Raw genomic sequence first — 56,333 nt, forward strand, 5'->3', positions numbered from 1 at the left:
CGAAGGCCCAACAGGCCGTTAGGTCGATAAGGACGGCAGGCGCGGATCTTCCATCAAGGCCAGAGGCGACAAAGCCGCCTCGCTAAACAGGCCGGATATACGGGCGCAAACCTGTCCCTGACATCGAGCACTGAGACCTTGCAAACGGGGAGGAGACCATATACGGATTAGCGAAGCGTAATCCGACAAACAGAGGTAACGCCACTAAAAGAGTCGGATTACGCTTCGCTAATCCGACCTACGGTTTCGTTATGCGCTGATATATTCCCGAGGTTTGCCGGCCGGGGATGAGGGGCCCTCAGCCCCGGCCATACACCAAGCCAAACAGGCTGGGGCCAAAACCTAGAGGTCACCTCAAAAGCCAGACCTCAAGAACCAACCTTAAGCACAATCTTGCCGGTAGCCGTCCGCCCGGTCAGTGCCCCAAGGGCCTTCTCGTAATCCTCAAACTCGTAAACCTCGCTGATTCTCGGGTCAATCTTGCCATCGGCAAACAGCTTCAGCAGCTCCATCATGTTCTGGGCACTGGTTTGCGGTTCGCGTTGGGTGAAGCTGCCCCAGAAGACACCGACGACGGAACAGCCTTTCAACAGGGTCAGGTTGGCCGGGATTCTGGGGATGTCGCCGGAAGCGAAGCCGATGATCAGGTGGCGGCCGTTCCAGGCCATGGCGCGCAGGGCCTGTTCGGTGAACTCGCCGCCGACCGGATCGTAGATCACATCCACGCCCTTGCTCTTGGTCAGCCGTTTGACAGCGTCTTTCAAGGGCTCTTCGGCGTAGTTGATCAGCTCATCGGCACCGGCTTCTCTGGCCACTGCCAGTTTCCCGGCCGTGCTGGCCGCCGCGATTACATGGGCGCCCATGGCCTTGCCCAGTTCCACCGTTGCCAGGCCGACACCACCGCTGGCACCCAGCACCAGCAGGGTTTCTCCCGGCTGGATATTGGCGCGCTGCTTCAGAGCGTAATAGGAAGTACCGTAAACCATGGAGAAAGCAGCAGCCTTCTCGTCGGACATGGATTCGGGGATGGGCAGGATATTCTGCTCGGGAACTACCACTTCCTCGGCGAAAGCACCGTAGCCGGTTAGGCCGGCTACGCGATCGCCCGGTTTGAAACGGGTGACTTTTTCGCCTGTTTCAATCACCTCGCCGGCCATCTCACCACCCGGAGCGAAGGGCATGGCAGGTTTGAGCTGATACTTGCCTTCAATGATCAGGGTGTCCGGGAAGTTCAGGCCGGCGGCCCTGACCCGTACCTTGACGCCATGGCCTTTAACCACGGGGCTGGGGACGTCTTCTATTACCAGCTTGTCCGCAGGGCCGTATTCCTTGCAGAGAATCGCTCTCATATTCTGACTCCGTTAATTGACTGTCGGTACAGGATGACTGCAATTGATGATAATCAACCTAAACAGAGTCGAGTCATGAAGCAAATAAAGAAATCTTATCCAATCAAATAAGCCTGACTTATTCTATCTTCGCCTGCGAACTAGTGTCCCGTCTGGCTAATTCGTTAACCTACTGAGCCACTGAGGGCCTTGAGAGTTAGGCGCGATGGCGAAGGTTTGGTGGTTCCAAATCGAGACAGCGCAACGCGGCTATCAAGCCCCTCAGTGGCTCCCGAAGGGCGAGATGCTGAGGCCTCTGGCCGGTGTTGCCAGCCCTTGATGTGGAACCACCACACCTGCGGACTAGCGCCTTGGCCAGAGGCCTCAGCGTCTCGCAGTAGATTAACGAATTAGCCAGACGGGACACTAGAGCATGGTGCCGACATAAACCATAGCGCCAACCAGGAAGACGCCGGCGGCGATGAGACCTGCGAGGATACCTCCGGGAATAACAGATTCCCTGTTACGCCGGTTTCGCACGCCATCATGGCTGACCACCCGACCACTATCACTGGAATCGCGAATCAGTCTGATCATTTCCTCACACTGGTCCCGGTTGAACTCTGATGGGACAAAAGCCTCCATTCCCTCGGTGTCCAGGAAGCGGTTAACGTCTGATGACAAAGGCACGTATTTCATTGACCAGTTGGTGAAAGTTCTGTTTTTGATGGGCTCTTCCAGCAGAATGCTAATATTGTGGTGCCGGTCGTCCCTGGCAATGCGGTCATACAGCTCACGCACGGCCTCTTCTTCACCCTCCAGGTACTGGAAAAAATGGTCGTCGCCGTAGTAAAGGCCGCCAACGATTTCGCTCTTTGCGTTGTTTCTGCGGGAGACCATCAATATCCGGGCAACGTTGGGCTCCACGCCCTTTTCCGCGGGTTTCGCTGCGAAGGTGGCTTCGCTGGCATAGGCCAGACGCATCAGGGACATATTATTCACTCCGTACTACGGGTAACGGTCGGGACAGGCCTGAAATACGTTTGAAACATTGAAGATGGATCAATGTGATGAAGCAGACCGGCTTTCCGGCATGACCGTGGCCAGGGCCGAGAATATGGATCCGGGGGGCATTTTCACTATCGGTTTGGTGACAGCCCTCGACGGCGGAACCCTGCGCGATCTGATGATGGACAACCACCGCTTTACTGGACTGAACACGAGGAGCAGGCCATATGGCTGATCGCCGGACCAGTAATCAATCGCCCCTTGGCGTTGGCCGCCGCAGGCGGTAACATTGCCGTTTTTTTAACCCAGCTCCCGGGAAGACTCACCCAATCCCATTCAGCATCCTGTGAGGCAGACAGCCGTCATGCTCGAACAACTATTCAAGCTACAGGCCCATGGCACCACTGTTCGTAAAGAGGTGATTGCGGGCATTACCACATTCCTGACCATGGCTTATATCATCGTGGTCAACCCCAGCATCCTCTCCGCCACCGGCATGGATTTCGGCGCCGTGTTCGTTGCCACCTGCCTGGCTGCCACCATTGGCACCCTGATCATGGGACTCTGGGCCAACTACCCGATCGCCCTGGCACCGGGTATGGGCCTGAACGCCTTTTTCTCGTTCACTGTGGTCGGCAGCATGGGCTACAGTTGGCAGGTGGCTCTCGGGGCGGTCTTCATTTCCGGTTTCATCTTCTTCCTGCTGAGCCTCTTCAAGGTCCGGGAATGGATCATCAACAGCATCCCCCTGTCGCTGCGCTTTGGCATTTCGGCCGGTATCGGTTTCTTTCTGGCGCTGATTGCACTGAAAAATGCCGGCATTGTCATCGACAACCCCGCCACACTGGTAGGTCTTGGCGATGTAAAAATGGCTGAAAGCCTGCTGTTTTTCGGTGGCTTCGTGCTGATCTGTGCACTGTCGTTCCGGCAGATCACCGGCGCTGTAATGATCGGCATCATTGCGGTAACCGGTACGGCAATGGCGCTCGGCATGGTGGAGTACGACGGCTTTGTTTCCGCTCCGCCCAGCCTGGCACCGACCTTCATGCAACTGGATCTGGCCGGGGCACTCAACATCGGCATGATCAGTGTCATTTTTGCCTTCCTCTTTGTCGACCTGTTCGACACCTCTGGTACGCTGATTGGCGCCGCCCAGCGCGGCGGACTGCTGGACGAGAACGGTAAACTGCCCCGACTGGGCCGTGCGCTGATGTCCGATTCGGTGGCAACCATGTCGGGTGCCGTCCTGGGCTCGTCCACAACAACCAGCTACATCGAATCCACTGCCGGCATTTCCGCCGGTGGCCGCACCGGCCTCACCGCAGTGGTGGTGGCGGCACTGTTCATGGCATGTCTTCTGCTTTCACCCATCGCAAGCATTATTCCGGCTTACGCCACCGCCCCGGCCCTGCTCTATGTTGCTGTACTGATGGCAAGCGGACTGAAACTGATCGACTGGGACGATGTCACCGAAGCCGCGCCGGCCGTGGTAACCGCCCTGATGATGCCGCTGACCTTTTCCATCGCCAACGGCATTGCCCTGGGCTTCATTACCTACGCCATCCTCAAGGCACTGAGTGGCCGCTGGTCTGACCTCAACGCCAGCGTGGTGCTCATTGCTGTCATCTTCATCCTGAAATTCACATTCCTGGACGTGGCATAAGCTGCGTTTTCAGAGCCCGGACATGCTATGGATTACTTTGCAGAAAGTATCAAGAAAGCCATCCGCACGGTGCCTGACTGGCCCAAACCCGGTGTTGCCTTTCGCGATATCACTACCGTACTGCAGGACCGAACTGCCTTCCGCAAGCTGATTGATGCCTTTGTTCACCGTTACCACGGCCACAGGATCGATGCCGTTGCAGCAGTAGACGCACGTGGCTTCATCATCGGTTCTGCCCTTGCCTATGAGCTGAATGCCTCACTGGTGCTGATCCGCAAGAAAGGCAAGCTGCCGTTCGACACGCTGGTTGAAGATTACGAACTGGAATACGGCACCGCCTCGGTGGAATTGCACAAGGACGCATTCAGGCCCGGGGACAATGTGGTGCTGGTGGACGACCTGATCGCCACCGGCGGCACCATGCTGGCGGCATCGCGTCTGATCCGTCGTATTGGTGCCGAAATTGTGGAAGTGGCGGCAATGATTGACCTTCCCGACCTGGGCGGATCACGCAAGCTGCAGGAGGAGGGGCTGAAGGTCTATACTGTGTGCTCATTTGAGGACGATTAGGGAATGGCCATGCCTGATTATCAGCACCACTGGAAAGACGGGACCCCGGTTCACCTGCCACTGGGCAAGATCGTCTGCATCGGCCGCAACTATGCGGAGCATGCCCGGGAACTGAACAACCCGGTGCCGGATGAACCTTTGCTGTTTATCAAACCGGCGACTTCGGCAGTTCACATCACCCGCCCCCTGGATTTTCCCCGCGATCGGGGTGAGGTCCATTTCGAAACCGAGCTGGCGGTACTGATTGGCCGGCCGCTGACCAACGCCTCTGCCAGCGAGGCCGAAGGCGCCATTCTCGGCTATGGCCTGGCACTGGACCTGACCCTGCGGGACCTGCAATCCCGTCTCAAGGAAAAAGGCCAGCCCTGGGAGAGAGCCAAAGCCTTTGATGGCGCCTGCCCGCTGTCACCGTTCGTATCCGTCGAACGCCTCCGACGCGATCACCTGACCTTTACCCTGGAAATCAACAGGGAACGCCAACAGACCGGGGACACCCGTGATATGTTGAATCCCATTGTGCCGCTTATCGCACACATGAGCAGCCAGTTCACCCTGATGCCCGGAGATGTCGTCCTCACCGGCACACCCAAAGGCGTTGGACCGCTGGCGTCGGGACAGATATTATCCCTGGAACTGGAAGATGCCTTGTTTGTGGAGACCACCGTGCTCTAGGCTGGTGGCACCAGATTGCGACTAACCTCAGGTCCATCGGCTTTTCAGGACGTATATCAGGCATGGCAAAGAAACCAGTGACCACCCGTAGCGGACGATTTTTCAGATTGGCAGGCATGACGGCTTCCGTGGCCGGCAAGTATGCCGGGCAACGTGCGCGCAGGATATTCCGCAGCGAGGAAGACAACGAGGGCGCCCAGTCCGAGAGCTATACCCGCATGGCGGACCAGATTGTTGATACTCTGGGAGAACTCAAGGGCGCCGTAATGAAAGTCGGGCAGATTGCGTCCCAGACCCAGGATTTTCTGCCCAAGGAATTTTCCGACGCCCTGGAACGGCTCCAGAAAGAAGCCCCGCCGATGCCCTTCGAGGTTATCGTTGGCCAGGTGGAAAGTGAGTTGGGCAAACCGGTGTCAGAGCTGTTTGAATACCTGCAGGAAAAACCCTACGCCGCGGCATCGATTGGCCAGGTCCACAGGGCCCGTCTGCACGACGGCACGGATGTGATCGTCAAGGTGCAGTACCCGGGGGTGGACGAGTCCTGCGACAGTGACCTGAAGCAACTGCGCATGGCCCTGAAACTGGGCGGCCTGCTGAGGATGCCAAAGGAGCACGTAGATCAGTTATTCGGAGAAATTCGCGTCCGCCTGAAGGAAGAACTGGATTACGAGAACGAGGCCCGCAACCTGGAAGCATTCCAGGCATTCCATGCCAATGACGACTGGATCATTATCCCGAAAGTCTTTGCCAGCCACTCGTCACGACGGGTGCTCACCATGGAGCTGGTGGAAGGCGACCACATCAGCGAAGTTACACCGGAAAAATACGATCAGGAAACCATCAACCTGATCGGCCATCGCATCTTCACCATGATGGCCGACCAGCTGTTCCGCTACCAGTGCATTCATGGCGACCCCCATGCCGGCAACTTTGCCTATCGACCGGACGGGACCATCATTCTCTATGACTTCGGCTGCGTGAAGAAACTGAAACCTGAAATAGTCGAGGCCTATCGCAACGCCCTGGTATCTGCACTGAAAGAAGATTATGCCGCCCTGGACCAACATCTGATTGCCCTCGGTGCACGCGTGGAAAGCCAGCCCGCGGTAGACGAGGCCTACTACGCCATGTGGCGGGATATCCTGATCCAGCCCTTTACCGGCAACATCCCCTATGATTTTGCCGAGTCCGAGCTGCACAAGGATGTTGCTGCCAAGACCACCACTGTTTTCAAGTACCTGGATTATTTCAAACCACCGGTGGAGAGCATTTTCATCGACCGCATGATTGCCGGCCATTACTGGATGATGAAGCGTCTGGGCGTACAGGCAGCATTCCGGGAGGAGCTCGAGAAATACCTGGGGCTATAACGCCAGCGCTCTGAGCCACTCAGCCACTCCCTCGCTGGCGCCCTTGCGAATCACCCTCGCTCTGGAGAGGCTTGCAGGTTCTCCCGGGTCAACCACGGTCACCGGCACATCAAAACTCACCAGATCCACCAGGCCCGCCGCAGGATAGACCTGCAGGGATGTTCCCACGATCAGTACGTGATCCGCCGTGGGAACAATCTCGGCGGCGGCCTCAATCATCGGCACCTCTTCGCCAAACCAGACAATATGAGGCCGGAGCTGGGCACCCCGTTCACAGGTGTCGCCTGGCTGGATGTCCCGGAACCCGATATCGTAGACAAGATCGGGATGTTTTGAGCTACGGGCCTTGGTGAGTTCACCGTGCAGATGAATGACGTTGCTGGAACCGCCACGCTCGTGCAGGTTGTCCACATTCTGGGTAATGACGGTTACCCGGCAATGCTGCTCCAGCTCCGCCAGCAGGCGATGGGCGTCGTTGGGTTGCGCCGACTCCAGCTGCCGGCGGCGCTCGTTGTAGAAGCGCAGCACCAGCTCCTGGTTTCGTGCGAAGGCCTCCGGGGTGGCAACATCATAAACGCTGTGCTGCTCCCACAGGCCACCATTGTCACGAAAGGTCGACAGGCCGCTTTCAGCACTTATGCCGGCCCCGGTGAGTACCACGATGTGATTGTTCATAAAGCACCGTTTTTTCTTGCAGGAGTGTACGTCAGAACGGAAGCTTCTCCGGCCTGCGCCGCTTTTCCACTCTGAGTCCGTGTTTTTCCAGAATAGCAATCAGTTCCTCTGTGTCATCCATATTGAGGAAAGACGCCAGGGAAATTTCTTCGCCGCGGAACTGAAGGTGGATTTTGGGGGGTGTCCAGGGATGTCGGGGCACGTCCTGCCATGCCCGGGTATAGCGGCGGGGCAGTTGCCATTCCTTTTCTTTGCGGGTCAGGCCTTTTTCCAGGCGTATCAGTTCCGGGCCGAAGGTCAGCACTTCCCGTTTCTGGCACTTCCGCGAAGTGTAATAGAAGCCGGCCCCCAGAGCCATGAGCTCCAGGCCGGCAAAGGGCAGTACTGGCCATGCCCCGGCCAGCAGCATAGCTGCAGAGATGGCCAGTGAAAGAAAGAAGGCTGCCAGCCATATGCGGATGTTCCCCTTCCAGCTCATGGAGCGGTTGGGGGTCAGGACAAAACAGTCGCCATCATCCCGGGAAAGCTGTTCTACCATTACGGTTACTCCGGGGAGCCACCCGCATCACCTGAACGCCTTCAGTCGAAGATCTTGCCCGGGTTCATAACCCGGTTGGGATCGAAGACCTGTTTGATGCCCCTCAGGTAGGCAATCTCAGCAGCGCTGCGGGTGTACTCCAGATACGCCTTCTTGGTCAAGCCAACGCCGTGCTCGGCAGACACACTGCCCTGGTAGCGTTCGACAATCTCGAAAACCCATTTGTTCACCTGCTGGCATTTCTCGAAGAAATCCTCTTTGGCCATGTCTTCCGGCTTGAGGATATTCAGATGCAGGTTGCCGTCGCCGATGTGACCGAACCAGATGATTTCGAAATCCGGATAATGCTCGGTCACAACCTTGTCGATTTCCTGCAAAAACCCGGGAACCCTGGAAACTACCACAGATATATCGTTCTTATACGGGGTGCGCGGCGCAATGGATTCGGAAATGCGCTCGCGCAGCTGCCACAGGTTCCGGGCCTGGGTTTCGCTCTGGCTGATCACGCCGTCCAGCACCCAGCCATTCTCGACGCACTGTTCAAACAGCGCCATGGCATCGTCCATCACCTGGTCGGACACTGCCTCGAACTCCATCAGCGCATAGTATGGCGCCTCGGTTTCGAACGGTGCCTGTACCTGGCCATGGGCCAGCACATGGCCCATGGCCTGATGGGAGAAGAACTCGTAGGCGGTCAGGTCAATCTGCTTCTGGAAAGTCTGCAGCACGTCCATGGTGTTGGTGAGATCGTTCAGACCCAGCACCAGTACGGTGAGGTTGTCCGGCTTGCGGGACAGCTTCATGGTGGCCTCGGTGATAAAGCCGAGGGTGCCTTCCGCGCCGATAAACAGGTGGCGGAGGTCGTAGCCGGTGTTGTTCTTCTCCAGGTCCTTGTTCAGGTCAAGGATATCACCCTTACCGGTGACCACCTTGAGGCCGGCGACCCAGTCACGGCTCATGCCATAGCGAATCACCTTGATACCACCGGCGTTGGTGGACAGGTTGCCGCCCAGCTGGCTTGAGCCCGCAGAAGCAAAATCCACCGGATAATAAAGCCCGTTGTCTTCCGCAAAGTTCTGCAGCTGTTCGGTCACTACACCTGCCTGACACCGCACGGTGCGGTCGCTGGCGCTGAAGTCGAGGATCTGGTTCATGTTATCAAACGCCACAACCACCTCGCCGTTGGCGGCCACGGCGCCAGCACTCAGGCCGGTGCGACCACCGGAAGGCACCAGCGCCACCTGGTTGTCATTGGCAAATTTCACCAGTGCCTGAACCTGTTCCGTGGTTTTGGGCAAGACAATGGCCACTGGCCGGGGCGGGTAGATCCTGGTCCAGTCCTTGCCGTAATTTTCCAGGTCCGCCGGGTCGGTCAGAACTTTTCCCGGGGTCTGACCTGCTTCCATGAGGGCTTTAAGGGAGGCAACGATCTGTTCAGAATTCATGGATTATCCGATCTCGCTAGGGGTTATTCAGGACGCCGGCAGGCGAAGTTGATTCAGGTAGCCTGACGCGCTGTGAAAATCTGCGTTTATGGTATCATACCGCCCCTGTTCTGTGAGCCCGCCCGCCAACAGCGGCGCTCACAGGTCATTTCATGTGACGAAAGGTTCGGAAGCAAGCCCATGTCAAATACGTCTCTTGAAAAGAGCAAAATCCGCATTCTGCTGCTGGAAGGCGTACACCAGTCCGCCATTGATACCCTTAATGCCGCGGGTTACACGAACATCGAGTACCTGACGCACTCACTGGCCGAAGACGAGCTGGTCGAAAAAGTCGCCGATGCTCATTTCGTGGGTATCCGCTCCCGTACCCAGCTGACCGAAAGGGTATTTGACGCTGGCCAGAAACTGGTAGCAGTAGGCTGTTTCTGCATCGGCACCAACCAGGTAGACCTCCAGGCAGCAACCCGTCGCGGTATCGCTGTTTTCAACGCGCCCTTTTCCAATACGCGCAGCGTCGCGGAACTGGTTCTTGCCCAGGCAATTCTTCTGCTTCGCGGTGTGCCTGAAAAAAGCGCCAAAGCCCATCGCGGCGAGTGGCTGAAGTCGGCCAAGGACAGCTACGAAATCCGCGGCAAGAAACTGGGCATCATCGGTTACGGCAATATCGGCACCCAGTTCAGTGTTCTGGCAGAAGGCCTGGGCATGGATGTGTACTACTACGACGTGGTGTCCAAGCTGTCCATCGGCAACGCTACCCAGGTAGGGACACTGCAGGAACTGCTGAACACCTGTGACGTGGTCAGTCTCCATGTGCCGGAAACACCGGCTACCAAGTACATGTTCAAGGCCGAGCAGTTTGCCCAGATGAAACCGGGCAGCATCCTGATGAACGCCTCAAGAGGCACCGTCGTGGACATTGACGCTCTCGTGGATGCGCTGAGAAGCGGCAAACTCCTAGGCGCTGCTATTGATGTTTTCCCGGTAGAACCCAAGTCCAATAACGAGGAGTTTATCTCCCCGCTGCGGGAATTCGACAACGTGATCCTGACACCGCACGTAGGGGGTTCCACCATCGAAGCCCAGGAAAACATTGGCCGCGAAGTGGCGGAAAAGCTGGCCATGTACAGCGATAACGGCACCTCCGTGTCTTCCGTGAACTTCCCGGAAGTGGCCCTGCCCTCTCACCCCAATCAGCATCGCCTGCTGCACATTCACGAGAACGTGCCGGGCGTGATGTCGGAAATCAACCAGGTGTTTTCCGAGAACGGCATCAACATCTGTGGCCAGTACCTGCAAACGACTGAAAACATTGGCTACGTGGTGATTGATGTTGACAAGGAATACGGCGAACTGGCGCTGGAGAAGCTGTTGAAAGTGAAAGGTACTATCCGCTGCCGCGTACTGTTCTGATTCGGACCGCTTCGGGAATAATGAAAGCCGGGGCCCACCTACAGGCCCCGGCTTTTTTTAGCGTTCTGGCCTTGAGATGGCATCAAATGCATCCATGATAGAAGGGTAAGCTTTTAAACTGCATCACTCATCTACTCAAGGAGCATCCCATGTCACTGAAGGAATCACTGCAGAAGAAACTGGAGACGCAGACCGAATACTGGAGCAAACAGATCGAGAAGCTGCAGGCCGACGCTGAAGAGAAAAAGGCAAAAGCCGAAGATGAGCAGGCCGAAGCCGAAATCCAGAAAGACTTTTCCCAGCGCATTCAGGAACTGGAAGACAACGTTAATGAAGCGCGCAAAAAGATGTCTGAAGTGCGGGATTCAGGGGAAGAGCACCTGAAGGACCTCAAGGAAAAGATTGAAGGTTGGCTGCCGGGCGACAGAAAGTAACCGGATGCCGGCTGCAAGGCAATGAAAAGCCCGGTATCGCGCTGGTCGTGATACCGGGCTTTTTTGTTACTGCATCGGAACCAGTGTCAGCTCAACGCGGCGATTCTGTTCGCGGCCAGATGCGGTATCGTTGGAGGCAATCGGATAGCGCGGACCATAGCCCACCGCCCGGGTGCGCTTGGGCTCAATACCCTGGTTCAACAGGAAGTCCCGCACTGAGCTTGCACGACGCTCACTCAGCAACTGGTTGTAATCCCGTGAGCCAGTACTGTCGGTGTGGCCTTCGATCTGGATAATGGTCTTGTCATACTCTTTCAGCACAAGTGCGACTGATTCCAGCGTATCGCTGAACGACGGCTTGATGGAAGACTGGTCCACGTCAAAGGTGATATTGCCGGGCATGACCAGTTCAATCTTGTCACCATTGCGCACCACGCGCACCCCGGAGCCTTCGAGCTTGCGACGCAGCTCAGCTTCCTGCTTGTCCATGTAATAGCCAATACCACCGCCAATCGCAGCGCCGGATGCAGCGCCAATCAATGCGCCCTTGCCGCGGTCACTGCTGCTGGAGGTGGCGGCTCCAACGGCGGCGCCACCAAGGGCACCAATAATACTGCCTTTGGTCGCACTCGACGTTTTCTCTTCCCCGGTGTAAGGGTCATATGTCATACAGCCGCCCAAACCAATAGTGGCGACAGCAAAAGCAACAATTGTTTTCTTCACGGTATTCTCCAGAGTCTTTCCACGGTATGACTTTCTACGGCACGTTACCGTACTGCTTTGCCCTGACTGGTCTCTGACAGAGCCCGGTCCTGGTCGTTTTTAAAGGTATCCACAATGGTGTTGAATACCGTTGCCTGCAAATCCTGTGCTTCGTTTACCAAGTGATGACGCCCATCCGGTATACGGAGTTCCTCGACCGTGGCAAATTTATTACGGATAATCCGCAGATTGTGCTGCCAGTCGACGGTCAGGTCTTTCTCTCCCTGCACCACAGTAACCGGGAAATTTACCGGACGGGAAGACTCGATATGGGGCACCCACTGCCTCAGCGCCGACACCCAGTCTACGTGGACGGCCCTTGCCTGAAGCGGATCATGCTCCTTCAGGAAGGTCAGAAAACGCGAGTTGCCACTATTGGCACCAAAGACCCGGGCCCACCGTGAAACAAACGGCTTGAACAGACTGTGGAGTATTTTCGCCCCCAGCCAGCCCATCGGTCGTATCAGGGGTGCCAGCAACACAACCCGGCGGAAGTCCGACGTTTCGGTGGTATGGTGATTAGTCAGCAGATAATCAATCAGAATGCCACCGCCGGTGCTCTGCCCCACCGCATACCACGGCACCCTCACCTTGTCTCTAACCCTGGCCATCACGTCTGTCAGCACCGCCTGATACTCCAGGAAACTGCCAATAGCCGCCGGCGTCCCGCTGGACAGCCCGTGGCCTGGCTGATCATAGGCCAGCACATCAAATCCCGCCCCCAGGCAACGATCAATCAGCTGACTGTACAGTCCCACGTGGTCAAAGTAGCCATGCAGGATAAACACGGTGCCTCTGGGCCGGGCTTTCTCAGGTAACTGGAAATAGTGGACCACTACCTGGTGCCGGTCTGCCATCACGTAGCCCTGGTGATAGGACACATCCGGGTGCTCTACCCAGAGATCCAGGCCGTAAAACCGGCAGTAGGCAACCATATCATCGCCGAGCATTTCCCGGCGCCGGGGATCGAATGGCTTCAGTCTTTCCAGCAACGATGCCCTGTTCCAGTCCGGAATTTCTATGGTATCTGTTTTCCAGTACACGTAGAGTTAAACGCCTGTTATTAATAGGTACGAACGCGACAGTACGAAAGTGACAAAATGATGGCCGCCAAGAGCCTGACCGTTAGGTTAGCACACCATAACGCCTTTTAGACCGTTAAAGCGGTGTCACCGGAGCGATTGCTATTACAGTCCGGGCCGCCTGTGTTATTTCGCGCCGATCCAATCCCGGAGAGAATCATGATACAAGCTGCACTGGAAACCGGACTGCGCCAGACCATGACCCGGCTGGTCCGGCCCCTGCTGCATCCCGCCGTTCCGGTCAAGCTTCAGCGCAGCCTGGTAAGCAAAGCCTATCTGACCTCGATACCGCCCCGGGGCACCCGCTTTGAAGACTTTGAAGCCGAGGACCTTGCCATAACGAAGGTATGCCACAGCGAAAATCCGAGCGGTGTCGTGCTGTATTTTCACGGGGGTGGTTATATCATCGGCTCTCCGCGAACCCACCGGGGCATTAGCGGCCACCTGGCCAGAGCCAGTGGCACTATGGTGATCGTTCCTGACTACCGGCTCGCTCCCGAAAACCCTTACCCGGCAGCGCTGGACGATGCCGAAACCGTTTATCTCGCCCTGCTCGATGAGGGGCATCCGCCAGCATCACTCAGCCTTGCCGGCGACTCCGCTGGCGGCGGGCTGGCCATCGCGCTTGCCATGCGCCTGCGGGACAAAGGTTTGCCCTTGCCCTCATCGCTGATGGTCATGTCGCCCTGGACTGACCTCTCCAATGCCCGACTCTACTCTGCGGAATACGAACCGGTTCTGCAAAGACCCTGGATTGACAAGGCCGCCCGGCTGTACTGTGGTAGCGAGCCTGCCTCCAATCCTTACATTTCTCCGGTTTACGGCGATCTGTCAGGCCTGCCACCTCTGCTGATTCAGGTTGGCAGCCAGGAAATCCTGCTGAACGACGCCCGGCGTCTGGCGGATGCCGCCAGTCAGAGCTGCGTTGATAACCGGCTGGAAATCTATAACAGTCTATGGCACGTGTTCCAGGTGCATGCCGGGCAACTGAGCCGGGCAACCCGGGCACTGGAAACTGCAGGGCAATTTATCCGGCAGCACTTATCAACCTGAGCCAACAGGCTGTCAACCTGAGTCGGAGGCTTGCCGACCGCAGATGATATCGGGAAGCGATACCTCTCCACGAATCAGCGCTTCCTTCTGCCTGCGCGGCCACTGTTTAAGCTGCCACTCCAGTTTTGAAGCCATAGCTCTGTCGCCTGTTTCGGCGGTAAAAGCCAGTTCAAGCGGGCCCTTGCCCCGCAAACTACGGGCACCTTTGGGCGCACCAGCCTGATGCTCGCCAAAACGTCGCTCCACATCGGTGGTGATTCCCGTGTAGAGGGCCCCTTTGGCCGTTCGTACCATATAGATGAACCACTGACTCATACTGACACTGCTCTGCCTCTGTTCCGGGTGCTACGCTATCGGATCCAGGGGCCCGGCACAATGAGGCGCGCTAACAGCATTAATTCCATCCCACGGCCGGACTTCACAAACCTCTTTTATATCGTATACAATATCTAGAGTGAAGGGAGTCCCGGGAAAATAAACGCCCGTTCCACCCAATGATCCAGAACAATCGAAGGTGCCCCATGAAACGAGTGCGTGTCATCGATTCCCATGCAGGGGGCGAACCTACAAGGCTGGTACTGGAAGGTTTTCCCGCCTTGCCCGGAAAAACCATGCTGGAAAAACGCGCAGCACTGCACTCCTCACATGATCACTGGCGACGTGCCTGCATGCTTGAGCCACGGGGGCACGATGTATTGGTAGGGGCACTCTACTGCGAGCCCGAAGCCCTGGATGCATCGTGTGGCGTCATTTTCTTCAACAACAGTGGCTACCTGGGCATGTGTGGCCACGGCACGATTTGCCTGGTCGCTTCCCTGTATTATCTGGAACTTATTTCTCCGGGCCTGCACAAGATTGACACACCCGTGGGGCCCATCGAGGCGACCCTGCATGATGACGGTACCGTGACGGTACGTAACGTGCTCGCTTACCGGTACCGCAAGCAAGTGCCAGTCGAGGTTCCGGGTTTTGGGCTTGTGCACGGTGATATTGCCTGGGGAGGCAACTGGTTCTTCCTGATCAGCGACCACAATCAATCGCTGGTACTCGATAACGTCGAAGCGCTGACTGACTTTACCTGGGCAGTTCGCCAGGCTCTGGAAGCGTCTTTCATCACCGGCGATAACGGCGGCCTGATCGATCATATCGAACTTTTCGCAGACGACACCGCAGCAGACAGTCGAAACTTCGTTCTGTGTCCGGGAAAAGCTTACGACCGCTCTCCTTGCGGCACCGGCACCAGCGCCAAGCTCGCCTGCCTGGCCGCCGATGGCAAACTGGCACCTCGCGAGACTTGGGTACAGGCCAGCATCTGTGGCAGTCAGTTCGAGGGGCATTATGAATGGGAAGGCGACCGCATTCGCCCCTACATCAAGGGAAGTGCCTACCTGAGCGCGGACAGCACTTTACTGATTGATGAGCGGGACCCCTTTGCCTGGGGCATCACAGCGTCATAACCGCTTTTCCGAAGAGATACATTGGCAGTCTGTTCAAACATCTGGCACCGATCGTTTTTTGCTGTCGAACACGGTGCTCAACCTTGGTATCAACGAAGTCGATCAACAGGAAACGATTATGAGCGATAATATTTTTACCGGGTGCATTCCTGCGTTAATGACTCCCTGCACCGGCGAGCGCCAGCCTGATTTCGATGCTCTGGTCGCCAAAGGCCGCGAACTGGTGGATATCGGCATGAGTGGCGTCGTCTACTGCGGCTCCATGGGAGACTGGCCACTACTGACGGAAGCTCAGCGCCAGGAGGGTGTTGCACGCCTGGTCGAGGCCGGCGTACCAACCATAGTCGGTACCGGCGCAGTCAACACCAGAGAAGCTGTGTCCCATGCTACCCATGCAGCCCGGGTTGGCGCCCAGGGTCTTATGGTCATTCCTCGTGTACTCTCACGCGGAAGTTCTACGATTGCGCAGAAAGCTCACTTCTCAGCCATTCTGGAAGCTGCATCCAAGCTGCCGGCGGTTATTTACAACAGTCCCTACTATGGCTTTGCCACCCGCGCTGACCTGTTTTTTGAATTGCGCAATCAGTATCCCAACCTTATTGGATTCAAAGAGTTCGGCGGAGCTGACGACCTCCGCTATGCGGCCGAAAACATCACTTACGAGGATGATGATGTAACCCTGATGGTGGGTGTTGACACCACTGTTTATCACGGTTTCGTCAACTGCGGTGCCACTGGTGCTATCACCGGCATTGGCAACGCGCTCCCCCGGGAGGTATTGCAACTCGTTTCTCTCAGCAGGGAGGCCGCCAAAGGCGATGTCGAAGCACGACGTCTGGCCAAAGAGCTTGAAGAGGCGCTTGGTGTTCTCTCCTCGTTTGACGAGGGCGGTGATCTGGTTCTCTATTACAAGCATCTGATGGTTCTCAACGGAGACACTGAGTACTCCCTGCATTTCAACAAAACCGATGTTCTCAGCGACGCACAGCGCAACTATGCGGAAACTCAGTACGCGCTGTTCCGTAACTGGTACTCGAACTGGTCTGCCTCGCTAGACGAAGCCTAGAAAGACCTCTGTCCCTGAAAAGGAGAAGAGCATGGAATTACAAGGCAAAATGCTGATCGGCCAACAGGCTGTTCAGGGATCCCGACAAGCAATACGCGCTATCAATCCATCTACCAATGAACATCTGGAGCCCGCCTATCCCGGGGGCACCGAGGAAGATGTAGCAAAAGCATGCGAACTGGCATGGGGCGCTTTTGACAGTTACCGTGAAACCACGCTGGAAGCACGGGCACAGTTCCTCGAGACAGTTGCTGACGAGATCGAAGCACTTGGCGATACGCTGATTGCAAGGGCCGTCCTCGAGTCGGGCCTTCCCCAACAGCGAATTCAGGGAGAGCGCGGCCGTACCTGTAACCAGCTCCGACTGTTTGCCAGAACCGTACGCAACGGTGAGTGGCTGGATGTCCGTATTGATCCTGCCTTGCCGGACCGCCAGCCCATGCCACGCGCTGACCTGCGCCAGCGCCACATTGCACTGGGCCCGGTGGCAGTCTTCGGTGCAAGCAACTTCCCGCTGGCTTTTTCAGTGGCAGGTGGCGATACGGCATCCGCGCTTGCGGCGGGGTGCCCGGTTATTGTGAAAGCGCACTCTGCGCATCCGGGAACCAGCGAACTGGTGGGCCGCGCGATTCAATCTGCTGTTGATCGCTGCGGCCTGCCCGAAGGCGTTTTTTCGCTTGTTTTCGATTCCGGTCTCGATGTGGGACAGGCCCTGGTCGCCCATCCCTGCATCAAGGCAGCGGGCTTTACCGGTTCCCGCAGCGGAGGCCTGGCCCTGAACAGAATCGCACAGTCACGGCCCGAGCCGATCCCCTTCTATGCCGAGATGAGTTCAATCAATCCGGTATTTGCACTGCCGGCTGCACTGGAGTCCCGCGGTGAAAAGATGGGCGAAGAATTTGTTGCTTCGCTGAACATGGGTGCTGGTCAGTTCTGCACCAATCCCGGACTGGTCATTGCAATCAAGGGCCAGGGCCTGGACAGCTTTGTCAGGGCAGCAAGCCGGGCGGTCAGTGACAGTGCTGCCCAAACGATGCTCACGCCCGGCATTCACCAGGCGTACAATGAGGGTGTGCAAACACTGGTTTCTGACAACGGGGCGCAAGAACTCGCGCATGGCCGGGAAGGGGCAGACCCTAACCAGTGTCAGACAAATCTGTTCGTGACATCGGCGTCCCACTTCCTCGAAGAACAGACCCTGCAAGAGGAGGTCTTCGGTGCTACTTCATTGATAGTGGAGTGTCAGGACGAAGCAGAACTTCACCGGGTTGCAGAATGCCTGGAGGGTCAACTGACCGCTACCCTGCAGATGGACGAGGCTGATACCGGAATGGCGCAGAGCCTGCTCCCGGTTCTGGAACGCAGGGCGGGCAGACTTCTGGTCAACGGCTGGCCAACGGGTGTCGAAGTCTGCGATGCCATGGTGCATGGAGGTCCTTTCCCTGCGACTTCAGATTCCCGCACCACCTCCGTGGGCACTGCGGCCATTTTCCGCTTTCTGCGTCCGGTCTGTTACCAGAATCTGCCAGGCGCACTTCTGCCCGAGGCTTTGAGAGATAACAACCCGCTATCGCTCAAGCGTCTGGTAAACGGGGAACGTGAAAGCTGACTTGCTGCACTACCACCGCTCGCGCTCCAGCGCGAGCGGCGCACTGCCAGCGGGATGATTACCCGTGGTGCGTGTAGCGATTATCGGGCAGGTGCTCATACAGAGTTTGACAGACGCCGGTGAGATGTCTCTCAACCATATCGGCCACTTTGTCAGCGTCCCCTTCACGGCAAGCCTCGATAATGGCGCGATGTTCACGATCAGCTCTTTCCTTACCGTCCGACAGCGCCATTTGTAGGCGCAGATAGCGCTCTACCTTGTCATGAATTGAGCGGATCAGACTGATCAGAAACGGACGCTGGGCAGGTTCGTAAAGGCAGGCATGAAACTCCCAGTTCAGTTCGGCCCAGCGGCCTACATTGCTTTCATCCATGAATTCCTGACAGATTCGCTCGGCCTGAGCAAAGGTCGCTTCGGTCATGTGTGGCAGGGCCAAACGAACCGCCTTGACCTCAAGCAACACGCGAACCTCAAACATTTGCGCCAGTTCCGGCTCGGAGATCTTGGTCACAACCGCTCCCTTGTAACGCTGGAACATAACCAGGCCTTCGGCCTCCAGGCGTTTAAGCGCTTCGCGAACGGGTATCTTGCTGACCTTGAACATCTGTGCGATGTCGTCCTGACGTATTGGTTCACCTTCGTCGAGTTTGCCGGCGATGATGGCTTCACGGAGGTGTTTGACGATCACTTCGGATGTCGAAGGGGCGGTGCTGAGGTCTGGAGCGTTGATCGGGTTAAGGGGCAAGGGACGCACTCTCAAAAACCGAAATATTATATCTTATATACGAAATAGGCAACCCTGTTCCTTGCCTCCCTGCCAGCAAGGTTATATTGTATACTATTTATCGACGACATTTTTAAGGAATTTGTGGCTATGCAGCATGAGGCCAATGGGGACTCCAGCTCCAAACCCGATATCGCCATTGTTGGCGCGGGTATCATAGGTATAGCCTGCGCCCTGACGCTAAGTCAGAAAGGGCTGAAAGTTCTGGTGCTGGACAGTCAGGCGCCGGGCATGGGGGCATCCTATGGCAATGCCGGCCATATGGCGACGGAGCAGGTTTTCCCTATAGCCGATGCATCAATTCTGATGCGGCTGCCCGCAATGTTGCTGGATCCCATGGGGCCTCTTCGACTGGACTGGCGCTATCTTCCCAGGTCACTGCCATGGTTCACCAGATTACTCTGGAATCTCCGCCGGGCTCCCTACAACGCCAGCGTCTCCGGAATTCGCACTCTGAACCAGCACAGCCTGGATGCCTGGCGCCGACTTCTCAACTCCGTGGATGGCAGGTATCTACTCAAGGAAGATGGCTCATTCCTGGTCTATGAGAACAAAGAAGCTGCCGCGGAGCTGGAGGCGCTTCGGTCGCGCATGGACACTCAGCACGTGGCGGTGGAGCATTGGCATGGTGACGCTATCAGAGGCGTTGCGCCTCAGCTGTCGGAAAACATTCGGGGCGGTCTGTTTTTCCCGGATACAGCGCACGTCATCAATCCCTTCCAGGTTGTTAACATGTTGGCGCAGGCAGCCAGGGCCAACGGCGTTACATTTGCACAGGAAAACATAATATCGGGCCAGGTCGGCTCTGATGGTGTCATATTACAGGCGGAAAACTCATCCAGGTTCAGCGCCAGAAAAGTTCTCATTTCCTGCGGTGCCTATTCAGCCCCCCTCACCACAGCTCTGACCGGCACTAAAGTTCCGCTGGATACCGAGCGGGGCTACCACCTGATGCTTCCCAATGAGCGAGACCGCCTTCCCGTCGCGGTAACCTCTCTGGAACGCCGCTTCATCATGACCCCCCTTGATGACGGGCTGAGGCTGGCCGGGACGGTTGAGTTTGCTGGCCTCGAGCGGCCGCCCAATATGGAGCGAGCCTGGCAACTGCAAAAACTCAGCCGCGGACTTTTCAGAAGCGATCTCGATACAACCGAAGCCCAGCCCTGGATGGGCTTTCGCCCTTCCCTTCCCGACTCACTGCCTGTTATCGACAGTGTCAAGGATGGCAGGGTATTGCTGGCTTTCGGACATCACCACCTGGGCCTCACACAGGCCGCGGTGACAGCGGAAATCATCAGTCACCTGGCTGCACACGGGGCGTTCCAGTCTGCGGTATCGGATCAACGGATCCCCGACTTACTGCCCTATCGGCTAAACCGGTTTTCCTAGTGTCGCGTCTGGCCAATTCCAGCCCACCGATCCAGTAACCGGTTCAAGGGGTCCTGAAGCGGCAGGGGCATTCAAACGACCTGTACCAGGAGCTTCTGCAGGTCAGAGTAGAGAGCTTCGGAAATCTCCACACCATTTTCCAGACTTCGTTTGCGGGCGGCATAGCGACGCTGTGAAGGTAATCGTGCGCCTTGTGCCTGTATGTTGTCGAAGAGGGTTTCAGCGCGAGCCAGATGCTGATCGGCTGCCGGGCCGAGAAAACGCCGGGGATCGAGCGCAATCACCAGTTCTCCATGATGGGGTAAGGATTTCGTACCGTCGTCCCAGGCCAGCGACTCGACACTTGTCAGATCTCCAATCAGGGGCCCGGCAACCAATTCGACCATGGCCGCCAGTGCCGACCCCTTGTGCCCGCCAAACGTCCGCATGGCACCCTCCAGAACTGCTCCCGGGTCAGTGCTCGGCTGACCATTAATATCAACGCCCCAACCTGGCGGGATTTCCTTACCGGCACGACGATGCAGCTCGATGTCGCCGCGTGCGATAACACTGGTGGCAAAGTCGAATACGAAAGGATCTTTGCCGGCTCGGGGCCAACCAAAGGCAATGGGGTTAGTGCCAAAGACAGGTTTGTGACCACCCTCTGGCGCCACCCCTGCCTGACTGGGGGTGAATGCCAGTGCCACCAGGCCGGCATCGGTAATTTGCTCAATTTCAACCCAGAGCGCGGAAAAATGCACACAATGGTTGATGGCGAGGGCAGCAATGCCGTTATCCCGCGTTTTCTGCACCAGGATCGGCAAACCGGCGTCGAAAGCCAATTGCGAAAACCCGCCGCGGGCATCCACCTTTACAATCGAAGGTGCCTGATCGACTATGCCGGGCTTCGCATCGGGGATTACCTTGCCGGCCTTGAGGGTTTCAATAATGCCGAGCAGCCGGTACAGACCGTGGGAGTGACATTCATCCCGCTGGCCCGCCACGATGGTGTCAGTCACCGCCTGAGCGTGATCAACGCTGAACCCGTGCCGAAGCAGAATATCCCGCGACAAATCTTCCAGTTCTTTCACGCTTAAACGAGTCATTATGGTCTCTTCAATGCCTGACCCCGGTATCCGGGGTCGTTCTGTTTGTTATCGGTGGCCACTAGGCCCCGGGCCAGGTGTCCGAAAGCCGGTAGCCTTCCGGCCACGGATCGCCCGGATCCAACATGTGCTGGTGGGTGCCTGTGATCCAGGCGCGCCCGGAAATACAGGGCACTATGGCGGGGCGACCGGCTATTTCAGTCGCGCTGTCGATCCGGCAGAGGAATTCCGAACCGATGATTGACCGCCCGATCAACCGCTCACCAACGCCCAGCTGACCTTTGGCATGCAGCACCGCCATGCGCGCAGAACAGCCTGTGCCGGTGGGAGAGCGGTCAATTTTACCGGGCCTGATTACAACGGCATTGGTGGAAACAGCTACACCATTTTCCTGTTTCAACGGCGCGGCGATCTGGCAAAAGGAAATATGATCCCAGTCCGGATTCAGGGGGTGGACGAAGCCCAGCTGCTCATTCGCCGCTCTGGTGATTTTCAGGCCCGTTTCCACCAAATCAGCGGCTTCGCTCGCATCCAGCGAAAATCCAAGACGCTCTGCGTCGACGATAACGAAACTGTCTCCGCCATAGGCAGTGTCAACCTGCAAGGATCCAACGCCTTCGACCTCGATCCAGGCATCGAGTCTGTCAGCAAAAGAAGTCACGTTTCGAACTTCGACTCTTTCGGCTTTGCCGTCTTTACATTGGGCAACCACTTCAATCAATCCACCAGGCGCCTCCAGAACCAGACGGGTTTCCGGCTCAGTCATGGGCAAAATGCCGCTATCCAGCAATACCGTGGCCACGCAAAGCGAATTGGACCCTGACATTGGGGGCGTATCTGCCGGTTCCATGATAATCCAGGCCATTTGCGCGTCAGGATGTTTTGCGGGCACCAGCAGATTCACATGGCGGAACACGCCTCCGCGTGGTTCATTGAGCATGAAATTGCGCAGAACCTGGTCTTTGGCAATCCAGCGCGACTGCTGCCAAAGGGTATCACCGGGAGGAGGAGCCACACCGCCAACAATGACATCGCCGACTTCACCCTCAGCATGGCAACTAACCACATGAATGATCTTGTTTGAACGCATGAGTGCCTCTAGCTGACCGATTTCAGGAAGGCGATTGTTTCCGGCTTCTGGGGATTATTGATCACCTGGTCGGGGGTACCTATCTCATGGACGAGCCCGTTCCGGAAAAAGGCCACACGATCGGATACGTCGCGGGCAAAATGTATCTCATGAGTTACCAGCACCATGGTCATGCCATCGTCGGCAAGCATACGTACCGTATCCAGAACTTCGCCAACCAGTTGGGGATCCAGCGCGGAGGTCGCTTCATCAAAAAGCATATAGTCTGGCGACATCGCCAGCGCACGGGCGATGGCCATACGCTGCTGCTGACCACCGGAAAGCGTGCCAGGGAACACCTTGATCTTGTCACCAAGGCCAACATGGTTCAGTTGATTTACTGCCACCTCCTCGGCCTCGGCGCGGCTTTTTCCAAGAACTTTCCGTGGCGCCAGCATCACGTTTTCCAGCACCGTCAGGTGCGGAAAGGCATTCCACTGCTGGAAGACAATACCGATCTTCTGCCTCAGCTTGTTTATATCCGTGCCTTTGTCATGGACCTCCGTTCCATCCACCCTGATGGAACCGCTCTGAATCTTTTCCAGTCCGTTAATACACATCAGTAATGTCGACTTACCGGAGCCCGATCCACCGATGATGGATACGACCTCTCCTTTATCGACTGTCAGATCTACGCCCTTGATCACTTCAAGGTCACCGAAGGACTTGTGTACTTTATTGATCTCAATCATTTTCCTGCCACCTTGTTTCCAGCCGGGCACCCAGGCGGGAGACCACGAGACTGATGACGTAATAAATCAGCCCTGCAATGCAAAGCACCAATAAAGGTTCCTGGATGCGCGTGACGACGATTTGGGAGGCGCGCAGCAGTTCGATAATACCAATCCACATGACCAGAGCTGTATCCTTCATTGTCGATAACACGACGTTTAACCATCCCGGAAAGGCTATCCGCGTCGCCATTGGAAAAACGATATAACGCAGATCCTGACTGTAGGTCAGACCCAGTGAGCGGGCAGCACGACGAACAGTCATGGGTACGGCGAGAACACCGCTTCGAACTATTTCCGTGCAAAACGCCGCAGAGTAGACTCCCAGCACGATGCAGCCGACAGCAAATGCACTCCAGTCCAGGCCGACGATACTTTTAAGTGAATTAAACAGAACGAACTGAATCAGCAATGGCACACTGCGAAATGCGTCAAGCACCCACCCCAGTGGTCGTGAAGCGTTTGGCATCAGCGCGCGCAGAAGCCCGAAGACAACACCGGCTATGGTGCCCAGCAGCATGGCCCAGAAAGTCAGTTGCAGAGTGACCCAGGCTCCGTGTAAGAGGAAGAGCAGATCACTCATTGTGAGGCTGGTGGATAACATGTTCACGTCCTCAATAACGGAAAAGGCGCCAAGACAGAAGCCGGGCTACGATGACGATCAGCTTTGCAGTCACGTAATAAAGTACGGCTGCCAAAGCAAAGAACTCGAAGGTGCGATAGGTCCTGACGTTGTATTCCTGGGCGACACCGGTAATGTCGTTATTGAGACCGACGATGACACCCAGCGAGGTCATCAATACGGCCCACACCATTTGATTGGTTATCGGATAGAAAACAACACGCAGCATTTGCGGCACGACTATCAGACGGTAGGTTTGATAGGCAGTCATTCCCAATGACCTCGCCGCAAACCTCTGGGTCTCGGGCACCGCCTTCAGACCTCCGCGGAAGTTTTCAGCCAGGTAACCCGCATTATTGAACGATATTCCAATAACCAATGCCGCCCAGGAGCTGACATGAAAGCCGAAGGCACCAACACCGAAGTACATCAGGTAGATCTGGAACAGCGCCGGCGTATTACGTGCAATGGAAACCCATGTGTTAGCGATTCCATTCAGCAAAGGGTTCCTGGTTTCCCGCATCACCGCCAGGATCAAAGCAATCAGTACACCGAAGATCATTGACAGGGCTGCGGTATTGAAAGTGACGACAGCACCGTTGAGTAGATCAGGAAGAGCTTTTAGAGCCGCCCCCCATTGGAACGTGTAGTCGAACATGGCTCAACAGATTCCTTTTGGTTCGGTAGAAACGGCCAGCCATGCCGGGAGCTGCCCGCTGGCCTGACCACTGCAGGCGGCATCAACACACGCAGCGAGGCTGCCAAAATGCACTTTGCGACCAATCAGGTTGGGAGCGTAATGCGCATATTTTCCCGAGTTGGTCATTAACGTCCGCGCGGCTGGCGGTATCACCGGCTCGCCAAGCATGCACCAGCAGGTGTCATTGATCAGCAAGGCACCGAATGCCTCTAACACCGCGATGTATCCGGCAGCGCGCGCCTGCTCGTGCACGGCACGTCCCAGTGTTACCGCCAGGACAACGTCCGGATGCTTGGTACGCCCGTTGCACAACTCGGCAAGCATTGCGCATTCGGTCAGGGAAAAGTGCGGGTTACCAAGTGCCACCAGATCTACCTGAGGGTCCTCGGCACCGTTCAGCTCATTCCAGCTGGCGAGAAGGTCAACCGGTTCAACACGCAGCTTTCTGCGGGGCGACTTTCCGCCGCAAGCCATAGCAACTGTCGCAGCCTCGGGGGTGACGCCGGTAATATGAAACATGGGCGCGGCAGAGCTCGTCGCAAAGGCCGCACCAAAGGCCTTGAGGTCATCGAGACCAGGCCCGGCTTCTTCAAGACCACAAATTACCGGGACTGATGCTCCCGTGAGCAGGCCAACGTGGTAGCCGAGCAAAGGCCAGAAAGCGTCGTCCGAACCATTGAGCAGGGGAACATCAATACGGACCGCTGCATGGCGATTCTCATCAAGGTGGCAGCCAGTCAGCGGAGCCCGGCCGGTGAGCGCTATGCAGATGTCGAGGTAGTCCGGGTATTTCTGGGTTCGCGCACCAAGGACACTGTTGGCATAAACCACGGCATTGGACTCGGCCCATACAATCTGCTCAGAAGCTTTCGGAGCGCTATCAAGAAGATAGGGAGCGCAGGTGAAACTCAGTTGAGCCCCCATATCCATGTAGGCGTCTGCGAGTGCGCTGGCGGGTTCCCCGAGTGCGGTATCGACCCCCATTTTTCGCCAGCGACGCTGGTCGACCGAAATGGAATTGAGGGTAGTCGGGATGCGCACCCTGGCTCCCCGGTTTTTAAGCTTATTGGCAAAAAGCAGACATGCCGGCCCTGTGTAGATGCAGCCGTCAATATGAGCCTGCGTGACGTCGATCAGCTTGTGTGCCCGCTGGAGACTGGCCATGCGCAGGATTATGCGCATGGCAATTTGCGCAGCCTCGCCATGGCTGCCATCGAGTAGGGAACGATCTGTCTCATCGAGTTCGACAGTCGTATCTTCGGTACCCGATTCGTCAGCTGTTACGTCGTCCCGGCTGACACCGGGCTCAGCGTCGAACAGGTGCAGGCGGCTTCCCTGAATGCGGCCAAACCGGGCAAACTGAAGCTTCGCGAAAGACTGTTCATCGAGATGAAGGACCGGGATCGATCTGCCGAACAGAGTATCGGCGATAATGACACCCAGGGTGAGTATCTCTTCCCGTTCTGAAAACACAAGAGCTGCCGGCGCATGACCGTTTGTAATCAGCTCGAGCAAGATACTGCTGCCAGTGCAGGACCCCCTTCCACCGGGTATAGCCAGAATCCGTCCAGCGACATTCTGGCCGCTCAGCGAATGATGCTGATCTATAACGTCACCCGTGGAGGGGTCGATTCCGCCCCAGAAACTCAAGCCAGCATTGGCATACAGTACTTCACCCTCGGCCTTACCTGTGACTAGACTGCGTCCGGAAAGTGGCACATCAGGCATCTGCTACTCCATTTCAGCCAAAGAACTGAGGCGACAATTACTGCCAGAAATGATTAGTAATAAACGCCCGGGACAGTCAGATTGACTGGCTCACCACCAACCCACTTGTCGTAAAGCTCAGCATATCGACCAGTGCGAACCTGCTGATGGATGAAAAGGTTGAGATAATTCAGGAGGCCGTATTCGTCACGTTTCGCGGCAAGGGAAACGAAGTCAGTGACATAAGGTGCGTCGCCCGCAATCTTCAGGCCTTCATATTTGCCAGCCTTGAGGGTGGAAGAGGCGACCGTGTTGGTTACTACAGTGGCATCGATATGGCCCTGGGCCACTGCCAGGATAGTGTCGTTCTGGCTCTGGTAGGATCTGAACGTGCCGTCCTCGTCTGCCCATTTCTTTACGTCTTTTTCCAGGGCCATTGCCTCAAAGGTGCCGCTGGTATTGCCAACTGGCCGTCCTTCAAGATCTTCATACGAGTCGATGTCGGCATCTTCCCGGGTCAGGACCACCATCTGGAAGGCGAAATAGGGAATCGACATGCCGACCACCTGGGCCCGGCCAAGGGTATCCGAGGTAGAGGCAACGATCACGTCAGCGCGGCCGGAAAGGATTGCCGGAATCCGGTCGGGGAAAGGTGTCCCTACGATTTCAGCTTCAACGCCAAGCGCCTCCGCCAGATCATTGCAATAGTCGACATCGAACCCTGCCGGCTCATTATTGTCATCACGGAATCCCATTGGCGGGAAGTCAAGCGTCACTGCACAACGCAGCGTTTCAGAGTTGATAATGTCATCAAGCTTGTCAGCAAGTGCCTGGCTGGCAAAAGAGGCCCCCAGAACTGCAGTAAGAACGGTAGCTATGGTTTTAATTTTCATAACGGTTCTCTTTTTGTTGATTTGGTTAGTTGTTGCTAGCTAGCTGGTTTAATGCAGGGCAACGAATTGAGTATTTCTTATTTCGGATACGATGTGAAGTTTTTTTTACATGTATCACCGGCGCTGAAACTGAACCGGCCATCCGGTCGCAACCCTGGTTAGAGCATAGGAGCAACTGTCACAATCGGCCAACTTTCCACCGGAATTTAACGACATAACGGTCAGACCGGTATCGCAGCACCGCGCCCGGGCCTCACAGTATGGCCTGTTTGCGGTCAGTCACCGGCCTCGGGCTTTTCGCTATCCAGCCAGCGATAGAGGGTGCGGCGATTTACCCCCAGTATCTGTGCTGCCCGCCGCTTGTTGCCGCCCACAGCATGGATAACCTGCCCCACATAATCCTGCTGGACCTGCTCCAAAGTGGGCCAGCCTGCGAGGTTCCCTGCGGGCAACCCGGGTCTTGCCCCGGGTGCCTCAGTCTGACGTTTGCGGATTCTTGCGGGCAGGTGTTCGGGAAGGATCACGTCGCCATCGCAGAAGGTCACCGCCCGCTCGATGGCACTGCCCAGTTCTCTGACATTGCCCGGGAACGGGTAATCGGAGAGCATCTGCGATGCCACCTCGCTCAGTTGCAGGAAACCGCGGTTGTGCCGCCTGGCCGAGCCCCTCAGAAAGTGCATGGCAAGCAGATCCACATCGTCCCCACGCTCCCTGAGTGGTGGCACTACCAGCGTCAGGGTTTCCAGCCGGTAATACAGATCCTCCCGGAAATTCCCCAGTTCCACGGCCCTGATCAGATCCTGGTGGGTGGCAGCGATAATGCGCACATCCACCTTCTCTTCCTGGTCGGCGCCTACCGGCTTGATGGTCCCTTCCTGCAGCACCCGCAACAGCTTTGCCTGCAGTGCCAGAGGCATTTCTCCGATTTCGTCGAGTAGCAGCGTACCCCCGTCGGCTTCCGCGAAGAGGCCCGGACGCGCTGACTTGGCGCCGGTAAAGGCGCCAGCTTCATGACCAAAGAATTCACTTTCCATCAACTCATGGGGAATACCGGCACAGTTCACCGGGATAAACGGCCGGTCCCTGCGCTCGCTCTCCGCGTGGATGGCACGTGCCACAAGCTCCTTACCGGTCCCGCTTTCGCCACTGATCAGCACCGCCGCCTGACTTCTGGCGACCTGCTTGATTTCGTTTCTCAGTTGCATCATCGCGCGGCTTTCACCCACCAGGCCCAGTGAGGTGTCTTCGCTGGTCTGCGATCTGTAGCGGGCCAGTTCGCTGGTAACGGCCGCATGGGCCAGCAAGCGCCTGATTTTCAATCTCAGATGATCAGTGGAAAGCGGCTTGGTAAGAAAATCATCAGCACCGGCCTTGAGGGCCTCCACTGCCTGGTCGACAGTGCCAAAAGCGGTAATGATGATAAAGGGCACCGACCTGCCCTCCGCCTGCAGTTGCCGGAGTATTGACAGGCCGTCACCGTCCGGAAGCCGGAGGTCGGAGACAATCAGATCAGCGCCGGACTCCAGGGCGAATCTGCGGCCTTCATCCGCTGTACCGGCACAGCTTACCCGGTAGCCATCCACCTCAAGCTCTTCCGCCAGCAATGTTCTCAAACTGGCGTCGTCTTCCACCAGCAGGATCGAAGATGGGTTACTGTCCATCGCCGGCCTCCTCATCAGCAGGGTTCTGTCTGTATACCGGCCAGAAGGTGGACATCCGGCATCCGCCGGCAGCGCTCGACCCTACCTCAATCCGGCCGCCGTGTTCCTTGAGCACACTGCCCACAACCGCGAGTCCCAGCCCGGTTCCCTCACCTGCGGCCCGGGTACTGAAGAAGGGTTCGAATATCCGCTCGCGCATGGCTTCCTCTATCCCCGGACCGTCATCATCCACTCGCAGCTCCCATAGCCCATCACGCTCGGCAAGACTGACCAATACCAGCGAACGGGCTGCCTGGCAGGCGTTACGGATAATATTCAGGCAGGCCATTTCCAGGCGCGTCGGCTCTGCCAGGATGTCTGCCTGGCGCAGGGGTATCTCTGAGCGAATCTCCACCCCCTGGCACTTGGGTTCTTCACGGATGCGCTCCACCACTTCCTTGGTGGTTGCCGCCAGATCCGTCTTCCGCCGGGAGTCAGGCACATGGCGGAAACAGTCCAGTAACTGCTGGATGATCAGCGTCATGCGATCGACCTGATGTTCTATATCCTTCAGGTGCCGCCTGTTGCCCTCGGCCAGATCGCCTCGCCCCAGTATATTGGCGCGGCCCTGGATGACGCTCAGTGGCGCACCCAGTTCATGGGCGACACCGCCGGCCACACGACCGATCATGGCAACTTTTTCCTGGTATTCGAGTTGCTCCGCAAGCTCCCGCTCACGTTCGACACTCTCCCTGATTTCCGTTTCTGCATGCATCATGCGCTCTCCCATGTCACGCAGGCCCTCGTGAATCTGACGCAGCTCCCGTGGCCCGGCGGGCGCTTCGTCAACCTGCCAGCGCCCGGGCGCCATCCGCTCCATGATTTGCAGCAACCGGCTGACATGGCGGCCAACCGCGCCATAGTGCCCGAGCACCACAACGAGAATGACGATCAACGACACCACCGACCAGATGCTGACCGCCCAGATCCGGCTGGAAGCCACCAGTTCGTGGAAATCACTGCGTTTGCGGGTTACCTGAAGCAGGCCCTGAATCCGGCCGTCTGCAGCGATCAACGGTGTGAACTGGGAAAAAACGGAAACGCCATCAACCTGGCGAAAGGCACCACCCACTTCGCCGCTGGCAATGACCTGCTCGGCACTGTCACTGCGGGTGACATCGGTGTCAGCCACGCCCAGACTGGCGACCTGCTGACCATCCTCATCAAACACGGATGCCCCGAACACGCGGCCAATGCGGAAGATGGATTTGAGCGACTCGCCCATCACAATGTCATCACCATCAGACATCGCCTGTGACAACGGGCCGCTGACAGCGCGGGCTACAAGCTCGAGATCCTCCCTCAGACGCTCGTTCAGATTTTCCTCCACGGCACCAAGCCCCACATAGATAGCAAGGCCACTGAACACCATCAGCGGAACAACGATGCTCAGTACCAGGGTCAGACGCAGTGAGCGGAACATGTCGCGCGCGGTTAGCACGGTCGTTTTCATAACCAACTCCGACAAAGTGTCACACATCTATGCCACATGTGACATTTAGCCACAATAGACATTACTTACCATTAACCTCAAAAACTGTCTATCTTGCTGATATTTAGTTATTTTTGTGCATTTATACAAACTGGCACAGGACTTGAACGGTACAGGTTACCGCTCGACCAGAGCCACATTCACGGTCCAACAAGATTGTTTGTAAAACACGCAGGCAATCCAATCACTGCAGAAGGAGAGAGTTATGAACAAGCTACTCATTTCAATGACCGCATCCCTGGCACTGCTTGCCGCTGGCCCCGCTGTCGCCCAGGAAAGTCCGGAATCGGCTAATACCGATGGCGGCTATAGCGACCCTGCTGCTGCAGGCACCCAGAACACCAATTTTAACGACCAGGAACTGAAGCAGTTCGTCGAGGCTCAGGAAGGCATCAATGAAATCCGTGACGAGTACATGGAGAAAATTGAAGCTGCCGATTCCCAGCAGAAAGCGCAGGAACTGCAAATGGAAGCGAACGACGAGATGGTGTCGGTGATTGAGGATGCCGGCATGGATATCCCGACCTACAACTCGATCGCAACTGCGTACAACAGCGAGCCAAAAGTAAGAAATCGCATTGACGCGCTGATGTAAACATCTTCCCGCTATTGTGTTGTCTCAGGCCCCGCTTTTGCGGGGCCTTTCTGGTTGTGCCTCCAGGCAGGGACAACCACTGTGCCGGCGTATTGTGGTACCTTGCACAAAAGCATCAGTTAACAGTGCCCGGAGACAGGAAATGCGAACACTTTGCCATTGGCAGACCCCCTTGTTTGCAATGGTCATTCTGCTATTGGCAGGCTGCTCAGACAGCCCTTCCCCGACCGCAACCACAGAAAATGAAGGTGCAAAGCCCACCTACCCGGTGACCTGGCGGTTTGCGCTGGAAGAAATTGAAGGCAGCGTCCAGCACCGTTACGCGCTGGAGCTGAAAGAGCGTATCGAAGGCATTGCGGACGGCAATATCCTTATCGACATTTTTCCTTACGGCTCGATCGGAACGTCCATACAGTTGACCGACCTGGCACGGGAAGGGTCAGTTCACCTGGCCTTCGCCTCACCCGGCCATCTGGCGGACGTCATTCCTGAAACCGGTGTCTTTACTCTCCACTTCCTGCTGTCGGACAACGAGACTGTAAACCGGAATATCCTGGCAAGCGACGAGCTGGTACAACAGTTCAGCAAGCCCTACGAGGAACAGCATCTTGAACTCCTCGGCTTTGTGCCCGAGGGCTGGATGGTCTGGACTGCAAACAGACCCCTGAAGACGCCCGCCGATTTCGACGGACTCGCATTCCGTACCATGACGTCGGAAATTGCGGCTGAAGCTTACAAGGCCTACGGAGCCAATCCGACCCCGGCACCCTTCTCCCAGGTATACAGCGATCTCCAGCTACGCCGTCTTGACGGGCAGGCCAACCCCATTTTTGCCATTGAGGAGATGGGGTTTTACGAAGTCCAGAGCACCATGACGTTCGCAAGGCCAGCCCAGTTCGTCACCTCGGTGGTTTCCAACAAGGAGTGGTTTGATGCCCTTCCCGAAGACCAGAAACGCTGGCTTGAGGAGGCACTGGATGAGGTTGCACCGCTTGTCTACGAAGTCCAGGCAGAACTCAATGCCAGCCGCCTTGAGACCATCCGGCAAAACAGCGATATTCGAACCCTCGAACTGACAGAGGAAGAGCGTGACCGGTTCCGCGAAGCCAGCCTCCCGGTTCGTGACACCTTTGCCCGCATTGCAGGCGACCGGGGAAAAGCGATTCTGGAACAACTCATCGAAATGGTCGATGAGGCGGAGTCAGAAGTTCCCGGCACCTGACCAGACAGGCTGATCACGCTATTCAGCAACCAGCCAGTCCATCATTAATGTAATATCAAGACAGTCTCTACCGGCGACGTCGTCCATCATCGCAGTGAGCCTGCGATCAAAACCCCAGGGCGGATTGACCACCAACATCCCCGAGCCGGTCATGCCTCTTTCCGGGGGCGTGCGAAGATGCACCTCGCTGCACAGCACCTTACGGACAGCGGTGGCCCTGATAGCCTCTTTCAACTGCTCCTGAAAGCCACTGGTCAAAACCGGATACCAGACCAGATAGATCCCATGCCGGCACTTTTGCCACGCTTTTCCAAGGGCTTGAGCAACATCTATGTAGTCGGACTTGATTTCATAGGACGGATCGATCAGTGACAGAAGGCGAGGCTGTTTCGGAGGCAACTGGCTGAGCAGCCCGGCCAGGCCATCCTGTCGGAGAACGCGGACCCGGCCCGCAGACGCCCAGTCTGCCAACTGTTCACTTTCAGAAGGATGGAGCTCAAACAGGGTCAGATCATCTCCGGGACGAAGAAAATGCCGGAACCAGGCCGGTGAGCCCGGGTAAATGCCCAGTTCCGCATCGTCGGCATTGAACTGTTCCAGAACGTCCAGAACGGGCTTCCAGTCGTCGGCCCGAAGCTGGTCACGAGCCTTCCACAGTCTCTGTACGCCCCGGTCAGCCTCTGCCGTTTTACGGGCCCTCTCGCTGCGCAAATCATAGATGGCGCTTCCGGCATGGGTGTCAAAACAGGCAATGCCGGTTTTTTTCGACTGCATCATCGTCAGCGTCAGGGCCAGAGCCGCATGTTTCTGTATATCGGCGAAGTTGCCTGCGTGGAAGGCGTGTAGATAGCTCAGCATCGGGTTTCCTGTGTGTTCGGAACTCGCGACTATTAGGCCGCAGGATGGTCTGGAATGCCACCCTTCCCGTAACCCGCTATTTAAGCCGAACAGAATCAGCTGGTATGATTTTGTGCTCACTTTCCCGGAGGACAACCGTTGTCCACAAAACAGTCCATGCCCAAAAGAGATGCCATTGATCAGCTCTACAGCCTGATCGCCAATGAGGAAGACGCTCGGGTCTGCAAGGATATTCCGGAGGAGGCCTGCCAGGAAGTTCCCCGCAATTTCTTTCTGATTCTTGCCAGCAACGTGCTGACCAAACTGGGTGACCTGCTGATCAGTCCGAAAACCGTACTGGCGTGGGTAATGAGCGCCGTGGGTGCCCCGGCCCTGGTTGCCTGGCTGGTACCTATCCGGGAATCCGGCTCCATGGTTCCGCAAATGGTCATCGCGGCCTGGGTTCGGCGGCGGGCGGTTCGCAAGTGGTTCTGGACGCTGGGGAGCTTCGGCCAGGCAGCCAGTGTTGTGGGCATGGCGGCAAGCGTCTGGTTTCTGGAGGGTTACGCTGCCGGTGGCGGCATCATAGCTTCGCTTATCGCGTTTTCACTGGCGCGGGGATTCTGCTCGGTATCAATGAAGGATGTTCAGGGCAAGTGCATTCCGAAAACCCGGCGCGGCCGGCTCTCCGGACTGGCGTCTACCATCGGCGGCACCGCTACCGTGATTCTTACCGTTCTGCTGTTCTGGGACCGGGGTGATCCGGCAATCGCCTTTTATACCGTCCTGTTGCTGCTGGCGGCGGCACTCTGGGTTATTGCCGGCCTGCTCTTTTCCGGGGTAAAGGAATATGAAGGTGAAACCGGTGGCGGCGGGAATGCCATCAACGAAGCGCTCAGCAGCCTGTCCCTGCTGCGCGATGACGTTCCGTTCCGGGACTTTGTGATTACCCGGGCGTTGCTGCTCTCTTCTGCACTGGCAGCCCCCTACTTCGTGGTTCTGGCTCAGAAAGCGTCTGATATCGGCTGGATGCTGGGAGTTTTCCTGCTGGCCAGCAGCCTGGCCAGCTCACTCAGCGCCAGTTTCTGGGGCTGGGCCGCAGACACCTCAAGCCGGAAGGTGATGATTCGCGGCGGTGCCATGGCCAGCGGGATTTGCCTGGGGGTCGGCGTGACTGCTGTAGTGTTTGGCACCGGCATCGGCAGTGTCTGGTTCTACCCCATTGCTTTTTTCGTGCTGAGCATTGCCCACGCAGGTGTGCGCCTCGGACGCAAAACCTATCTGGTCGATATGGCAGGTGGTAACAAACGAACGGACTACACGGCGGTGAGCAACACCGTCATCGGCTTTTTGCTACTGGCCACCGGCGGCCTGACCGCAGTTATCTCGCTGATTTCAGAGGTGGCGGTAGTTCTCGTGCTGGGGCTGATGGGGCTGGCCGGAACGCTCAGTGCCATGCGCCTGAAGGAAGTCACCGATACCTGAAACCTCGCCGTTACAAAGGGGCTTTGCCGTCATTCAGGGCCAGTGCCCCTTTAACGATGCGGTAAATGATCCAGATGGATATGCCCAGCAGTACAAACCAGCCAATGATCAGGGGCGTGGTCACAATGCCGACAACGGTCCATAACAGTCCTATCCAGAAGGTACGGATCTGCCAGCGGAAATGCGGCTCTATCCAGGTGTTCCTGACATCATCAAGCTTGACGTAGTTGATGATAACGCCTGCAAGGCCGGTGATTCCCCCCACGAAAAATGATAACGCCTGGAGGATATAGACCAGAACTGCAAGGTTGCGACCGGGCTCCTCACGGCGGGCCAGCGGGTCATCGTCTGCGGGGATATATTCAGGCTCGGACAAGGGGCTCTCCTTTTACTGCGTGCGGGAAAGTGTATCACAGCACCCGGGCCTGAAAACCGGGGCGTTCAGTGACTCTCCGGCTTGTAACCCAGGCGGAACCCGCCCCAGTGCCTGCCATTCACGTAGATCGGAACCGACAGGTCGTGCATGATTTCTCCGGTATCCCGACGGTAGGTCTGTAGCAGCATACTCTGGGTATGGCAGCCACAACGGGCGCCGGTGCGGTCGTTGAACAACCGCTTGCTGCGGCTCTTCACCAGGTCCACTTCCGGGTCGCCGGTTGGAGCATGGGCAAATTCACGGTTATGGGTGGGCACATAGCCATCTGGCGCTGAAGCGATTGCATACACCATGGACGGGTGGGCCGCCTTTACCGATTCCTGCACAGACGGCAGCTGCTGGTCCGTGAACCGGTCATAACTGCTTGAATATTTCCGGGGATCGGTATTGGCTATGGGTTCCCTCTTGTTATCAAAGAGCGCGTTCTGTGACAGCTGTCCGTCAGCAACGGCCTGCTCGAAGATCTGGCCAATCCGGTCCGCTCCCTGTCGCGCCTGATCATAGAAAGCCCGGTGATAGCTTTCATCGCTGTTCAGTGCGAACGCAGCATTGGCTTCTTCCGCCAGCTCCATCAGGGTCGCCGCCTGCTGGGCAAGGGAGGCCACACTTGAATCGCTCTCGGTGATCTGGTCGCGAACCGTTTCAATGGCACCAGACACCTGCTGCAGACTCTGTTCGTTGTTCTGGTCAATCTCAGCAATACGTGCCACCTGCTGCTGGACGCGGTCGGATTGATCACGGATCTGATCCAGGCGCTCACCAACACTCTCGACGGATTCCAGGCCGGTCTCCACGCTTTTGGCAAGATCTTCAATCCGTGAAACAATCAGCGAGGTGTCAGACCTTATTTCCTGAAGTGTTTCTGCCACTTCACCGGTTGCCTGCGCGGTTCGACCGGCCAGTTGCCTGACCTCATCGGCAACAACTGCGAACCCACGGCCCTGGTCTCCCGCACGGGCCGCTTCAATGGCCGCGTTCAGGGCGAGCAGGTTGGTCTGTTCTGCAATTCCCTGGATGGTGGTGGTGACTCCCTGGATCTTGTTGGACTTTTCGTTCAGCTCCTGGATCAGCCTCAGGTTCTCACCGGACTGCTCATGCACAGCCCGCACACTCTCTATTGCAAATGTCAGCGCTTCCCGGCCTTCGGTACTCACCTGACGATTCTGCAGGGCCATGGTCGCGGCATCAGTGGCCTGCTGGGCGGATTCACGCACACTGTCCGTAATCTGACCGGCATACTCAGCCATCTGGGAGGTTTCAGTGACCTGACGGTCCAGGCGAACCTTTAACTGGTCTGCTGCAAAAGATACCTGGGCAGCGGAAATCGCACTCTTGTCGGCACTGCCGGACAGCGCCTCAATCAGGGCTCGGCCGGCTTTTGCCTCGGCAAGAAGACCTGCACACTGCTGCCCCAGGGGGCTATCGTCAGACAGTTCCCCTGCATTCAACTGTCTGATTGCGCGCTCTACCGGTTCCAGTATCCGCAATACCAGATAGCCCGTGGCAACCACCAGGCCAACGATCAGGCCAATCAGAACGGACGAGCTGTCCAGTCCTATCAAAGGCGCCCCCAGCGTGGCTGTGATGGTGACAACAACGGCAACCAATGCCCCGATGAAAAGAACTGGTCGACTGAGAAAGCCCATGGATACCTCGTTATTATCATTATTAATGAATACATCTTTATTGACGATCATCCGTGAGAGTAATGAATTGGCCTGTATTAATAACTGCTACTTTAGTTCACCGCAATTGCTTTACGGCAGGCAGCTACAAATCTGAAACAAAAAAACGCAATCCGGAGACTTCCAGGCAGAAGAATCCGGATTGCGTTCAGGTCCGACCGGCGATCCTGGCGCCTCAGGCGCCCACAACACCACCGTCATCGCGGGTGATAATTACGGTCGAGTCACGTGGATGATCGCCCTCAGTGCCGGCAGGCCAGTCGGAACGTGGATGCTGGATATTGACGAACATGGTCTTCACATCCGGCGTGGTGACTACGCCAGTTACTTCACAGCCGACAGGCCCGACAAAGAAGCGCCTGATTTCACGGGTCTCCGGGTTCGCGGCCAGCATCATGTTGTTCTGGTATGGTGCGGCATCCGAACCGTCAGTCTGTATCCACAGACGGCCGTTATAGTCGAACCACAGACCATCCGGGCTGTTGAAGATATTGTCATCGGTCAGGGAAACAATAACCTGATCATCAACAACGGTTTCCGTACCCTGCTCACCAGCGAATACAAAGATATCCCAGTCAAAACGGCTGGCAGCATGATTGTCGCCCTCTTCGCTCCATCGAATGATATGGCCTGTGGTGTTATTTGCATTCGGGTTGGCAGCGTTCACCTGCTCTTCGGTGCGTCGGGAATTGTTGGTCAGGGTGAAATAGACCTGGCCGGAATCGGGGTCCACAGCACCCCACTCAGGGCGATCCATCGGGGTCGCTCCAGCAATATCAGCAGCAAGACGGGTGTTCAGTAAAACATCGGCCTGGTTTTCAAAACCATCGAAATCGACGCTGCCAACCGTCGTGCCAACAGCAGACCTCACTTTGTTGGCAAATCCGGCGTCATCCAATGACAACGGCAACCAGTCACCCGAGCCATCTTCGTTGAAGCGCGCAACATACAGGGTGCCTTCGTCCAGCAGATAACCGCCGGCAGTCGCTGCGTAATAGGGCGTGGACGAAACGAATTTGTAGATGTACTCAAACCGGGAGTCATCCCCGGAGTAACAGACCACCGATTCACCCTCCCTGACCGGCGCGAAAATGACGCCTTCGTGCCCAAAGCGGCCAAGAGCGGTGCGCTTTTGTGGCTTGCTTTCGGGAGTAAACGGATCGATTTCTACCATGTAACCGTAGGTGTTGGCTTCGTTGCGATAATCGGCTGTTGCGGTGTCGCCCTTCGGCGTTATATTGAAGCGCACATATTCGTCAGCACCATTGTCGGCCAGTTCCCAGTCATATCGGGATGTATCATCGACACCATGGCGTGTCTGTTCGCGTGGACGGTCGGTATCGGCATTCCTGAAATAGCCGTGCCAATTCTCCTCAGCCGCCAGATAGGTTCCCCATGGTGTTGGCCCCATGGCGCAGTTATTCACAGTGCCACGGGTTTCAGTGCCATCAGCACTGTATTTGGTGACAAGCTTTCCGTACCCGCGCAGCGGTCCGCGGATATCCATCCCGGTATTACCGGTAATGCGTCGGTTAAAGGGGCTTCCAAAGACGATGTCCCAGGTGCCTTCGCTGTCACGCTTGATGTGCACAACCGACACGCCATGGGCGGCAATTTCCTTACGGACTTCATCGGCCGGACGAACACCACCGTTATCGGCAGCCCTGGTCGGGCCATCAGGGTGCAGTGCCTTCTGGTTGATATATTCATGGTTCATCACCAGCAGACCTTCGCTGGAACTGTTACCTCCAGCCTTCTGATCAATCGGGAAGAAATGAAGGCCATCATGATGCATGCCAACCTGCTGCTCCTGATCGGCCCCGGAGTTTGATGCGTCTGCCTTGAACTCAGGGTAAGAACCGGTAATCGGCGTGCCCCAGGGCAGAAATGCCCGGGAAGAATAACCCTCCGGAACCACAACCCGGTTCTCTGAAGATACCGGGACAGCCCTGAAACCCAGATCTGTTGCAGAGGCATTCCCGCTCGTCGTGGCACTATCGTTGCTGTTGCTGTCGCTGCCGCAGCCAGCAAGACCTAACCCCATGACGCTGGCAAGAGCCGCGCCAACGCTGCCTTTCATCAGGGTACGTCGCTGCATTCGTGCCTGCAGCACGTGCGCAAAGGAAGTGTTATCAGAGTGGTTTACAACGGGCTCGTAATTGGGATCCAGATAGTCCGGATCCAGGTCATGCTTTGCCATGGTCCTGTCTCTCTCAGGTGGTTTATAGGTGTTGCCGAGAACCCATTGTCGAAGCCACAAGTGACAGATTGCGGACAGCCAGAAGTCAGTTTCTTTAACGTTTTTTTACAGGCCAAAAAAAACCTGCTCCCTCAGGGGCAGGCTTTTTGCCGGCTATGCGACTATTCGAGGCTATCGCTAACCCCGATAAAGGTCGGAAGACCTTACTGCATGGAATCACCTGCCTCTTCAGCAGCTTCCCCGATCTCCTCACCAGCCTCTTCAGCTGCTTCACCGGTTTCTTCAGCAGCGTCACCGGCAGCATCCTTGGTTTCGTCCCAGGCACTGTCATTCTGGCCGGTTGCGTCTTCGTAGGTTTCTTCGGCCGCATCACCGGCGTCGTCCGCCATATCCTCGACGTTATCGCCGGCTTCCTCGAAATCTGCGCCTTCGTTGTCGTCCTGGCTGCAGGCCGCGAGGCCCAGCGTCATCAGCAGAGCCAGTGCGCTCAGTGTCAGCTTGTTCATAACCATATTCCTTTTTGGTTTGGCGTGTGAAAACAGCAACAACTAGTCTACGGCCACGGGCAACCCCGGCACAATTACCTGCTGATTACGTTTTTGTTAGTAGCAACAATAGTTTAGGAAAAGCAACAACCTGCTGATATCAATCAGTACAAGCCACTTTTCTGCCATCGAGAGTCAGTACGTGGTCCAGCCGGATCATATGCCCACGACCCAGCAAAACAAATTCCTGGCCCGCCCTGCTGAACAGGTCCCGGATGATATCGTGGGTGGTCTGAATCTGGCCGGCGTCATCGCGGTAGACGACTTCAGCCAGCCTGGATGAGGTCAGATATTCCCTGAGCAGACTGTGAATTTCACAGCGTACGGGCTGGTAAGCGTTAGAAACAGGTCCGGACGTCATGGCAGGTTTTCCCTGTAGGCACAGACGGGACAGAAAAAATGCCCCGGCGCAGGCGCATACAGCGACAACCCGGAGCATGCCCACAGTCTGGTTCAGATCGGGTCAGTCTGCCAGTTTCAGAACCATTCCGGCTTCATGTTCATGCAGGTGTCGTCCTGATTCCTCAGCAGCACCAGGTCCTGAGCCACGGTTGGCAACTCCCAGTGGAAGAAGTACTGGGCGGCCTGCAGTTTGCCCTGGTAGAAACTGCGTTCGTCATCACTGTTTGCCAGGTCCAGCGCCCTGGCAGCAGCGTTGGCCTGACGCAGCCACATCCAGGATACAATAATGTGGCCGAACAGATGCAGGTAGCAGGAGGCGTTAGCCAGAACGCGGTCCGGATCTTCCGACATCAGGGACTTGCCCAGGCTCTGGGTGACCTTGACGGCCTGCTGCAGGGTTTCGCTGAGGGAAAGCGCCCACTGCTGGCAGCGATCGGTGGTGGCGGCTTCCAGATCCACCTGCATTTCCTGCATCAGTAACTGCAGGCCGTGACTCTGATCCTGCCAGATCTTCCGGCCCAGCAGGTCCAGCGCCTGGATGCCGTTGGTGCCTTCGTGGATCGGATTGAGGCGATTGTCCCGCCAGCACTGTTCCACCGGATATTCACGGGTATAGCCGGCACCACCATAGACCTGGATGGCCAGATCGTTGGCTCTGGGGCCGTATTCGGACGGCCACGCCTTGATCACCGGAGTCAGCAGGTCCAGCAGTCTGCCGGCTTCCATCCGCTTTTGCTCGTCCGGGTGGGTGTGCTGGTCGTCGATCAGCCGCGCGCCGTAAAGGCACAGGGCCACGCCGCCTTCGCTATAGGCCTTCTGTGCCAGCAACATGCGGCGAACGTCTGCATGTTCAATGATCGGCACCTGCGGTGCTTGCGGGTTCTTTTCCGACGGTTTGCGGCCCTGCAGGCGGTCCCTGGCATACTCAAGGCTGTGCATGTAGCCGCGGTAGCCAATCACGGCGGCACCAAAGCCGACACCAATGCGGGCTTCATTCATCATCTGGAACATGTACTTGAGGCCCTGGTGAGGCTCTCCGACCAGATAGCCGTGGCAGGGCTCATCGTCGCCGAAACTGAGCGCGGTGGAGGTGGTGCCACGATAACCCAGCTTGTGAATCAGACCTGCCAGATTCACGCCGTTGCGCTCTTTCGGGTTGCCGTCTTCATCGACTATGACTTTCGGGACAATAAACAGGGAGATACCCTTCACCCCTGGTGGTGCACCCTTGATCTTGGCCAGCACCATGTGAACGATATTGTCGGTAATGGACTGCTCACCGCCAGAGATATAGATCTTGGCGCCCTTGATCAGGTAGTGCCCTTCCTCTGTCGGAGACGCCGAGGTGCGGATATCCGCCAGTGATGAGCCGGCATGGGGCTCTGTCAGTGCCATGGTGCCGCTGAAGCGGCCGCTGAGCATGTGGGGCAGAAAGGTGTTTTTCTGCTGGTCACTGCCGAACACACGGATCAGGTTGGCGGCGGCCGTCGTCAGGAAGGGGTAGCCTGCGGTGCCGGGGTTGGCTGCGGTGAAGAAGCCGTTACAGGCAGACATTACGGATTCAGGCAGTTGCATGCCACCGAGCTCGTAATCGTAGCGCCCGGCGATGAAGCCTGCGTCGGCATAGGCGTGGAAGGCTTCTTTTACCTGGGGCAGCATTTCTATATGGCCATCCACAAAGCGGGGCTCGTCTTTGTCGGCGGCGCTGTTGTGGGTGGCGAATTTGTCGCGGGCGATCCTGTCGGCGGTTTCGATGACGGCATCGAAGGTGTCGCGGCTGTGTTCGCTGAAGCGTTCGCGTTCACTGAGGCTTTCGGTATCGAGCACTTCGTAGAGCTGGAATGCCAGGTCGCGGCGGTCTATCAGGGTGTCTGTCATTGGTGGTCTCCTGTTTATGGCGCATAGCCTCTCATACGGCCGTTTTTGTTGAAACCGGCGTTAATGACGTAATCATGGTCAAATCCGCCATTTTCCTCGAAATATTTTCTGCAGGTATTCGTCAGAAGGCCACCAGCGGGAATTCACCACGCGGCTGGTGACTGATGGCGCCAGGCCCGGCCGGTGTGTCATTGGGAATGACACTGCTTGCAGATGGGGACTGGCGGGATTATCCTGCCGGCGGTTTGGACGCTAGCGCACCGACACAGCGGTTTGGCCCGGGTTATGCTTGATTTCAGGTACAGGGCCAAAAGCCATTGCCAAACGTAAAAATTATTGACACAGGGTTTCCCGCGGAGGGTAATACCATGACAGCACTACAGAAAAACCAGCAAACAGATCTGCTGAGCCGCCTCTACGACATGAAGCAGAAACAGCTGTTGCAGGCCAGTCAGCAGGCAGACAGCCTCCGTTACCGGGTACTGTCCGCAGAAGCCGATGCCATCAGCGAGGCCCTGAAAGCCATTCGATAAAGGCAGGCACTGTAACAGTAACTGACTGCCCTCAGGGACCGACTGATAAAGACAATCACTATGTGACCAAATTTGTCGCTTCCGATCAGATACCGGCAGCCACTTCGGTACCCTGGCGGATTGCCCGCTTGGCATCCAGCTCTTCCGCAACATCCGCCCCACCGATCAGGTGAGTCTGAACTCCGCGATTTTTCAAATCATCAAACAACGCCCGGAACGGTTTCTGGCCTGCGCAAATAATCACATTGTCCACCGCCAGCACTTTTCTGTCCGTAACCTTGCCGTCCTTGTCCGATAAGGTGATGTGCAGGCCTTCATCGTCAATCTTTTCGTAGCTGCAGCCACGGAGCATTTCCACATCCCGATGCTTCAGGCTGCTGCGATGAACCCAGCCGGAGGTCTTGCCCAGGCCGCCGCCCACCTTGCTGCTCTTGCGCTGCATCAGGTAGATCTTGCGCGGAGACGATGCCGGCTTGCGCTCCGCCAGCCCACCAGGCCCTTCAAATTGCGGATCCACGCCCCATTCCGCCTGCCAATCGGCAACGCTGACCTGTTCGCCTTCCGGATGATGAGCCGAATCGTGGGTCAAAAACTCACTGACATCGAAACCGATACCACCGGCACCAATCACTGCTACCGACTGGCCGACAGGCTTGTTATGGCGGAGCACGTCGAGGTAACCCAGCACTTTCGGGTGATCGATACCTTCGATCTTCGGTGTCCGTGGTTTGACGCCGGTGGCAATAATGACGTCATCAAAGCCCGCTTCACTCAGCGAATCCGCGTCCACGGGAGTGTCGAGCCTGAGTTCGATACCAAGGATTTCAATCTGGCGCTGGTAGTAGCGCAGGGTTTCGTAGAATTCTTCCTTGCCCGGAATGCGCTTGGCGTAGTTGAACTGGCCGCCAATCATCCCGTCAGCTTCAAACAGCGTCACCTGGTGCCCGCGTCTGGCAGCTGTGGTAGCTGCAGCCAGACCGGCAGGCCCGGCACCGACCACGGCAATGCGGCGTCTGATCGGCGCCACCGTGAGTACCAGTTCGGTTTCGTGGCACGCGCGGGGGTTTACCAGGCAGGAGGCTCGCTTGAGCTGGAACACGTGGTCCAGGCACGCCTGATTGCACGCGATGCAGGTATTGATTTCGTCACTGCGGTTCTGTTCCGCCTTGCGGACAAACTCGGAATCCGCCAACAGCGGCCTCGCCATGGACACCATATCCGCCTTGCCAGCCGCCAGTATTTCCTCACCTTTCTCCGGAGTGTTGATGCGGTTGGTGGTGCATACCGGAATGTCCACCTCGCCATAGAACTTGGCAGTCACATCGGCAAAACCACCCCGGGGCACGGAGGTTACGATCGTGGGTACCCGGGCTTCATGCCAGCCAATGCCGGTGTTGATAATCGTGGCGCCGGCCTTTTCGATGGCGTTGCCCAACTGAACCACCTGATCCCAGGTCTGCCCATCCTCTACCAGGTCCAGCATCGACAGACGGTAAATGATGATGAATTCGGGACCCACCGCTTCGCGCATCCGGCGTACAATTTCCACGGGTAGCTGCATACGGTTCTCGAAGGGTCCACCCCATTTGTCGCTGCGCTTGTTGGTGCGTTCGCACAGGAACTGGTTGATGAAATAGCCTTCGGAACCCATCACTTCAACGCCGTCGTACCGGGCCAGTTGCGCCAGCCTGGCGGCATCGACGAAATCATTGATCTGTTTCTCCACTCCTTTGCCGGACAGGGCGCGCGCCCTGAAGGGCGTGATCGGCGCCTTGGTGGCAGAAGCCGACACGCTGAAGGGCTGGTAACCGTAACGGCCGGCGTGCAGCAACTGCAGGCAGATCTTGCCCCCGGCCTCATGGACTTCGTTGGTGACATGGCGATGAAGCAAGGCGGTACCACGATGATTCATGGTGGACGCCAGGGGCGAAAGCTGGCCAACAAAGTTGGGCGAGAAGCCTCCGGTTACCATTAGCCCCACACCCCCTTCTGCACGCTCGGCGAAATAACGGGCGAGCTTGTGGATGTTCCAGAACCGGTCTTCCAGGCCGGTGTGCATGGAGCCCATGAGTACGCGGTTTTTCAACTCGGTGAAGCCCAGATCCAGGGGTTCGAGCAGGTTCGGGTAGGCAGGGGGCATGTGGTTTCCTTTGTCCTTCGAAGGCGTTTTCATCAGCAGGCAACATGGTAGCATAGCGGCCTACGACGAATGTATGACACGGAACCGACACTATGAGCGCAGGTGACTCTGAAAGGGTACTTATCAATATCGAGGATGGCATCGCTGTCGTTACCCTGAACCGGCCGGAAAAATACAATGGCCTGGACATGCCCATGTTTGAGGCGATAACCGGCGCCGCCAAAACGCTGAAGAAAGACCGTAGCGTGCGCGCCATCATCCTGGCGGGCGCGGGAGAGGCCTTCTGCTCGGGGCTGGATGTAAAAACGGTGTCGAAAAACCCGGTAAATTTTCTCAAGCTGCTGATCAAGCCGGGCCGCAGGATCAGCAATCTGGCACAGGATGTGGGCTACCTGTGGCGGGATGTGCCGGCACCGGTGATTGCCGTCACACACGGCTACTGTTTTGGCGGGGGCTTCCAGGTGGCGCTGGGCGCCGATTTCCGGTTTTCCACCGCCGACTGCGAGTTTTCCATAATGGAAAGCAGGTGGGGCCTTATCCCGGACATGAGCCTGACCGTTACCCTGCGCGAACTGGTTTCCATTGACCTGGCAAAGGAGCTGACCATGACCGCGCGGCGATTCAGTGGCACAGAGGCAAAAGCGATGGGTCTGGTCAGCCGTGTCAGCGATGATCCGATGGCCGAAGCGCTGGCTTTTGCCCGGGAATTGGCCAGCCGCTCACCGGATGCGGTCGCAGCCAGCAAATTGCTGTTCAATCGAAGCTGGAACGCCACTGACAGGGTCGCGCTGGACTGGGAGACCAGACTGCAGAAAAAAGTGCTGGGCCGGGCCAACCAGCGTATTGCTGTCGCGCGAAACTCCGGGTCGCCAGAGAAGCCGTATCGGGACCGACGGGGTTTCTGAGCGGCGGCACTGGCGCTTTGAGGTTTGTCGTTGATCTTGCTCCCCTGCAGAACCGTATTTGAGCGTCTATCCTGTTACTTTGACGCGCTGCAACCATCTTGCCTTTAATCAAGGTGTCGGATAGGCTCTCAGGCGTCTGAATACAGGGGACCATCAGCAATTCCTGCGGGTCCGTCTCCATTTTCGGAGCGACCCAGCCGACTTTTACATGCCTGACCGGAGCGCAATCGAACCATGCTACTGGCTGTGTTATCAGGATTCTTGCTGGCAATCGTGGCGCCGGCGCTGCACCGGGTCACGGGAAAGTACATTGGCTGGACACTCGCCATACTGCCCGCCAGCCTGACCGCCTACTTTGCCAGCCTGATCCCGGACGTTCAGGCCAATGGTTCGTTGGTGATGGAATATGCCTGGATGCCGGGCCTGGGCATCAACCTCAACTTTCTGGTCGACGGCCTCTCCCTTGTATTCGCCCTGCTGATCAGCGGCATCGGCACCTTTATCCTGATTTATGCGGGATCCTACCTGGCCGGGCACAGGTTCCTGGCTCGTTTCTTCGTGATCATGCTGTCGTTCATGGCTTCCATGCTGGGGCTTGTGCTCTCCGACAACCTGGTTTCACTGTTTGTATTCTGGGAACTTACCAGCATCACCTCCTACATGCTGATTGGCTTCAACCACGAAGATATGGAAGCCCGCAAATGTGCACTTCAGGGACTGTTTGTCACTGCAGGCGGCGGCCTCGCACTGATGGCGGGCCTGGTGCTTCTGGCGATCATGGGCGGCAGCTACTCGTTGTCTGAAATCCTCTCCTCGGATCTGGCGCTCCATGAACACGCATTCTACACCGGGGCGGTCATCTGCATCCTTGCCGGATGCTTTACCAAATCCGCCCAGGTGCCGTTCCATTTCTGGCTGCCTAACGCCATGGCGGCACCGACACCGGTTTCCGCCTTCCTGCACTCTGCCACCATGGTCAAGGCCGGCGTCTATCTGATGGCGCGGCTGAACCCGTCCCTGGGCGAAGGGGCGCTCTGGAGCCAGGCACTGATGCTGTTCGGTGCCGCCACCATGTTTACTGGCGCTTACCTGGCCTTCAGTAGCACCGGTATCAAGAAAGTACTGGCCTATTCCACCATTATGGCTCTGGGTACGCTGACCATGCTGATCGGCGTGGGCACCGAACTGGCCCTGACCGCCTTTATCTGCTTCCTGGTAGCTCATTCCCTGTATAAAGGCGCGCTGTTCATGATTGCCGGCGCCCTGGATCACGAAACCGGCACCAAGGACATTGCCCGCATGGGCGGCCTGAAAAAAACCATGCCGGTGACCGCGGCGATTGCCTGTCTGGCAGCCCTGTCACTGGCAGGACTGCCGCCCCTCTTCGGCTTTATTGCCAAGGAACTGCTACTGGAGTCACTGCTGGACGCACCGCTCTGGTCTGTTGGCCTGACCGTCGCTGCTGTTGCCGCAGCGGTACTGATCGTTGGCGTTGCCGGGCTGGTGGCTATCAAGCCTTTCTTCGGCAAGGTTGCAGACACACCCAAAGCCCCTCATGAGGCGCCTTTCGGCATGCTGGTGGGTCCCGCTGTGCTGTCAGTGATTGCACTGATCTTCGGCCTGGCTCCTTTTCTTCCTGAGGCAGCCCTGCTTCAGTCTGCGATAGGAAGCGTCTTCGGCTCACCGGTAGAAACCTACCTGGCGCTCTGGCATGGCGTCAACGTGCCACTGGTACTGTCAATCGGCAGCCTGATACTGGGGCTGAGCCTGGTGTCCGGCTGGCACCGGCTTCAGCCCGCTCTCTACGCGATAAATACCTACGCCGCACGGTTTGGCCCGGAGGCCGGCTACTTCCGCTTTATGGAAGGCATAACCATTGTCGCAGCCTGGCAAACCCGGCTGCTGCAGAACGGAGTGCTCGGTCTGTACCTGCTGCTGCTCGTCGCAGTGACCTTTGGCCTCACCGGGTACACCCTGCTGACCCACCATGGCATCCACCTAACCCTGGATCTGACTGACAGCCACTTCTATGAGTGGGGCATTGCTCTTCTGCTGGTTGCTGCTGCCACCTTCGCCAGCTCTACCCACTCCCGCCTGGGTTCGGTGGCATCCATGGGTGTGCTTGGCTTCGGTGTCGCCCTTACCTTTATTCTGTTCAGTGCACCTGATCTGGGCATCACCCAGTTGCTGGTAGAAACCCTGACGGTAATTCTGCTGGTGCTGGTACTGTTCAGACTGCCCGAATTCGTCAACCTGTCCTCGCCCTTTGAACGCTTCCGGGACCTCGCGGTGGCGATCTTTGCTGGCGTGGTGATGACACTGCTGATTCTTGCGGCCCTGGATGTTCAGTACTTCGAGAGCATCTCAAGCTACTACGTCGAGAACAGCGGCACGCTGGGTCACGGCCGCAACATCGTCAACGTCATCCTGGTTGATTTCCGGGCCCTGGACACCCTGGGGGAGATCTTCGTGCTGTCACTGGCGGCCCTGGGCGTACTGTCGATGATCAAGCTGAGGGCGGAGGATCAGTACAAATCATGAAATCCAATACCCTGATTCTGCATACCGCTGCGCTGTTTATCATGCCGTTGCAGCTTATGTTCTCCGTCTTCCTGCTGTTCCGCGGCCACGACGAGCCTGGCGGCGGTTTCATCGGGGGACTGGTAGCGGCAAGCGCCTTTGTGCTCTACGCCTTTGCATTTGGCTCGGAGCCCACTCGCCGCATCCTTCGCGTCGCTCCGCGGGATCTGCTGGCTGCCGGGCTGTTATTCGCCATTGCCTCGACCGTCCCTGCGTTCCTGGCAGGCCAGCCGATGCTGACTGCTCACTGGTGGGAAGTCCCGCTTCCCGGTGGTAACTACCTCAAGCTGTCGACACCCCTGATTTTCGACATTGGCGTATACGCGGCGGTTCTTGGCACCATCATGACGTTTGTCATCAACCTGATGGAGTCGGATGAATGAACCAGCACATTGCACTCCAAACCTTCAGTCTGAAAGGAGAGCCTTTATGGAAAGCCTGATGGCTTACGTCGTCGGCATCCTTTTCGCAGCAGCGATCTACATGATGCTGCGACGCTCCATTGTCAAACTGGTCATCGGCCTGATAATGCTCAGCAACGCCGCCAACCTTCTCATTTTCGTTGTGTCCGGTATGACCAGGGGCGCTCCCCCCCTGATACCAGAAGGTGCTGATGCGCCTCTGGGTGCGGTTGCGGATCCGCTGCCGCAGGCATTGATACTGACTGCCATCGTTATCGCTTTCGGCGTTCTGGCCTTCGCCGTGGTTCTCATACGCCGTGCGTATGAAGTAGTGGGAACCGACGATCTTGACCAGATGAAGGATACGGACACTTGAACCCGGAACTCGCTTTACCGATTCTCATCCCGCTGATTTCCGGTGCCATGTCCGTCGCTTTATGGCGATCAGTCCGCTATCAGCGCATTCTTGCCGTGCTCGCTACCGCCCTGTTACTGGCGGCCAGCGTCTGGCTGCTGCGCTCCACCATGGAACAGGGTTTCCTGGTGATGGAAATGGGCAGTTGGCCAGCGCCGTTCAGCATCGTGTTTGTATCAGACATTCTCAGCGCCATCATGATCGTGCTGACGGGCATTATTGGCCTTGCCATTGCCATCTATTCCCTCGCGTCCACGCCCAGAGGACATGAAAAATTCGGCTATTACCCGCTAATGCACCTGCTGCTGGCGGGGGTAGCCGGGTCTTTCCTGACCGGCGACATTTTCAACCTGTTTGTCTGGTTCGAAGTCATGCTGCTGGCCTCTTTCGCCCTGCTCACCCTCGGCGGCGAGCGCGCGCAGATGGAAGGGGCGATCAAATACGTCACCCTGAACCTGTTTTCTTCCGCGATCTTCCTGTCAGCGGTGGGCCTGCTTTACGGAACCGTCGGCACGCTCAACATGGCGGACATCGCCCAGAAAGTGGCAACGCTGGAAGACCCCAGCATGGTCACGGTGGTATCAATGATGTTCATGGTATCCTTCGGCATCAAGGCGGCCGCCTTCCCGCTGTTTTTCTGGCTACCCGCTTCCTACCACACCCCGCAGGTGGCGGTGTCCGCCCTGTTTGCCGGGCTACTGACCAAGGTAGGGGTCTACGCGCTGTACCGGGTGTTCACCCTGATCTTTACCCAGGATGTGGAATACACCCACACCATTCTGCTATGGGCAGCCACACTCACCATGTTGACCGGTGTTCTCGGAGCAGCCGCCCAGTTCGAGTTCCGCAGGATCCTGTCGTTCCACATCGTCAGCCAGATCGGCTACATGATTCTCGGACTTGCCCTGTTTACCCCGCTGGCCATTATCGGCGGCGTGTTTTATATCATGCACCACATCATTGTTAAGACCAATCTGTTCCTGGTCAGTGGCATCGTCTACCGTTTGCTCGGCAGCTATGAACTGAAGGATCTCGGAGGCGTCTACAAAGAGCGGCCTGTGCTCGCCCTGCTGTTTCTGATTCCTGCCCTGTCACTGGCAGGCATTCCACCCCTGTCAGGGTTCTTCGCGAAATTTGTGGTGATCCGCGCCGGCCTGGAAGCGGAAGCCTATGTGGTGACCGCTATAGCCCTGCTGGTGGGCCTGCTGACGCTCTATTCAATGATCAAGATCTGGGCCGAGGTGTTCTGGAAAAAAACACCGGAACACGTCAAGTCCCTCAGTCTCCTGAAGGGCGACATGAAAAAAAGCCACATGTGGGCTTACTATGTGCCAGTCGTCGGCCTTGCAGCCTGTACCCTGTATATCGGCCTGAACGGCCAGCCCATCTACGAACTGGCGGAGATGGCGGCAGATCAGCTGATGAATCCTGAGCTCTACATAGAGGCGGTTCTGGGAGGTGCGCAACAATGATCGGTTTCTTCTGGAACATCATGCTGGCGCTTGCCTGGGTAGCGCTGAGTGGCAATTTTACCGCCATGAATTTCATTGCCGGCTTTTTCTTTGCCTACCTGGCACTGATGGTCCTGCAAAGGCAGGTTCCCGTTCTTAAAGGTTACTCAAGGCGGATTCCCAGGGTGGTGGCGTTTCTGGTGTTCTTTATCAAGGAGCTGGTCAAGGCCAACGTCCGCGTGGCCTATGACGTTGCCACGCCGGTCTGGTATATGAAACCGGGGGTGATCGCATTTCGTCTCGAAGCACACACCGATGTCGAAATCCTGTTCCTGAGCAGTGTAATTTCCCTGACGCCCGGGACACTGAGCCTGGACGTATCGGATGACCGCCAGGTGCTTTTCATACATGCGATGTTTCTTCAGGATGAAGAACAGTTGCGTCAGGATCTCAGGGAACTTGAGCGCCGAATCCTGAAGATCTTGCGCTGAGGAGCCAGCACGTGATTCCGATTGTGATCAACATTGTCTACTTTATGCTCTCGGTGGCTCTGCTGCTGGCATTCATCCGCCTGACCCGGGGGCCGTCACTGCCCGACCGCGTTGTGGCTCTTGAGCTGATTGCGTCCATCGTGGTGGGCTACGTAGGCGTCCATGCCATTGATACCGGTGTTTCCAGCCTGCTGGATGTGGCCATTGTTATCGCCCTGACCGCCTTCCTGGCGGCCATAGGTTTCGCCCGCTTCCTGGAAAGGGGGGGGCGCAGAAATGATTGATCTTGTCGTAGCAATATGTCTGATCGCCGGCGCTTCCTTCATGCTGCTGGCCGCCGTTGGTATTGTGCGTCTGCCAGACCTGCCTACCCGCATGCATGCATCGACGAAGGCCGGTGCCATGGGAGCCATGTTCACCATGGCGGGTGTCGCTTTTTACTTTACCGACAGTGTTGTGTCCGCCAGGGCACTGGCCATTGTCGTGTTTATCCTGATCACTTCTCCGGTTGCCGCCCACGTCATCGGACGGGCCGGTTACTTCATGGGCACCTCGCTCTGGGACGGCACTGTCAAGGATGAGCTGCGCGAGAATTATGATCCTGAAACCCACAAGCTGAGCAGTGGCTACGAAGGTAGCCCCGAAAGCGTCACCCCACCCCCCGAGTCAGACCCGCCAGACGATCGCTGAACGCAGAATGACTGCCACCGGTTTTCATAACGCGGCAACACAGTTTCACGTATAGTGCGCCAAGGCATTTTGAGGAGACACTTTCATGTTAAAGGTGAATGAGTATTTTGATGGAAAGGCCAAGTCCATTGCCTTTCAGACCTCCACCCTGCCGGCAACCGTGGGCGTTATCAGCCCGGGCGAATATGAGTTTGGTACCAGCAAAAAGGAAACCATGACTGTCATCAGCGGTGCCCTTACGGTTCTGCTGCCGGGCATGGAGGAATGGATGACCTACGGTTCCGGAGAATTTTTTGAAGTCGCCGGGCAGGCCAGCTTCAAGGCAAAGACCGACATCGACACCGCCTATCTCTGCACCTACGAATAACCCCCCGCACGCATCAAGAAAGGGCGCAGAACGGGACAGGCACGCCAATCAGGCCTGCGGCTTCTGTTCTGCGCTATTTTATCGTTCATAGGTTTCCGTGGACGTAAAACTGTGTCAGATTTAGGGCTCTTCTCGTTATAAATTAAACAATTGAGAAAGAGGCACCGTGTTATGGCACAGACCCGCATCCTGTCACCGGCGGACAACGCCTATCAGTATCCACTTTTGATCAAGCAGCTCCTGCTCTCCGGTCCCCGCTACAACCCGGACCAGGAAATCGTTTATGCCAACCGCAGCAAGTACACCTATACCGATCTGGTGGATCGCATCCATCGCCTGGCTAATGCCCTGACGGATGCCGGTGTCCAGGCGGGTGATACCGTTGCGGTTATGGACTGGGACACACCCCGTTACCTGGAGTGCTTCTTTGCCATACCGATGATCGGGGCCATTCTGCACACCATCAACGTGCGCCTGTCTCCGGAGCAGATTGTCTATACCATGAACCACGCCGAAGATGATGTGGTGCTGGTACACGATGACTTTCTTCCCATCATCGAAGGCGTGAAAGACGAAATCAAAACCGTCAGAACCTGGATCCGGCTGAGCGACAGCGACACCGCAAAGCCAGCGCCTGTCGAGGCGATCGGTGAGTATGAAGAGTTGCTGGCCAAGGCCGACAACGAGTTCGACTTTCCGGACTTTGACGAAAACAGCGTAGCCACCACTTTTTATACCACCGGTACCACCGGCAACCCCAAGGGCGTGTACTTCAGCCACCGGCAACTGGTGCTGCACACCCTCACCATGACAGGGGTAACGGCAGCGTTTGATGAGATGCCGTTACTGCGCTCGTCATCTGTTTATATGCCGCTGACGCCAATGTTCCACGTTCATGCCTGGGGTGTGCCCTACGCTGCCACCATGCTGGGCGTTAAACAGGTCTATCCCGGTCGTTATGAGCCGGAGCTGCTGGTCGATCTTCTGAAGGAACACAAAGTCACCTTCTCACACTGCGTGCCTACCATCATGCAGATGATGATGGCCACCGAATCCATCAAAACGGCTGATCTGAACAACTGGCACGTGCTCATCGGTGGTAGCGCGCTGACCAAGGGACTCTGCGATGCAGGGGCAAGACTCGGAATCAACATGTATACCGCTTACGGTATGTCCGAAACCTGTCCGTTGCTCAGTGCTTCACATCTCAAGCCAGAAGATGTGGAGCTGCCGCTGGAGCAGCAGACTTCCATACGGGTGAAGACCGGTGTCGCGGTGCCGATGGTGGAACTTGAAATTGTGGATCCCGAAGGCAAGCCTCTGCCCCATGATGGCCAGGCCAAAGGCGAAGTTGTTGCCCGCGCTCCCTGGCTGACACAGGGCTATTTCAAAGAGCCTGAAAAGGGTGAGGAACTGTGGCAAGGTGGCTGGCTGCACACCGGTGATGTCGCCAGCATGGAGCCTGACCATACGCTCACCATCAAGGACCGCATCAAGGATGTGATCAAGACCGGCGGTGAATGGCTATCATCCCTTGATCTGGAAAACCTGATAAGCCAGCATCCCGCGGTTGCCGGAGCTGCTGTGGTGGGTATACCGGACGAAAAATGGGGTGAGCGTCCCCACGCCATGGTAACCCTGAAACCTGGTGAGGAAGCGACTCTCGAAGATATCCAGAGTCACCTGAAGCAGTTCGTGGACTCCGGCGAAATCAATAAGTGGGCAATACCGAACCAGATCGATTTCGTTGAGGACATCCCCAAAACCAGTGTTGGCAAAATCAACAAGAAACTGATCCGCGATCAGTTGAAGTAAACCTCACTGACAAGACGCCCCGCATTCCCCCAGGGATATGGGGCGTCGTCCTCCTCCTGAGACCTGCCAGGATCTGTTAAAGCCCGGTAAACGCAAAATCCACATCCGGCTTGCGTCCCGCCACGATATCCGCCAGCGCGGCAGCAGAACCACAGGAATGCGTCCAGCCAAGAGTACCGTGACCGGTGTTCAGGTAGAGGTTGCCAAAGTGGCTTTTGCCGATATAAGGCACATTGGAAGGCGTTGCCGGCCGCAACCCGGCCCAGAACTCGGATTGCTCCCAGTGCCCGGCCTCTGGCATCAGTTCGGCGGTGCGCCGGACAATCGCCCGACAGCGGGCAAGATTCAGCTCGCGGTTATAGCCACTCAGTTCCGCCGTCCCGGCGACGCGGATGCGATCACCCAGGCGTGAAAACACCAGCTTGTACTCGTCATCGGTGAGGCTGACTTTGAAGGCCGCCTCCTCATTCTTTACCGGTACGGTTATGGAGTAGCCTTTTGCCGGATAGATATTCAGCAACAGGCCCAGCTTCCGGGCCAGAATGGCACTGTAGCTGCCCAGGCTGAGTACGTAACTGTCCGCACGCAGGACCTGATGCCTGCCTTCGCGAATGACGGTAACGCCAAGGATCCGGTCGCGGGTATTCTCGAACCCGAGAACTTCAGTGCCATAAAGAAATTCGACACCGGCTTCCTGCGCTTTGCTGGCCAGTGCCTGGGTGAACTGGCGGGCATCGCCGGACTCGTCTTCCGAGGTGTAGGTTGCCCCGGCAATCCGATGTTTGACCGGTGCCAGGGCAGGCTCCAGTTCAACCGCCCGATCTGCATCGATCACCTGGCGGTCACACCCCAGTTCCCGCATGATACGCGCCGGCTCCAGTGCAGACTCGAACTCTCCGGGATTGGTGTAGAAATGCAGGATACCCCTCTCGAGGTGATCGTACTCAATGCCGATATCCTTGCGCAGCGCCTGCAAACGCTCGCGGCTGTAGGTGCCAAGACGCACAATCTGCCGGATATTGTGGGCAGCTCTGGCAGAGGTACATTCCCGCAGGAATGCGATGGCCCAGCGCCACTGGGCCGGGTCCATACGAGGGCGAAACAGCAGGGGTGCATCGGAACGGGCCAGCCATTTGAGCACTTTCAAAGGCGCGGAGGGATTGGCCCAGGGTTCGGCATGGGATACCGAGATCTGTCCGCCATTGGCATAACTGGTTTCGGTGCCTGCATTTCCCTGCCGGTCGACAACGGTAACGTCATGTCCCTGCTGCTTCAAAAACCATGCGGTTGTAACACCAACAACACCCGCACCCAGTACCAGTACGTGCATTCGTTTCCTCCCGTGGCCTGCGCCTGAATAAGCTCACCATTGTAACGTCTGGAACAACAGATTGCGTGTCAGCCATCCGCCACCATCAAGGAATCGTGTTCAGCCACCGGCTTTTTTCACCTCCCAGCCTTTCTCCTGTAACAGCGGCACCAGCAGATCCCGCTGGTCACCCTGAATCTCCACCACTCCGCCCTTGACAGTGCCACCGGTTCCGCATCGGGCCTTGAGTTTCTTGGCAAAACTTTTCAACTCCTTGTCATCCAGAGGGATACCGGTAATCAGGGTAACGCCTTTGCCCTTGCGACCCTTGGTTTCGCGGCTGACGCGCACAACCCCATCACCGGCAGGGCGTGATGGTGCACCACAAATGCAGTCGTCAACGGGATGTCGACAATCGGGGCACATACGGCCCTGTTCTGTGGAGAATACCAGGCCGCCGGAATGGTTTTTCATAACACCCTCTTATTCACTTCGGTATCCTCCCGGAGTTTCACACTCCGGGAGGATACTTTTCAAACATGTCTGCGACCACTTCATCAATCAGCTCGCGCCGTGTCTCGGTCGACTGGCTCTCATTCAGGTAACGGCGGCTGGCGGCGCGCCAGACCACGCGGTCGGTGTCCGTATCAACCAGTTCTACCACCAGTTTACCTTCCTGAACTTCCCTGACCGGCGGCGCTGAAGACAGCCCCCAGCCAAAGTTACCGCTGCCGAAACCAAAACCGAGGCCAACACCTACGCGCTCAAGACGTTCCTCTTCGACAATTTGCCAGTTCACCAGCAGATCTGCCTGTTCCTGCTCAACTTTGCGCATGGACTTGCGGTTAAGCTCCCGCTCAACCGCGCTCTCGATCCTGCCCCCGTCGAGAGAAGTGAAACTCTCGCCCTCACCCCTGGGTGCAAAGGCCCAGGAGGCGTAATTGCCGAAGACCGTGCCGGAATCATAATCTGTTACAACGTTGCTGGCACATCCGCTCAATGCCAGCACCAACAGGGAAACAAGGAAAACTCTCATGGTGACAACTTCCTCTCTTTGGATCATCTGTATATCAGTATACGCACAGCAGACAGGCTGAGTTTCGGTAAACGTTTGCTAATTTTCCAGACTGTAACCAATTCCCCGAGCATCACAAAATTCGGACAATCCGTTAAGCCGGTCCACTGGCACTGCGATACCGGCCACTACACGGGAACCGTAATCGACCTGATCCAGCTGTGCTTCATTCTGCTCGCACCAGTGCCTGAGCGGCTGTTCATCGGCGAAGGTCATGGTGATTGTCACCCGCGATGTTGGCGGCTGGATCACCCGCTCCACCGCAGACAGCACTGCTTCGGTGGCGCCGGCGTAAGCCCTGACAAGGCCGCCGGCCCCCAGCTTGATGCCGCCAAAGTACCGGATCACCAATACCAGCACATCACCCATATCCTTATGCTGGATCACACTCAGGATAGGCTTTCCGGCGGTTCCCGATGGCTCGCCGTCATCATTCATGCCGGCCTCCGCAGCCGCTCCGGGCCGGCCGATCTGGTAGGCCCAACAGATATGGCGGGCGTCC

General features: G+C 57.0%; 55 protein-coding genes and 1 pseudogene (1 of these 56 running past the window's edge). 26 read left to right on the forward strand and 30 right to left on the reverse strand.

Going from position 1 to position 56,333, the window contains the following annotated elements; genetic code table 11:
* Positions 1 to 368 precede the first annotated feature (368 nt).
* Positions 369 to 1,349, reverse strand: coding sequence for an NADPH:quinone oxidoreductase family protein (locus DIT72_RS00005; RefSeq protein WP_135953172.1), 981 nt, complete (start codon positions 1,347 to 1,349; stop codon positions 369 to 371).
* Positions 1,350 to 1,754: 405 nt separating this feature from the next.
* Positions 1,755 to 2,321, reverse strand: a complete 567-nt coding sequence (locus DIT72_RS00010; RefSeq protein ID WP_135953173.1) for a BLUF domain-containing protein — start codon at positions 2,319 to 2,321, stop codon at positions 1,755 to 1,757.
* A 64-nt stretch (positions 2,322 to 2,385) separates the two neighbouring features.
* Here DIT72_RS00010 and DIT72_RS18375 point away from each other — a divergent pair, with 64 nt between their 5' ends.
* From DIT72_RS18375 to DIT72_RS00035, 5 genes are all read left to right on the forward strand, one after another.
* Positions 2,386 to 2,571, forward strand: a complete 186-nt coding sequence (locus tag DIT72_RS18375; RefSeq protein WP_228260680.1) for a TRIC cation channel family protein — start codon at positions 2,386 to 2,388, stop codon at positions 2,569 to 2,571.
* 129 nt (positions 2,572 to 2,700) lie between these two features.
* Entirely contained in the window at positions 2,701 to 3,999 is a 1,299-nt protein-coding gene (locus DIT72_RS00020) for an NCS2 family permease (protein WP_135953174.1), read from the forward strand.
* Positions 4,000 to 4,026: 27 nt separating this feature from the next.
* Positions 4,027 to 4,569, forward strand: a complete 543-nt coding sequence (locus tag DIT72_RS00025; RefSeq protein WP_135953175.1) for an adenine phosphoribosyltransferase — start codon at positions 4,027 to 4,029, stop codon at positions 4,567 to 4,569.
* A gap of 9 nt (positions 4,570 to 4,578) precedes the next feature.
* Positions 4,579 to 5,241: a fumarylacetoacetate hydrolase family protein gene (locus DIT72_RS00030; protein ID WP_135953176.1), complete on the forward strand. Its 663-nt coding sequence runs from the start codon at positions 4,579 to 4,581 to the stop codon at positions 5,239 to 5,241.
* A 62-nt stretch (positions 5,242 to 5,303) separates the two neighbouring features.
* A complete protein-coding gene (locus DIT72_RS00035) occupies positions 5,304 to 6,611 on the forward strand; it encodes an ABC1 kinase family protein (protein WP_135953177.1) in 1,308 nt (435 codons plus the stop codon).
* Here DIT72_RS00035 and DIT72_RS00040 read toward each other — a convergent pair.
* From DIT72_RS00040 to DIT72_RS00050, 3 genes are read right to left on the reverse strand one after another with little or no spacing between them, the layout of a single operon-like run.
* Positions 6,606 to 7,286 (reverse strand): SIR2 family NAD-dependent protein deacylase, encoded by a 681-nt coding sequence (locus DIT72_RS00040; RefSeq protein WP_135953178.1) that lies wholly within the window; start codon positions 7,284 to 7,286, stop codon positions 6,606 to 6,608. The two genes, DIT72_RS00035 and DIT72_RS00040, sit on opposite strands and share 6 nt — an antisense overlap.
* 31 nt (positions 7,287 to 7,317) lie before the next feature.
* On the reverse strand, positions 7,318 to 7,824 hold the full coding sequence (locus tag DIT72_RS00045; protein WP_135953179.1) for a DUF2244 domain-containing protein: 507 nt from the start codon (positions 7,822 to 7,824) through the stop codon (positions 7,318 to 7,320).
* 41 nt (positions 7,825 to 7,865) lie between these two features.
* Positions 7,866 to 9,269 (reverse strand): FAD-binding oxidoreductase, encoded by a 1,404-nt coding sequence (locus DIT72_RS00050; protein WP_135953180.1) that lies wholly within the window; start codon positions 9,267 to 9,269, stop codon positions 7,866 to 7,868.
* Between the two features lie 180 nt (positions 9,270 to 9,449).
* On the opposite strand from DIT72_RS00050, the gene serA reads away from it, so the two are divergent.
* Complete coding sequence (serA, locus tag DIT72_RS00055; RefSeq protein WP_135953181.1) at positions 9,450 to 10,679, forward strand: phosphoglycerate dehydrogenase; 1,230 nt, start codon at positions 9,450 to 9,452, stop codon at positions 10,677 to 10,679.
* 149 nt (positions 10,680 to 10,828) lie between these two features.
* Entirely contained in the window at positions 10,829 to 11,113 is a 285-nt protein-coding gene (locus DIT72_RS00060) for a hypothetical protein (protein ID WP_135953182.1), read from the forward strand.
* A gap of 66 nt (positions 11,114 to 11,179) precedes the next feature.
* Here DIT72_RS00060 and DIT72_RS00065 read toward each other — a convergent pair whose 3' ends face one another.
* Together DIT72_RS00065 and DIT72_RS00070 are read right to left on the reverse strand one after the other, a co-directional pair.
* Positions 11,180 to 11,836, reverse strand: coding sequence for an OmpA family protein (locus DIT72_RS00065; protein WP_135953183.1), 657 nt, complete (start codon positions 11,834 to 11,836; stop codon positions 11,180 to 11,182).
* Between the two features lie 44 nt (positions 11,837 to 11,880).
* On the reverse strand, positions 11,881 to 12,918 hold the full coding sequence (locus DIT72_RS00070) for an alpha/beta hydrolase (protein ID WP_135953184.1): 1,038 nt from the start codon (positions 12,916 to 12,918) through the stop codon (positions 11,881 to 11,883).
* A gap of 198 nt (positions 12,919 to 13,116) precedes the next feature.
* Here DIT72_RS00070 and DIT72_RS00075 point away from each other — a divergent pair, with 198 nt between their 5' ends.
* Positions 13,117 to 14,010, forward strand: coding sequence for an alpha/beta hydrolase (locus DIT72_RS00075; protein ID WP_135953185.1), 894 nt, complete (start codon positions 13,117 to 13,119; stop codon positions 14,008 to 14,010).
* A gap of 12 nt (positions 14,011 to 14,022) precedes the next feature.
* Here DIT72_RS00075 and DIT72_RS00080 read toward each other — a convergent pair whose 3' ends face one another.
* On the reverse strand, positions 14,023 to 14,325 hold the full coding sequence (locus DIT72_RS00080; RefSeq protein ID WP_135953186.1) for a GIY-YIG nuclease family protein: 303 nt from the start codon (positions 14,323 to 14,325) through the stop codon (positions 14,023 to 14,025).
* A gap of 206 nt (positions 14,326 to 14,531) precedes the next feature.
* On the opposite strand from DIT72_RS00080, the gene DIT72_RS00085 reads away from it, so the two are divergent.
* The 3 genes from DIT72_RS00085 to DIT72_RS00095 all read left to right on the forward strand — a co-directional run bounded on the left by DIT72_RS00085 (position 14,532) and on the right by DIT72_RS00095 (position 18,142).
* A complete protein-coding gene (locus DIT72_RS00085; protein ID WP_135953187.1) occupies positions 14,532 to 15,467 on the forward strand; it encodes a 4-hydroxyproline epimerase in 936 nt (311 codons plus the stop codon).
* Positions 15,468 to 15,585: 118 nt separating this feature from the next.
* Positions 15,586 to 16,533 (forward strand): dihydrodipicolinate synthase family protein, encoded by a 948-nt coding sequence (locus DIT72_RS00090; protein ID WP_135953188.1) that lies wholly within the window; start codon positions 15,586 to 15,588, stop codon positions 16,531 to 16,533.
* A gap of 31 nt (positions 16,534 to 16,564) precedes the next feature.
* Entirely contained in the window at positions 16,565 to 18,142 is a 1,578-nt protein-coding gene (locus DIT72_RS00095; RefSeq protein ID WP_135953189.1) for an aldehyde dehydrogenase (NADP(+)), read from the forward strand.
* Between the two features lie 58 nt (positions 18,143 to 18,200).
* On the opposite strand, the gene DIT72_RS00100 is transcribed toward DIT72_RS00095, so the two are convergent.
* On the reverse strand, positions 18,201 to 18,872 hold the full coding sequence (locus tag DIT72_RS00100) for a GntR family transcriptional regulator (protein WP_407657960.1): 672 nt from the start codon (positions 18,870 to 18,872) through the stop codon (positions 18,201 to 18,203).
* Positions 18,873 to 19,016: 144 nt separating this feature from the next.
* On the opposite strand from DIT72_RS00100, the gene DIT72_RS00105 reads away from it, so the two are divergent.
* Positions 19,017 to 20,315, forward strand: a complete 1,299-nt coding sequence (locus tag DIT72_RS00105; RefSeq protein WP_135953191.1) for an NAD(P)/FAD-dependent oxidoreductase — start codon at positions 19,017 to 19,019, stop codon at positions 20,313 to 20,315.
* 71 nt (positions 20,316 to 20,386) lie between these two features.
* On the opposite strand, the gene DIT72_RS00110 is transcribed toward DIT72_RS00105, so the two are convergent.
* The 9 genes from DIT72_RS00110 to DIT72_RS00150 all read right to left on the reverse strand — a co-directional run bounded on the left by DIT72_RS00110 (position 20,387) and on the right by DIT72_RS00150 (position 30,335).
* Entirely contained in the window at positions 20,387 to 21,400 is a 1,014-nt protein-coding gene (locus tag DIT72_RS00110; RefSeq protein ID WP_135953192.1) for an Ldh family oxidoreductase, read from the reverse strand.
* A 61-nt stretch (positions 21,401 to 21,461) separates the two neighbouring features.
* Positions 21,462 to 22,490 (reverse strand): trans-3-hydroxy-L-proline dehydratase, encoded by a 1,029-nt coding sequence (locus DIT72_RS00115; protein ID WP_135953193.1) that lies wholly within the window; start codon positions 22,488 to 22,490, stop codon positions 21,462 to 21,464.
* Positions 22,491 to 22,498: 8 nt separating this feature from the next.
* Positions 22,499 to 23,221, reverse strand: coding sequence for an amino acid ABC transporter ATP-binding protein (locus DIT72_RS00120; RefSeq protein ID WP_135953194.1), 723 nt, complete (start codon positions 23,219 to 23,221; stop codon positions 22,499 to 22,501).
* Positions 23,214 to 23,864: an amino acid ABC transporter permease gene (locus DIT72_RS00125; protein WP_135953195.1), complete on the reverse strand. Its 651-nt coding sequence runs from the start codon at positions 23,862 to 23,864 to the stop codon at positions 23,214 to 23,216. The genes DIT72_RS00120 and DIT72_RS00125 overlap by 8 nt, the downstream gene beginning before the upstream one ends.
* Before the next feature lie 10 nt (positions 23,865 to 23,874).
* Positions 23,875 to 24,540, reverse strand: a complete 666-nt coding sequence (locus tag DIT72_RS00130) for an amino acid ABC transporter permease (protein WP_135953196.1) — start codon at positions 24,538 to 24,540, stop codon at positions 23,875 to 23,877.
* Between the two features lie 3 nt (positions 24,541 to 24,543).
* Entirely contained in the window at positions 24,544 to 26,310 is a 1,767-nt protein-coding gene (lhpI, locus tag DIT72_RS00135) for a cis-3-hydroxy-L-proline dehydratase (RefSeq protein ID WP_135953197.1), read from the reverse strand.
* Between the two features lie 53 nt (positions 26,311 to 26,363).
* Positions 26,364 to 27,182, reverse strand: coding sequence for an ABC transporter substrate-binding protein (locus DIT72_RS00140; protein WP_135953198.1), 819 nt, complete (start codon positions 27,180 to 27,182; stop codon positions 26,364 to 26,366).
* A gap of 275 nt (positions 27,183 to 27,457) precedes the next feature.
* Entirely contained in the window at positions 27,458 to 28,843 is a 1,386-nt protein-coding gene (locus DIT72_RS00145) for a sigma-54-dependent transcriptional regulator (RefSeq protein WP_135953199.1), read from the reverse strand.
* Positions 28,833 to 30,335 (reverse strand): ATP-binding protein, encoded by a 1,503-nt coding sequence (locus tag DIT72_RS00150; protein WP_228260683.1) that lies wholly within the window; start codon positions 30,333 to 30,335, stop codon positions 28,833 to 28,835. The genes DIT72_RS00145 and DIT72_RS00150 overlap by 11 nt, the downstream gene beginning before the upstream one ends.
* 244 nt (positions 30,336 to 30,579) lie before the next feature.
* Between DIT72_RS00150 and DIT72_RS00155 the strand changes: the two genes are divergently transcribed.
* Both DIT72_RS00155 and dctP read left to right on the forward strand, forming a co-directional pair.
* A complete protein-coding gene (locus DIT72_RS00155; protein WP_135953200.1) occupies positions 30,580 to 30,969 on the forward strand; it encodes a DUF4168 domain-containing protein in 390 nt (129 codons plus the stop codon).
* A 142-nt stretch (positions 30,970 to 31,111) separates the two neighbouring features.
* Positions 31,112 to 32,191 carry a TRAP transporter substrate-binding protein DctP gene (gene dctP, locus DIT72_RS00160; RefSeq protein WP_135953201.1) on the forward strand — a complete coding sequence of 360 codons (1,080 nt, stop codon included), beginning with the start codon at positions 31,112 to 31,114 and terminating at the stop codon, positions 32,189 to 32,191.
* Positions 32,192 to 32,209: 18 nt separating this feature from the next.
* Here the strand turns inward: dctP and DIT72_RS00165 are convergent, their stop codons facing one another.
* Complete coding sequence (locus DIT72_RS00165) at positions 32,210 to 33,049, reverse strand: 23S rRNA (adenine(2030)-N(6))-methyltransferase RlmJ (RefSeq protein WP_135953202.1); 840 nt, start codon at positions 33,047 to 33,049, stop codon at positions 32,210 to 32,212.
* 156 nt (positions 33,050 to 33,205) lie between these two features.
* Here DIT72_RS00165 and DIT72_RS00170 point away from each other — a divergent pair, with 156 nt between their 5' ends.
* Complete coding sequence (locus DIT72_RS00170) at positions 33,206 to 34,513, forward strand: MFS transporter (RefSeq protein WP_135954673.1); 1,308 nt, start codon at positions 33,206 to 33,208, stop codon at positions 34,511 to 34,513.
* A gap of 10 nt (positions 34,514 to 34,523) precedes the next feature.
* On the opposite strand, the gene DIT72_RS00175 is transcribed toward DIT72_RS00170, so the two are convergent.
* From DIT72_RS00175 to DIT72_RS00200, 6 genes are all read right to left on the reverse strand, one after another.
* Entirely contained in the window at positions 34,524 to 34,889 is a 366-nt protein-coding gene (locus DIT72_RS00175) for a DUF4870 family protein (RefSeq protein ID WP_135953203.1), read from the reverse strand.
* Between the two features lie 65 nt (positions 34,890 to 34,954).
* Positions 34,955 to 36,595 (reverse strand): methyl-accepting chemotaxis protein, encoded by a 1,641-nt coding sequence (locus DIT72_RS00180; protein WP_135953204.1) that lies wholly within the window; start codon positions 36,593 to 36,595, stop codon positions 34,955 to 34,957.
* Positions 36,596 to 36,809: 214 nt separating this feature from the next.
* On the reverse strand, positions 36,810 to 38,834 hold the full coding sequence (locus DIT72_RS00185) for a PhoX family protein (RefSeq protein WP_135953205.1): 2,025 nt from the start codon (positions 38,832 to 38,834) through the stop codon (positions 36,810 to 36,812).
* A 203-nt stretch (positions 38,835 to 39,037) separates the two neighbouring features.
* Complete coding sequence (locus tag DIT72_RS00190) at positions 39,038 to 39,340, reverse strand: hypothetical protein (RefSeq protein WP_135953206.1); 303 nt, start codon at positions 39,338 to 39,340, stop codon at positions 39,038 to 39,040.
* Positions 39,341 to 39,479: 139 nt separating this feature from the next.
* Complete coding sequence (locus DIT72_RS00195; protein WP_135953207.1) at positions 39,480 to 39,740, reverse strand: hypothetical protein; 261 nt, start codon at positions 39,738 to 39,740, stop codon at positions 39,480 to 39,482.
* Between the two features lie 116 nt (positions 39,741 to 39,856).
* Entirely contained in the window at positions 39,857 to 41,659 is a 1,803-nt protein-coding gene (locus DIT72_RS00200; protein WP_135953208.1) for an acyl-CoA dehydrogenase, read from the reverse strand.
* 368 nt (positions 41,660 to 42,027) lie between these two features.
* Between DIT72_RS00200 and DIT72_RS18245 the strand changes: the two genes are divergently transcribed.
* Complete coding sequence (locus tag DIT72_RS18245; RefSeq protein WP_168354991.1) at positions 42,028 to 42,192, forward strand: hypothetical protein; 165 nt, start codon at positions 42,028 to 42,030, stop codon at positions 42,190 to 42,192.
* An 85-nt stretch (positions 42,193 to 42,277) separates the two neighbouring features.
* Here the strand turns inward: DIT72_RS18245 and DIT72_RS00205 are convergent, their stop codons facing one another.
* The gene (locus DIT72_RS00205) at positions 42,278 to 44,332 is read right to left on the reverse strand and encodes an NADPH-dependent 2,4-dienoyl-CoA reductase (RefSeq protein ID WP_135953209.1); all 2,055 of its coding nucleotides are present in this window, start codon (positions 44,330 to 44,332) and stop codon (positions 42,278 to 42,280) included.
* Between the two features lie 92 nt (positions 44,333 to 44,424).
* Between DIT72_RS00205 and DIT72_RS00210 the strand changes: the two genes are divergently transcribed.
* From DIT72_RS00210 to DIT72_RS00255, 10 genes are all read left to right on the forward strand, one after another.
* A complete protein-coding gene (locus DIT72_RS00210) occupies positions 44,425 to 45,237 on the forward strand; it encodes a crotonase/enoyl-CoA hydratase family protein (RefSeq protein WP_135953210.1) in 813 nt (270 codons plus the stop codon).
* Between the two features lie 234 nt (positions 45,238 to 45,471).
* Positions 45,472 to 47,778 (forward strand): putative monovalent cation/H+ antiporter subunit A, encoded by a 2,307-nt coding sequence (locus DIT72_RS00215; RefSeq protein WP_135953211.1) that lies wholly within the window; start codon positions 45,472 to 45,474, stop codon positions 47,776 to 47,778.
* On the forward strand, positions 47,775 to 48,200 hold the full coding sequence (locus tag DIT72_RS00220; protein WP_114613916.1) for a Na+/H+ antiporter subunit B: 426 nt from the start codon (positions 47,775 to 47,777) through the stop codon (positions 48,198 to 48,200). Before DIT72_RS00215 ends, DIT72_RS00220 begins: the two co-directional genes overlap by 4 nt.
* Positions 48,201 to 48,246: 46 nt before the next feature.
* Positions 48,247 to 48,594 carry a Na+/H+ antiporter subunit C gene (locus DIT72_RS00225; RefSeq protein WP_114613915.1) on the forward strand — a complete coding sequence of 116 codons (348 nt, stop codon included), beginning with the start codon at positions 48,247 to 48,249 and terminating at the stop codon, positions 48,592 to 48,594.
* Positions 48,591 to 50,105 (forward strand): Na+/H+ antiporter subunit D, encoded by a 1,515-nt coding sequence (locus DIT72_RS00230; RefSeq protein ID WP_135953212.1) that lies wholly within the window; start codon positions 48,591 to 48,593, stop codon positions 50,103 to 50,105. The genes DIT72_RS00225 and DIT72_RS00230 overlap by 4 nt, the downstream gene beginning before the upstream one ends.
* Positions 50,102 to 50,575 (forward strand): Na+/H+ antiporter subunit E, encoded by a 474-nt coding sequence (locus DIT72_RS00235; protein WP_135953213.1) that lies wholly within the window; start codon positions 50,102 to 50,104, stop codon positions 50,573 to 50,575. The genes DIT72_RS00230 and DIT72_RS00235 overlap by 4 nt, the downstream gene beginning before the upstream one ends.
* 11 nt (positions 50,576 to 50,586) lie before the next feature.
* Positions 50,587 to 50,859 carry a monovalent cation/H+ antiporter complex subunit F gene (locus tag DIT72_RS00240; protein ID WP_135953214.1) on the forward strand — a complete coding sequence of 91 codons (273 nt, stop codon included), beginning with the start codon at positions 50,587 to 50,589 and terminating at the stop codon, positions 50,857 to 50,859.
* Positions 50,852 to 51,265 (forward strand): monovalent cation/H(+) antiporter subunit G, encoded by a 414-nt coding sequence (gene mnhG / locus DIT72_RS00245; RefSeq protein WP_135953215.1) that lies wholly within the window; start codon positions 50,852 to 50,854, stop codon positions 51,263 to 51,265. The genes DIT72_RS00240 and mnhG overlap by 8 nt, the downstream gene beginning before the upstream one ends.
* A gap of 85 nt (positions 51,266 to 51,350) precedes the next feature.
* Positions 51,351 to 51,632 (forward strand): pyrimidine/purine nucleoside phosphorylase, encoded by a 282-nt coding sequence (gene ppnP / locus DIT72_RS00250; protein WP_135953216.1) that lies wholly within the window; start codon positions 51,351 to 51,353, stop codon positions 51,630 to 51,632.
* Positions 51,633 to 51,803: 171 nt separating this feature from the next.
* On the forward strand, positions 51,804 to 53,447 hold the full coding sequence (locus DIT72_RS00255; protein WP_135953217.1) for a fatty acid--CoA ligase: 1,644 nt from the start codon (positions 51,804 to 51,806) through the stop codon (positions 53,445 to 53,447).
* Between the two features lie 76 nt (positions 53,448 to 53,523).
* Here the strand turns inward: DIT72_RS00255 and DIT72_RS00260 are convergent.
* From DIT72_RS00260 to DIT72_RS00275, 4 genes and pseudogenes are all read right to left on the reverse strand, one after another.
* A pseudogene (locus DIT72_RS00260) lies at positions 53,524 to 54,780 on the reverse strand (D-amino acid dehydrogenase); the annotation flags it as partial.
* Positions 54,781 to 54,876: 96 nt separating this feature from the next.
* Positions 54,877 to 55,230: a translation initiation factor Sui1 gene (locus DIT72_RS00265; RefSeq protein ID WP_135953219.1), complete on the reverse strand. Its 354-nt coding sequence runs from the start codon at positions 55,228 to 55,230 to the stop codon at positions 54,877 to 54,879.
* Positions 55,231 to 55,267: 37 nt separating this feature from the next.
* A complete protein-coding gene (locus tag DIT72_RS00270) occupies positions 55,268 to 55,792 on the reverse strand; it encodes a DUF4136 domain-containing protein (protein ID WP_135953220.1) in 525 nt (174 codons plus the stop codon).
* Positions 55,793 to 55,870: 78 nt separating this feature from the next.
* Positions 55,871 to 56,333, reverse strand: partial view of a YigZ family protein gene (locus DIT72_RS00275; RefSeq protein WP_135953221.1) — the 3' portion only. 143 nt of this gene lie beyond the right edge of the window; only the last 463 of its 606 coding nucleotides appear in the window; the start codon falls outside the window, past its right edge — the gene reads right to left on this strand; its stop codon occupies positions 55,871 to 55,873.

Origin of the sequence: Marinobacter orientalis (assembly GCF_004792665.1) — a bacterium.
Classification (GTDB): domain Bacteria; phylum Pseudomonadota; class Gammaproteobacteria; order Pseudomonadales; family Oleiphilaceae; genus Marinobacter; species Marinobacter orientalis.

What these genes read in the sequence shown, in the direction of transcription:
- DIT72_RS00120 (WP_135953194.1), bottom strand. Translation starts at nt 23,221, where the DNA reads ATGATTGAGATCAATAAAGTACACAAGTCCTTCGGTGACCTTGAAGTG.
- DIT72_RS00025 (WP_135953175.1), top strand. Translation starts at nt 4,027, where the DNA reads ATGGATTACTTTGCAGAAAGTATCAAGAAAGCCATCCGCACGGTGCCT.
- DIT72_RS00255 (WP_135953217.1), top strand. Translation starts at nt 51,804, where the DNA reads ATGGCACAGACCCGCATCCTGTCACCGGCGGACAACGCCTATCAGTAT.
- DIT72_RS00110 (WP_135953192.1), bottom strand. Translation starts at nt 21,400, where the DNA reads ATGACTCGTTTAAGCGTGAAAGAACTGGAAGATTTGTCGCGGGATATT.
- mnhG (WP_135953215.1), top strand. Translation starts at nt 50,852, where the DNA reads ATGATTGATCTTGTCGTAGCAATATGTCTGATCGCCGGCGCTTCCTTC.
- DIT72_RS00210 (WP_135953210.1), top strand. Translation starts at nt 44,425, where the DNA reads ATGAGCGCAGGTGACTCTGAAAGGGTACTTATCAATATCGAGGATGGC.
- DIT72_RS00125 (WP_135953195.1), bottom strand. Translation starts at nt 23,864, where the DNA reads ATGTTATCCACCAGCCTCACAATGAGTGATCTGCTCTTCCTCTTACAC.
- DIT72_RS00105 (WP_135953191.1), top strand. Translation starts at nt 19,017, where the DNA reads ATGCAGCATGAGGCCAATGGGGACTCCAGCTCCAAACCCGATATCGCC.
- lhpI (WP_135953197.1), bottom strand. Translation starts at nt 26,310, where the DNA reads ATGCCTGATGTGCCACTTTCCGGACGCAGTCTAGTCACAGGTAAGGCC.
- DIT72_RS00145 (WP_135953199.1), bottom strand. Translation starts at nt 28,843, where the DNA reads ATGGACAGTAACCCATCTTCGATCCTGCTGGTGGAAGACGACGCCAGT.
- DIT72_RS00085 (WP_135953187.1), top strand. Translation starts at nt 14,532, where the DNA reads ATGAAACGAGTGCGTGTCATCGATTCCCATGCAGGGGGCGAACCTACA.
- DIT72_RS00215 (WP_135953211.1), top strand. Translation starts at nt 45,472, where the DNA reads ATGCTACTGGCTGTGTTATCAGGATTCTTGCTGGCAATCGTGGCGCCG.
- DIT72_RS00020 (WP_135953174.1), top strand. Translation starts at nt 2,701, where the DNA reads ATGCTCGAACAACTATTCAAGCTACAGGCCCATGGCACCACTGTTCGT.
- DIT72_RS00075 (WP_135953185.1), top strand. Translation starts at nt 13,117, where the DNA reads ATGATACAAGCTGCACTGGAAACCGGACTGCGCCAGACCATGACCCGG.
- DIT72_RS00005 (WP_135953172.1), bottom strand. Translation starts at nt 1,349, where the DNA reads ATGAGAGCGATTCTCTGCAAGGAATACGGCCCTGCGGACAAGCTGGTA.
- DIT72_RS00165 (WP_135953202.1), bottom strand. Translation starts at nt 33,049, where the DNA reads ATGCTGAGCTATCTACACGCCTTCCACGCAGGCAACTTCGCCGATATA.
- DIT72_RS00130 (WP_135953196.1), bottom strand. Translation starts at nt 24,540, where the DNA reads ATGTTCGACTACACGTTCCAATGGGGGGCGGCTCTAAAAGCTCTTCCT.
- DIT72_RS00045 (WP_135953179.1), bottom strand. Translation starts at nt 7,824, where the DNA reads ATGGTAGAACAGCTTTCCCGGGATGATGGCGACTGTTTTGTCCTGACC.
- DIT72_RS00200 (WP_135953208.1), bottom strand. Translation starts at nt 41,659, where the DNA reads ATGACAGACACCCTGATAGACCGCCGCGACCTGGCATTCCAGCTCTAC.
- DIT72_RS00080 (WP_135953186.1), bottom strand. Translation starts at nt 14,325, where the DNA reads ATGAGTCAGTGGTTCATCTATATGGTACGAACGGCCAAAGGGGCCCTC.
- DIT72_RS00170 (WP_135954673.1), top strand. Translation starts at nt 33,206, where the DNA reads ATGCCCAAAAGAGATGCCATTGATCAGCTCTACAGCCTGATCGCCAAT.
- serA (WP_135953181.1), top strand. Translation starts at nt 9,450, where the DNA reads ATGTCAAATACGTCTCTTGAAAAGAGCAAAATCCGCATTCTGCTGCTG.
- DIT72_RS00035 (WP_135953177.1), top strand. Translation starts at nt 5,304, where the DNA reads ATGGCAAAGAAACCAGTGACCACCCGTAGCGGACGATTTTTCAGATTG.
- DIT72_RS00190 (WP_135953206.1), bottom strand. Translation starts at nt 39,340, where the DNA reads ATGAACAAGCTGACACTGAGCGCACTGGCTCTGCTGATGACGCTGGGC.
- DIT72_RS00050 (WP_135953180.1), bottom strand. Translation starts at nt 9,269, where the DNA reads ATGAATTCTGAACAGATCGTTGCCTCCCTTAAAGCCCTCATGGAAGCA.
- DIT72_RS00225 (WP_114613915.1), top strand. Translation starts at nt 48,247, where the DNA reads ATGGAAAGCCTGATGGCTTACGTCGTCGGCATCCTTTTCGCAGCAGCG.
- DIT72_RS00090 (WP_135953188.1), top strand. Translation starts at nt 15,586, where the DNA reads ATGAGCGATAATATTTTTACCGGGTGCATTCCTGCGTTAATGACTCCC.
- DIT72_RS00220 (WP_114613916.1), top strand. Translation starts at nt 47,775, where the DNA reads ATGAAATCCAATACCCTGATTCTGCATACCGCTGCGCTGTTTATCATG.
- DIT72_RS00265 (WP_135953219.1), bottom strand. Translation starts at nt 55,230, where the DNA reads ATGAAAAACCATTCCGGCGGCCTGGTATTCTCCACAGAACAGGGCCGT.
- DIT72_RS00095 (WP_135953189.1), top strand. Translation starts at nt 16,565, where the DNA reads ATGGAATTACAAGGCAAAATGCTGATCGGCCAACAGGCTGTTCAGGGA.
- DIT72_RS00185 (WP_135953205.1), bottom strand. Translation starts at nt 38,834, where the DNA reads ATGGCAAAGCATGACCTGGATCCGGACTATCTGGATCCCAATTACGAG.
- DIT72_RS00270 (WP_135953220.1), bottom strand. Translation starts at nt 55,792, where the DNA reads ATGAGAGTTTTCCTTGTTTCCCTGTTGGTGCTGGCATTGAGCGGATGT.
- DIT72_RS00030 (WP_135953176.1), top strand. Translation starts at nt 4,579, where the DNA reads ATGCCTGATTATCAGCACCACTGGAAAGACGGGACCCCGGTTCACCTG.
- DIT72_RS18375 (WP_228260680.1), top strand. Translation starts at nt 2,386, where the DNA reads ATGGATCAATGTGATGAAGCAGACCGGCTTTCCGGCATGACCGTGGCC.
- DIT72_RS00115 (WP_135953193.1), bottom strand. Translation starts at nt 22,490, where the DNA reads ATGCGTTCAAACAAGATCATTCATGTGGTTAGTTGCCATGCTGAGGGT.
- DIT72_RS00040 (WP_135953178.1), bottom strand. Translation starts at nt 7,286, where the DNA reads ATGAACAATCACATCGTGGTACTCACCGGGGCCGGCATAAGTGCTGAA.
- DIT72_RS00060 (WP_135953182.1), top strand. Translation starts at nt 10,829, where the DNA reads ATGTCACTGAAGGAATCACTGCAGAAGAAACTGGAGACGCAGACCGAA.
- DIT72_RS00180 (WP_135953204.1), bottom strand. Translation starts at nt 36,595, where the DNA reads ATGGGCTTTCTCAGTCGACCAGTTCTTTTCATCGGGGCATTGGTTGCC.
- dctP (WP_135953201.1), top strand. Translation starts at nt 31,112, where the DNA reads ATGCGAACACTTTGCCATTGGCAGACCCCCTTGTTTGCAATGGTCATT.
- DIT72_RS18245 (WP_168354991.1), top strand. Translation starts at nt 42,028, where the DNA reads ATGACAGCACTACAGAAAAACCAGCAAACAGATCTGCTGAGCCGCCTC.
- ppnP (WP_135953216.1), top strand. Translation starts at nt 51,351, where the DNA reads ATGTTAAAGGTGAATGAGTATTTTGATGGAAAGGCCAAGTCCATTGCC.
- DIT72_RS00140 (WP_135953198.1), bottom strand. Translation starts at nt 27,182, where the DNA reads ATGAAAATTAAAACCATAGCTACCGTTCTTACTGCAGTTCTGGGGGCC.
- DIT72_RS00150 (WP_228260683.1), bottom strand. Translation starts at nt 30,335, where the DNA reads ATGAAAACGACCGTGCTAACCGCGCGCGACATGTTCCGCTCACTGCGT.
- DIT72_RS00205 (WP_135953209.1), bottom strand. Translation starts at nt 44,332, where the DNA reads ATGCCCCCTGCCTACCCGAACCTGCTCGAACCCCTGGATCTGGGCTTC.
- DIT72_RS00155 (WP_135953200.1), top strand. Translation starts at nt 30,580, where the DNA reads ATGAACAAGCTACTCATTTCAATGACCGCATCCCTGGCACTGCTTGCC.
- DIT72_RS00010 (WP_135953173.1), bottom strand. Translation starts at nt 2,321, where the DNA reads ATGTCCCTGATGCGTCTGGCCTATGCCAGCGAAGCCACCTTCGCAGCG.
- DIT72_RS00235 (WP_135953213.1), top strand. Translation starts at nt 50,102, where the DNA reads ATGATCGGTTTCTTCTGGAACATCATGCTGGCGCTTGCCTGGGTAGCG.
- DIT72_RS00195 (WP_135953207.1), bottom strand. Translation starts at nt 39,740, where the DNA reads ATGACGTCCGGACCTGTTTCTAACGCTTACCAGCCCGTACGCTGTGAA.